This is a genomic window from Myxococcota bacterium (assembly GCA_035498015.1).
Lineage (GTDB): Bacteria > Myxococcota_A > UBA9160 > SZUA-336 > SZUA-336 > VGRW01.
This window is the reverse complement of the sequence record DATKAO010000223.1, coordinates 1-45,560: the sequence shown is the minus strand read 5'-3', so window position 1 is coordinate 45,560 and position 45,560 is coordinate 1. Positions and strand designations below refer to the sequence as shown.

At 71.9% G+C, this 45,560-nt stretch carries 52 protein-coding genes; 21 read left to right on the top strand and 31 right to left on the bottom strand.

The features are described 5' to 3' along the window. Both VMR86_19770 and VMR86_19765 read left to right on the top strand, forming a co-directional pair. The coding region (locus VMR86_19770) for a cytochrome P450 (GenBank protein HTO09300.1) at window positions 1-413 on the top strand (413 nt) is incomplete at its 5' end. Further along, window positions 395-856 carry a pyridoxamine 5'-phosphate oxidase family protein gene (locus VMR86_19765; GenBank protein ID HTO09299.1) on the top strand — a complete coding sequence of 154 codons (462 nt, stop codon included), beginning with the start codon at window positions 395-397 and terminating at the stop codon, window positions 854-856. The genes VMR86_19770 and VMR86_19765, both read left to right, overlap by 19 nt. Here VMR86_19765 and VMR86_19760 read toward each other — a convergent pair. After that, window positions 853-2,007, bottom strand: coding sequence for an acyl-CoA dehydrogenase family protein (locus VMR86_19760; GenBank protein HTO09298.1), 1,155 nt, complete (start codon window positions 2,005-2,007; stop codon window positions 853-855). The two genes, VMR86_19765 and VMR86_19760, sit on opposite strands and share 4 nt — an antisense overlap. A 1-nt stretch (window position 2,008) precedes the next feature. Continuing rightward, the gene (locus tag VMR86_19755) at window positions 2,009-2,500 is read right to left on the bottom strand and encodes a nuclear transport factor 2 family protein (GenBank protein HTO09297.1); all 492 of its coding nucleotides are present in this window, start codon (window positions 2,498-2,500) and stop codon (window positions 2,009-2,011) included. Between the two features lie 64 nt (window positions 2,501-2,564). On the opposite strand from VMR86_19755, the gene VMR86_19750 reads away from it, so the two are divergent. After that, window positions 2,565-3,083, top strand: a complete 519-nt coding sequence (locus tag VMR86_19750) for a hypothetical protein (protein ID HTO09296.1) — start codon at window positions 2,565-2,567, stop codon at window positions 3,081-3,083. A 1-nt stretch (window position 3,084) separates the two neighbouring features. On the opposite strand, the gene VMR86_19745 is transcribed toward VMR86_19750, so the two are convergent. From VMR86_19745 to VMR86_19700, 10 genes are all read right to left on the bottom strand, one after another. Next, window positions 3,085-3,612: a hypothetical protein gene (locus VMR86_19745; GenBank protein HTO09295.1), complete on the bottom strand. Its 528-nt coding sequence runs from the start codon at window positions 3,610-3,612 to the stop codon at window positions 3,085-3,087. 31 nt (window positions 3,613-3,643) lie between these two features. Next, window positions 3,644-4,006 (bottom strand): VOC family protein, encoded by a 363-nt coding sequence (locus tag VMR86_19740; protein HTO09294.1) that lies wholly within the window; start codon window positions 4,004-4,006, stop codon window positions 3,644-3,646. A 27-nt stretch (window positions 4,007-4,033) separates the two neighbouring features. After that, complete coding sequence (locus VMR86_19735) at window positions 4,034-4,915, bottom strand: AraC family transcriptional regulator (GenBank protein ID HTO09293.1); 882 nt, start codon at window positions 4,913-4,915, stop codon at window positions 4,034-4,036. A gap of 9 nt (window positions 4,916-4,924) precedes the next feature. Then, window positions 4,925-6,127: a methylated-DNA--[protein]-cysteine S-methyltransferase gene (locus VMR86_19730; protein ID HTO09292.1), complete on the bottom strand. Its 1,203-nt coding sequence runs from the start codon at window positions 6,125-6,127 to the stop codon at window positions 4,925-4,927. After that, window positions 6,111-6,653: a hypothetical protein gene (locus VMR86_19725; GenBank protein ID HTO09291.1), complete on the bottom strand. Its 543-nt coding sequence runs from the start codon at window positions 6,651-6,653 to the stop codon at window positions 6,111-6,113. The genes VMR86_19730 and VMR86_19725 overlap by 17 nt, the downstream gene beginning before the upstream one ends. Window positions 6,654-6,713: 60 nt before the next feature. Further along, window positions 6,714-8,144: a hypothetical protein gene (locus tag VMR86_19720; GenBank protein ID HTO09290.1), complete on the bottom strand. Its 1,431-nt coding sequence runs from the start codon at window positions 8,142-8,144 to the stop codon at window positions 6,714-6,716. 30 nt (window positions 8,145-8,174) lie between these two features. Then, window positions 8,175-9,029 carry a taurine dioxygenase gene (tauD, locus tag VMR86_19715; protein ID HTO09289.1) on the bottom strand — a complete coding sequence of 285 codons (855 nt, stop codon included), beginning with the start codon at window positions 9,027-9,029 and terminating at the stop codon, window positions 8,175-8,177. 12 nt (window positions 9,030-9,041) lie between these two features. Further along, window positions 9,042-11,603 carry an FtsX-like permease family protein gene (locus VMR86_19710; protein HTO09288.1) on the bottom strand — a complete coding sequence of 854 codons (2,562 nt, stop codon included), beginning with the start codon at window positions 11,601-11,603 and terminating at the stop codon, window positions 9,042-9,044. Between the two features lie 3 nt (window positions 11,604-11,606). After that, window positions 11,607-12,341: an ABC transporter ATP-binding protein gene (locus VMR86_19705; GenBank protein HTO09287.1), complete on the bottom strand. Its 735-nt coding sequence runs from the start codon at window positions 12,339-12,341 to the stop codon at window positions 11,607-11,609. Between the two features lie 91 nt (window positions 12,342-12,432). Continuing rightward, window positions 12,433-13,269: a glyoxalase superfamily protein gene (locus VMR86_19700; GenBank protein ID HTO09286.1), complete on the bottom strand. Its 837-nt coding sequence runs from the start codon at window positions 13,267-13,269 to the stop codon at window positions 12,433-12,435. Between the two features lie 194 nt (window positions 13,270-13,463). Between VMR86_19700 and VMR86_19695 the strand changes: the two genes are divergently transcribed. The 5 genes from VMR86_19695 to VMR86_19675 are packed head-to-tail and all read left to right on the top strand — an operon-like array spanning window position 13,464 to window position 17,725. Continuing rightward, on the top strand, window positions 13,464-14,360 hold the full coding sequence (locus tag VMR86_19695) for a FecR family protein (protein HTO09285.1): 897 nt from the start codon (window positions 13,464-13,466) through the stop codon (window positions 14,358-14,360). Between the two features lie 55 nt (window positions 14,361-14,415). Then, window positions 14,416-15,867, top strand: coding sequence for a PLP-dependent aminotransferase family protein (locus VMR86_19690; GenBank protein HTO09284.1), 1,452 nt, complete (start codon window positions 14,416-14,418; stop codon window positions 15,865-15,867). 14 nt (window positions 15,868-15,881) lie between these two features. After that, a complete protein-coding gene (locus tag VMR86_19685; GenBank protein HTO09283.1) occupies window positions 15,882-16,661 on the top strand; it encodes an SDR family NAD(P)-dependent oxidoreductase in 780 nt (259 codons plus the stop codon). An 11-nt stretch (window positions 16,662-16,672) separates the two neighbouring features. Further along, entirely contained in the window at window positions 16,673-16,930 is a 258-nt protein-coding gene (locus tag VMR86_19680; GenBank protein ID HTO09282.1) for a GlsB/YeaQ/YmgE family stress response membrane protein, read from the top strand. An 18-nt stretch (window positions 16,931-16,948) separates the two neighbouring features. Then, entirely contained in the window at window positions 16,949-17,725 is a 777-nt protein-coding gene (locus VMR86_19675) for an SDR family oxidoreductase (GenBank protein ID HTO09281.1), read from the top strand. A 1-nt stretch (window position 17,726) separates the two neighbouring features. Here VMR86_19675 and VMR86_19670 read toward each other — a convergent pair whose 3' ends face one another. Genes VMR86_19670 through VMR86_19660 form a run of 3 tightly spaced genes read right to left on the bottom strand, consistent with a single transcriptional unit; the run spans window position 17,727 to window position 19,972 of the window. Next, window positions 17,727-18,476: an alpha/beta hydrolase gene (locus tag VMR86_19670; protein ID HTO09280.1), complete on the bottom strand. Its 750-nt coding sequence runs from the start codon at window positions 18,474-18,476 to the stop codon at window positions 17,727-17,729. Window positions 18,477-18,485: 9 nt separating this feature from the next. Beyond that, window positions 18,486-19,103: a glutathione S-transferase family protein gene (locus VMR86_19665; GenBank protein HTO09279.1), complete on the bottom strand. Its 618-nt coding sequence runs from the start codon at window positions 19,101-19,103 to the stop codon at window positions 18,486-18,488. Then, window positions 19,100-19,972 carry an ABC transporter substrate-binding protein gene (locus VMR86_19660; GenBank protein ID HTO09278.1) on the bottom strand — a complete coding sequence of 291 codons (873 nt, stop codon included), beginning with the start codon at window positions 19,970-19,972 and terminating at the stop codon, window positions 19,100-19,102. Before VMR86_19660 ends, VMR86_19665 begins: the two co-directional genes overlap by 4 nt. A gap of 23 nt (window positions 19,973-19,995) precedes the next feature. On the opposite strand from VMR86_19660, the gene VMR86_19655 reads away from it, so the two are divergent. The 4 genes from VMR86_19655 to VMR86_19640 are packed head-to-tail and all read left to right on the top strand — an operon-like array spanning window position 19,996 to window position 23,537. Further along, the gene (locus VMR86_19655) at window positions 19,996-20,868 is read left to right on the top strand and encodes a fumarylacetoacetate hydrolase family protein (GenBank protein ID HTO09277.1); all 873 of its coding nucleotides are present in this window, start codon (window positions 19,996-19,998) and stop codon (window positions 20,866-20,868) included. Next, window positions 20,865-22,409: an acetolactate synthase large subunit gene (locus VMR86_19650; protein ID HTO09276.1), complete on the top strand. Its 1,545-nt coding sequence runs from the start codon at window positions 20,865-20,867 to the stop codon at window positions 22,407-22,409. The genes VMR86_19655 and VMR86_19650 overlap by 4 nt, the downstream gene beginning before the upstream one ends. A 14-nt stretch (window positions 22,410-22,423) precedes the next feature. Next, window positions 22,424-23,143: a VOC family protein gene (locus VMR86_19645; GenBank protein ID HTO09275.1), complete on the top strand. Its 720-nt coding sequence runs from the start codon at window positions 22,424-22,426 to the stop codon at window positions 23,141-23,143. 13 nt (window positions 23,144-23,156) lie between these two features. Continuing rightward, window positions 23,157-23,537 (top strand): hypothetical protein, encoded by a 381-nt coding sequence (locus VMR86_19640; GenBank protein ID HTO09274.1) that lies wholly within the window; start codon window positions 23,157-23,159, stop codon window positions 23,535-23,537. A 1-nt stretch (window position 23,538) separates the two neighbouring features. Here the strand turns inward: VMR86_19640 and VMR86_19635 are convergent, their stop codons facing one another. From VMR86_19635 to VMR86_19625, 3 genes are all read right to left on the bottom strand, one after another. Continuing rightward, window positions 23,539-24,300, bottom strand: coding sequence for an outer membrane lipoprotein-sorting protein (locus tag VMR86_19635; GenBank protein HTO09273.1), 762 nt, complete (start codon window positions 24,298-24,300; stop codon window positions 23,539-23,541). A 69-nt stretch (window positions 24,301-24,369) separates the two neighbouring features. Then, window positions 24,370-25,134, bottom strand: coding sequence for an enoyl-CoA hydratase-related protein (locus VMR86_19630; protein ID HTO09272.1), 765 nt, complete (start codon window positions 25,132-25,134; stop codon window positions 24,370-24,372). Between the two features lie 4 nt (window positions 25,135-25,138). Then, window positions 25,139-26,911, bottom strand: coding sequence for a hypothetical protein (locus tag VMR86_19625; GenBank protein ID HTO09271.1), 1,773 nt, complete (start codon window positions 26,909-26,911; stop codon window positions 25,139-25,141). Window positions 26,912-26,996: 85 nt separating this feature from the next. Between VMR86_19625 and VMR86_19620 the strand changes: the two genes are divergently transcribed. Genes VMR86_19620 through VMR86_19595 form a run of 6 tightly spaced genes read left to right on the top strand, consistent with a single transcriptional unit; the run spans window position 26,997 to window position 31,813 of the window. Next, on the top strand, window positions 26,997-27,563 hold the full coding sequence (locus VMR86_19620; protein HTO09270.1) for a sigma-70 family RNA polymerase sigma factor: 567 nt from the start codon (window positions 26,997-26,999) through the stop codon (window positions 27,561-27,563). Further along, on the top strand, window positions 27,560-28,120 hold the full coding sequence (locus VMR86_19615) for a VOC family protein (GenBank protein HTO09269.1): 561 nt from the start codon (window positions 27,560-27,562) through the stop codon (window positions 28,118-28,120). The genes VMR86_19620 and VMR86_19615 overlap by 4 nt, the downstream gene beginning before the upstream one ends. A 22-nt stretch (window positions 28,121-28,142) precedes the next feature. Further along, window positions 28,143-28,931, top strand: a complete 789-nt coding sequence (locus VMR86_19610) for a phytanoyl-CoA dioxygenase family protein (protein HTO09268.1) — start codon at window positions 28,143-28,145, stop codon at window positions 28,929-28,931. Continuing rightward, complete coding sequence (locus VMR86_19605) at window positions 28,928-29,773, top strand: phytanoyl-CoA dioxygenase family protein (GenBank protein ID HTO09267.1); 846 nt, start codon at window positions 28,928-28,930, stop codon at window positions 29,771-29,773. The genes VMR86_19610 and VMR86_19605 overlap by 4 nt, the downstream gene beginning before the upstream one ends. A 7-nt stretch (window positions 29,774-29,780) precedes the next feature. Continuing rightward, on the top strand, window positions 29,781-31,391 hold the full coding sequence (locus tag VMR86_19600) for an NAD(P)/FAD-dependent oxidoreductase (GenBank protein HTO09266.1): 1,611 nt from the start codon (window positions 29,781-29,783) through the stop codon (window positions 31,389-31,391). A 35-nt stretch (window positions 31,392-31,426) separates the two neighbouring features. Further along, window positions 31,427-31,813: a hypothetical protein gene (locus VMR86_19595; GenBank protein HTO09265.1), complete on the top strand. Its 387-nt coding sequence runs from the start codon at window positions 31,427-31,429 to the stop codon at window positions 31,811-31,813. On the opposite strand, the gene VMR86_19590 is transcribed toward VMR86_19595, so the two are convergent. The 12 genes from VMR86_19590 to VMR86_19535 form a co-directional block, all read right to left on the bottom strand. Then, complete coding sequence (locus VMR86_19590) at window positions 31,810-32,454, bottom strand: carboxymuconolactone decarboxylase family protein (protein ID HTO09264.1); 645 nt, start codon at window positions 32,452-32,454, stop codon at window positions 31,810-31,812. The two genes, VMR86_19595 and VMR86_19590, sit on opposite strands and share 4 nt — an antisense overlap. 3 nt (window positions 32,455-32,457) lie before the next feature. Then, the gene (locus VMR86_19585) at window positions 32,458-32,985 is read right to left on the bottom strand and encodes a VOC family protein (GenBank protein HTO09263.1); all 528 of its coding nucleotides are present in this window, start codon (window positions 32,983-32,985) and stop codon (window positions 32,458-32,460) included. 3 nt (window positions 32,986-32,988) lie between these two features. Then, a complete protein-coding gene (locus VMR86_19580) occupies window positions 32,989-33,549 on the bottom strand; it encodes a nuclear transport factor 2 family protein (protein HTO09262.1) in 561 nt (186 codons plus the stop codon). A 10-nt stretch (window positions 33,550-33,559) separates the two neighbouring features. Further along, the gene (locus VMR86_19575; protein HTO09261.1) at window positions 33,560-33,757 is read right to left on the bottom strand and encodes a ferredoxin; all 198 of its coding nucleotides are present in this window, start codon (window positions 33,755-33,757) and stop codon (window positions 33,560-33,562) included. Beyond that, the gene (locus tag VMR86_19570) at window positions 33,754-35,073 is read right to left on the bottom strand and encodes a cytochrome P450 (GenBank protein HTO09260.1); all 1,320 of its coding nucleotides are present in this window, start codon (window positions 35,071-35,073) and stop codon (window positions 33,754-33,756) included. The genes VMR86_19575 and VMR86_19570 overlap by 4 nt, the downstream gene beginning before the upstream one ends. 74 nt (window positions 35,074-35,147) lie before the next feature. Beyond that, entirely contained in the window at window positions 35,148-36,629 is a 1,482-nt protein-coding gene (locus VMR86_19565) for an aldehyde dehydrogenase family protein (GenBank protein HTO09259.1), read from the bottom strand. Between the two features lie 2 nt (window positions 36,630-36,631). Then, window positions 36,632-37,390 (bottom strand): SDR family oxidoreductase, encoded by a 759-nt coding sequence (locus VMR86_19560; GenBank protein HTO09258.1) that lies wholly within the window; start codon window positions 37,388-37,390, stop codon window positions 36,632-36,634. Next, a complete protein-coding gene (locus tag VMR86_19555; GenBank protein HTO09257.1) occupies window positions 37,387-38,163 on the bottom strand; it encodes an SDR family oxidoreductase in 777 nt (258 codons plus the stop codon). Before VMR86_19555 ends, VMR86_19560 begins: the two co-directional genes overlap by 4 nt. Next, entirely contained in the window at window positions 38,156-39,343 is a 1,188-nt protein-coding gene (locus VMR86_19550) for a cytochrome P450 (protein HTO09256.1), read from the bottom strand. The genes VMR86_19555 and VMR86_19550 overlap by 8 nt, the downstream gene beginning before the upstream one ends. After that, window positions 39,340-40,635 carry a hypothetical protein gene (locus VMR86_19545; GenBank protein HTO09255.1) on the bottom strand — a complete coding sequence of 432 codons (1,296 nt, stop codon included), beginning with the start codon at window positions 40,633-40,635 and terminating at the stop codon, window positions 39,340-39,342. The genes VMR86_19550 and VMR86_19545 overlap by 4 nt, the downstream gene beginning before the upstream one ends. Then, a complete protein-coding gene (locus VMR86_19540; GenBank protein ID HTO09254.1) occupies window positions 40,632-41,267 on the bottom strand; it encodes a TetR/AcrR family transcriptional regulator in 636 nt (211 codons plus the stop codon). The genes VMR86_19545 and VMR86_19540 overlap by 4 nt, the downstream gene beginning before the upstream one ends. Next, window positions 41,264-42,124, bottom strand: a complete 861-nt coding sequence (locus VMR86_19535; GenBank protein ID HTO09253.1) for an NAD(P)-dependent oxidoreductase — start codon at window positions 42,122-42,124, stop codon at window positions 41,264-41,266. Before VMR86_19535 ends, VMR86_19540 begins: the two co-directional genes overlap by 4 nt. Before the next feature lie 87 nt (window positions 42,125-42,211). Here VMR86_19535 and VMR86_19530 point away from each other — a divergent pair, with 87 nt between their 5' ends. Continuing rightward, window positions 42,212-42,583: a carboxymuconolactone decarboxylase family protein gene (locus VMR86_19530; GenBank protein ID HTO09252.1), complete on the top strand. Its 372-nt coding sequence runs from the start codon at window positions 42,212-42,214 to the stop codon at window positions 42,581-42,583. A gap of 9 nt (window positions 42,584-42,592) precedes the next feature. On the opposite strand, the gene pyk is transcribed toward VMR86_19530, so the two are convergent. After that, window positions 42,593-44,026, bottom strand: a complete 1,434-nt coding sequence (gene pyk / locus VMR86_19525) for a pyruvate kinase (GenBank protein ID HTO09251.1) — start codon at window positions 44,024-44,026, stop codon at window positions 42,593-42,595. Between the two features lie 62 nt (window positions 44,027-44,088). Between pyk and VMR86_19520 the strand changes: the two genes are divergently transcribed. After that, window positions 44,089-45,009: a class I fructose-bisphosphate aldolase gene (locus VMR86_19520; protein ID HTO09250.1), complete on the top strand. Its 921-nt coding sequence runs from the start codon at window positions 44,089-44,091 to the stop codon at window positions 45,007-45,009. A gap of 13 nt (window positions 45,010-45,022) precedes the next feature. After that, window positions 45,023-45,560 (top strand): DsbA family protein (locus VMR86_19515; protein ID HTO09249.1); only part of this gene is annotated, 538 nt, incomplete at its 3' end.

Here is a 45,560-nt window from a genome sequence, read left to right as displayed (position 1 = left end):
AGCTCCTGCCCTCGGCGGTCGAAGAGGCGCTGCGCTTCGACCCGCCGACGCAGCGCTCCCAGCGCTTCGCCAGCGAGTCACTCGAGCTCGGCGGACGAGTCATTCCCCGGGGCGCGCTGATCGTGCCCGTGCTCGGCTCCGCGAACCGCGACCCGGCCGTGTTCGCCCAGCCCGACCGGTTCGATCCCGCCCGCGACTCACGCGCCGCGCTGACCTTCGGCGGCGGCATCCACGCCTGTCTCGGCGCCTGGCTGGCCCGGCTCGAGCTGCGCGTCGCGTTCGCCGCTCTCGGCGCGCGCTACTCGCAGCTCGCACTCACGGGCGAGCCACTCGAGTGGCGCGAGACCGCCGCCCGCGGCCTGCGCCGCCTGCGCGTCGAGGGTACCCTGGCGACATGCTCACCCCCGACATGAAGCGCGTGGTCGAGGAGCAGCGGCTCGGCTTCGTCGCCACCGTGTGCCCAGACGGCAGCCCGAACCTCTCGCCCAAGGGCACGACCGCGGTCTGGGACGACCAGCACCTGGCGTTCGCGAACGTGCGCTCGCCCGGCACGGTCGCGAACCTGAGACACAATCCGGCCGTCGAGGTGAACGTGGTCGATCCGTTCGCGCGCAAGGGCTACCGCTTCAAGGGCACGGGCTCGGTGCTCGAGACGGGGCAGCTCCACGACCGGCTCGTGGACTTCTTCCGCAAGCGCGGGGTCTCAAGTCCGATTCACGGCGTGGTGCTGATTCGGGTCACGAGCGCGCAATTCGTCGACTCGCCCGCCTACGACCGCGGCGAGAGCGAGGCCGAGCTGCGGGCGCGCTGGCAGCGGCACTTCGCGCGCCTGGGCGAAGGGATCGGCAGCGACTAGAAGAAGAACGTGCCGGAGGGCAGGCCGAGCAGCACGCGCGAGGCGGGCTCGATCAGCGCGGGCGACACCATGATGTGTTGCCCCACCACGTGCACGTCGCGCATGCGCCGCTCGAGCGGGCTCGACAGCAGGTTCGCGGCCGTGCCCGCCGCCGCGTGCACGATCTCGACCGCGCGCGCCGACTCGCTCACCGCCTTGCAGCAGGCGAGCTGGACCAGCGCGCGCTGCTTTGCGTCGGGCGCGCGGCCGGCGAGCACCTCGGCCCACAGCTCCTCGACGGTCTCGAACGCGAACGCGCGCGCCGAGCGCAGCCGTGTCTCGGCCTCGGCGATCGCCTCCTGGGCGAGCCGCCGCTCGCGCAGCGGCGCGCGCATGCCGCGCGGCACGCGCTCGGACGCCAGCGCCACGAACGCGTCGAGCGCGCCGCGCGCGATGCCCGTCGCCACGCCGATCTTGTTGTACGCGAGCCGGCTGAACGGCGGCATGCGGAACAGCGGGCCGGTCTGGTACACCGGTCCGCGGCCGACCACCGTGGTGAGGCGCTCGGGGACGAACACGTCCTCGATCTCGACGTCATGACTCCCGGAGCCGCGCAGCCCCGCGACGTGCCAGGTGTCGAGCACCCGGAACTCCGAGCGCGGCACCAGCACCTCGACCGTCTGCGTCGGGCCGCCGCCCTCGATCACGCACTGACCCCAGAACCAGTCACTGTGCAGACACCCGCTCGCGAACGGCCAACGCCCGCTCGCGATGAAGCCGCCCTGCACCGGACGCGCCCGGCCCAGCGGGTTCAGCGCGCCCGAGAAGATCGTCTCGGGCCGCTTGGCGATCAGCTCTTCGGCGACGTCGGGCCGGAGCTGCGCGCTCGCGAAGCCCAGCACCTCGATGCCGATCATGAGCGTCCAGCCGGCCGCGCCATCGGCTTCGGAGATCGCCTCGATCGCGAGGATCTGCTCGCGCGGCGTGGCCTCGGCGCCGCCCGCGCTGCGAGACACCGCGATCCGGAACAGGCCGGCGTCGGCGAGCGCGCGCGCCAGCTCGGCGGGCAGGGTTCGCTCCGCCTCCGCGCGCTCGGAGAAAGTCGCCACCCGGCCGCGCAGAGCCCGCGCGCGCTCCACCAGCTCGGGGCCGGACGGCGCGGACGCGCTCATCTCACCCGACCTTCGGCAGCGTGATCGGGTCGGGCGGCTGTGACTTCGGCCAGGGCTTGTTGTACTTGGCCATGATCTCGTCGCAGGCCCGTTCCCAGCGCTCCTTGCCGAACGCCTTGTAGGTCTGGAACGGATTGCAGTACTCGCGCATGCGGAACGCCTGGCCATCGCGCACGGTGATCAGCGAGAAGTAGCGCTGCGTGTAGCGCCCGCCGTCGACGGTGGGCCCGCCGCCGTGTGACTCGATGATGGTCGTGTCCGGGTCACTCGTCGGATAGGCGGCGACCAGGGTGGTGGAGAAGCGCGGCACCACGCTGAGCAAGAGCTCCATGAAGCGGCCCGTGGCTTCGCGCCCGATCACGCAGATCGGACGCTCGAAGGTCGGGCCTTCCCAGATGGCGTCCTCGTGCAGCGCGTCCTGCCAGATGCGCCGCTGCTCCTCGAGCGTGGTGAGCTGGCCGCCGAAGGCGTCGTTGATGGTCTTGCGAGTCATGGCCTCCGAGCGTACCACGGGGGTCGACGCGTTTTCCGGTACCCGCGAGCTAGAATGAGCGCAAGTGATTCCCCCTGGAGCGAGACTCGTCGCGCTCGTGCTCGCGGCCGCGGCGCTGCTGTGCGCCGCGTGGCTCGAGCCGCAGGCCTACGCCTGCGGCGCCGGCATCGTGGAGACCCGGCTGCCCTACGACCTGCGCGGGTTCCGCATGAACGGTGAGTTCCACCTGGCCGACCGGGAGGGCTCGGGAGTCGTGTTCCCCCGGGGCGTGGTCGCTACGGACCGCGGACCGATCAAGGTCATGACCATCAACGGCTACCGGCGCGCGGAGCCATTCTTCGTGGGAGTCACCGTCTGGCCGGAGCGGCGTGCGGTGCTGTCGATCGCTCGCAGCCCGGAGGGCGTCCTCGAGATTCGCGAGCTCGGCACCGACCCGTTCCCGGATCGCAGCGACGCCGCCTGGCAGCGCGTCGACATGGAGTACTGCCAGTACGGCTCGGCGCTTCGCTTCTGGCTCATCGTCCTGGCCGCGGTCGGCCTCGGGGTCGCCTTCAGCTTCCGGCGCCGGAAGGCGGCTGCCTGACTCAGCGCCAGCTCACCACGAAGCGGCAGGCCGGGGAACCGTTGGCGCGGCAGGCGGGGTGCGAGTAAGTCGGCGCGGGCGCGCCGTCCAGCCGGTGCAGCTCGGTGTAGTAGCCGCCCACGACCCGGCAGTACTTCGCGGAAACCGGCTTCCACTCGCGCAGCTCGTACGTGACCGAGGTCGGCGTCTGCTCCACGAGCACCATCTCGCCGCTGTCGTGCTGCGTCTTCCACATGATGCGCGCACGCGAGGCCAGGTCGCGCTTCACGATCTCGGCGTACATGCCCTCGAAGTGGTCGTGCGCGGTCGCGGCGCCGAGCATCTCGAACGCCGCGTCGCCGCCCGGAAACAGCGCGGCGGTGGCGCAGAGCAGCTGGAAGAAGTCCTCCTCCGGGTACCACGAAGACACGATGATCCGGTCCTCGAGATAGTGGTGGAGCGCCTGCGGCAGCTTGGCGAGTGACTCCTGCTTGCGGCCGCGCAGCGCCTTGACCGCCTTCAGGATCACCGTGCCCTTGGTTTTCGCCACGCAGATCCATCGGCGGGCGGCAGCTCGGGCTTCAGCGCATGCACACCGCCTCGACGTTGTTGCCGTCCGGATCGGTCAGGAACGCGGCGTAGTACTTCGGGCCGTAGTCCTTGCGCACGCCCGGCGCGCCGTTGTCCTTGCCGCCGGCGCCGATGCCCGCCCGGTAGAAGCGGTCGACCGCGGCGCGATCGGCGGCGCGGAACGCGACGTGCGTGCCCGGGCCCTTGGCGCCCCGGGTGGCGTAGAGCCAGAGCGCGGGCTCGCCCTTGGGGCCGAGGCCCGCCGACGAGTCATCGCGCGAGCACAGCACGAGCCCGAGCCCGCCCAGCGCCGCTTCGTAGAAGCGCAGCGCGGCGCCGATGTCCTTCACGTGAAGACCGATGTGGTCGTACATGCATTGCCTCCTTGGTTGGAGGCGATGCTAGGAAGCGCGCGCGCCGGGATCTTGGAAGATCTTGCGGTCGGGCAGGAGCGCGGCGAGACGCGCCTGGACCACGGCCCGGTCCCCCCGGGCCGCGCGCCGGAACGCGCGCGGCGAGACGCCGGCAGCGCGGTGGAAGGTGCGCACGAAGTTCGAGAGGTCGCCGAAGCCGACGCCGAAGGCCACGTCTGTGATCGAGCGCGCGTCGTCGGCGAGCAGGCGCGCGGCGCGGCGCAGCCGGGTGCGCACGAGATACTGGTGGGGAGTCACTCCGAGAACCTGGGCGAACAGGCGCAGGAAGTGGAACGGGCTGAGACCCGCCTCGCGCGCCGCTTCGTCCAGCCCGACCGGCTCGTGCGCGTGCGCGCCGAGCCACTCCGCGGCCTCGACCGCACGCCGGCGGTCGCGGGCCGGTGCGCGCGTGGCGCGGGCACCGCGGCCGAGCAGCGCCGCGAAGCGCGCGGCCAGCCACAGGCCGAGCTCGCCCAGGCTCGCGTCGCACTCGCCGTCGGCCGCGGCTTGCGCGAGCTCGCCCAGCACCACGAGCTCGGGCATGGGCGGCAGCGCCCCGGCGCGCCACTCGGGGCCCGGCGCGCCCAGCGACTCGAACAGCTCGGGCGAGAAATGCAGCGCGAGACACTCGTCGCCCACCGCGTGATCGTGCGTGCACAGATACTCGTCGCCCGGGTGACCGACCAGGAACGAGCCGGCGACCAGCTCGAACGACTTCCCGCGCACGCGGTAGCCGAAGCTGCCCTTGCGCACGTAGGACAGCGAGTAGTCCGCGTGGCGCTCCACGAACGGCGCCTCGGTGCGGCTCATCTGGCAGCGGTAGTCGTCGACCCGGACCGCGCCCGAGCGGAAGAGCGTGCTCGCTCCCATCTCCAGATTCTAGCGCGGCTGGAGCGCGGCGGCGCGCCACAGATACCAGGCCGCGACGGTGCGGTAGGGCGCCCAGCGCTGGCCGAGGCGCGCGAGCTCGCGCGGCTTGGGCAGAGAGCGTTTGCCGAACGCCAGCGCGTAGCCCTTGCGCACGCCAAAGTCGTCGACGGGCAGAACGTCGGGCCGCCCCAGCCGGAAGATCAGCAGCATCTCGACCGTCCAGCGGCCGATCCCGCGCACTTCGGTGAGTCGCTCGATCAGCACTGCGTCGTCGAGCTCGCGCGCCTCGGCAAGCCCCGGCAGCTCGTGCTTTGCCGCGCGCCGGGCCAGGTCGCGCAGCGCGAGTGTCTTCGCGCGCGAGAGACCCGCGCCACGCAGCTTCGCGTCGGACGCGCGCAAGATCTGCTGCGGCGTGAACCCGCGGTGCGCGCCGGGGAAGAGCGCGCACACGCGCGCGTAGATCGTGGCCGCGGCGCGGCCGTTGAGCTGCTGGTAGACGATCGCCTCGGCCAGCATGGCGAACACGCTCGACGCGCGCCGCAGCTCGAGCTCGAAGGGGCCCACGCGGTCGATCAGCCGCGCGAGTGCCGGGTCGGCGGCGCGCAGCCGGCGCACGGCGCTGCGAGCGTCGAAGGCGATCTGGCCGTCGCCCTCGCAGGCCGCCGCGTCGCGCGGTGCGTGGGCAGACTCGAGCACGAGCAGACGCTGCTTCGCGGTCACTCCGCCGTTGGCGGAGAAGCCGCCCAGCCGGCCGCCGGCGCCGAGCACACGGTGACAGGGCACGACCACCGCGAAGGGGTTGCGTCCCAGCGCCTGGCCGACCGCGCGCGCCTTGCTCGGCTCGCCGATGCGCTGCGCGAGCTCGCCGTACGTGCTGGTGGCACCGGGCGGCAGCGCGCGCGCCGCCTCGTACACCCTGCGCGCGAAGGGAGTCACGCCTTCGAGGTCGAGCGCGACCTCGGCCAGCGCGCGGGCCTGGCCCGAGAGGAGCAGGGTGATCTCGTCGATCACCCGCTGCACGCCGCGCGGCGGCACCGACTCCGCCGCGCCCGGCACGCGCGCGGCCGCACGCGCCCGCGTGGCCGTGTCCCGCCCCTCGGGGAGCTGCACGGCGGCGATCCCGCGCGGGGTCCACGCGACCGCGCAGCGGCCGAGCGGAGTATCGAAGAGCGCGACGCCGGACCCGGTCTGCGACTCACTGCGGGCAGGCACCGCTCTCCTCGAACTCGTGGCCCGTCTTGAGCTGGATCGTGCACGGGGCGCCGTCGCGCGCGAACTCACCGCTGCACGACGCCTTGTAGGTGTAGCGGTTGGGCTCGACGGTGTACTTGTCGTTCTCGTTGCACAGGAAGGAGCCGTTCAGGTCGTGCACGCCCACGGGCTGCAGGTGATGCACGCAGATACCCTTGCGCTTGAAGCCCTTGTCGTTCATCGGGCCGGCGAGCGTGCAGCCGAGCTCGCTCGAGATCACGCACACGAGCTGCGAGTCGCAGCGCCGCAGCACGCGCAGCTCGCGCGGGTCGGTCCCGAGCACCAGCGCGTAGCCGGCGAGGCTCGGGTCCGACGGGTCGACGTCGAGACACATCGCCACCAGCTCGTCGTTCCCGGTCCTGGCCTTCGAGAGCGCTTTCGTGTCGCTCGCGAAGCAGGAGATCTTCGCGCTGGCCTCCCAGTCGCCGCGCGCAGCCGCCGCGGTCAGGCCGAGGATGAAGAACGAGATCGCCGCGGCGCTTCTCACGACAGGACGTCCTCCACCCGCGGAGTATCCGGGGGCACACGAGCCTGTCAAGCCGTTCGGTCACATTCGGGCATGCTCCGGCCGCGGCGACTCGAGCAGGCGGTACAGGATGTTGTCGGTGAAGGCGGGATCGCGGGTCAGCGCCAGGTGGTCCGCGAACAGGAAAGTGACTTCGCTCCACGCGATCGGCGACACCACGCCCGGGCGCCAGTCGCCGCCGGTCTGGCGTTCGTCCATGAGCGCGCTGGTGCGCAGCACGGTGCCGTCGCCAGGCGCGGTGGCGGTGACTCGCAGGTGCCCCTGCGCATCGGCGGTCAGCACCGCGGGCGTCGCCTCGGCATCGCCCGCGAACAGGTGCAGCGTGAGCCCGGGCGGCGGCACGGTCGGCACGTCGAGGGCCGCGTGCAGCTGGCGCGCGCGCGCGAGTGACTTGGCCAGGTGGTCGCGCGCGATGCGCCGGCGCTCGGCGGGGTCGGTCACTTCCGGCAGGAGCACGGCGAGCTCGGCATCGGCCTCCGGCCCGGCCAGCCCCCAGCCGAAGCGCTCCCAGGTCGCGAGCTCCAGAGGGTCGAGCGGCGCTCCGTCCGGCCCGAGCAGCGCCGCGTGTCTCGCACGCGGCAGGAGCTGGTACAGCGACGGGAACGTGCCGATCACCGCGGGGTCGTATTTGGGCAGCAGCCAGGAGAAGCGGACGCCCTCGACCAGGTTCGACAGCGCCTCGACCGAGCCGGCGTTCGGCGTCGCCACGAACACCGCGCGCGCCACGTTCTCGGCGCCCGCCCAGCTGACTCGCGGCAGAGACCCGTCCGCGGGCAGCGGCTCGCCGCCGTACTCGAGGTAGTAGCGCAGGAGCAGACCGCCCATGGAGTGCGCGATCACGTCGAACTTGAGGTCGTCGCGGCGGAGCCCGTAGCGGCGCAGCAGCTCCGCCTGCACGTAGGCGCGCTTCTCTCGGATGAACTCGCCGAGATGGCGCGCGTTCTCGGCGTTGTCGCGCCGCCAGTCATAGGGGAATTGGAAGCAGGTGAAGTGACCCGGGCGGTACACGACGCTGCCGCCGCGCCCGAGCTGCTCGTCGCGGTAGCCGCCCACGCCGAGCGCCTTCAGGATGTACACGTACGCCTGGCTCTCGAGCGGCACGCAGAACAGCCGGATGCGCACGCTGTCGAGCACACCGTCGGGAGTCACCGAGTCGCGCAGCTCGGCCAGCGGCCGGCCCTCGGCCATGGGCAGTGCGATCGCGCGCGCGCCTTCCGGGGTCTCGGGATCGGCGTACTCGCCCGAGAACGCGCCCCACGCCGTGCGGCCGGTCTCGCGGTCCACAAGCTTCGACCCGAGCACGCCGGGAATCACGATCACGGGATTGCGGGTCGCATCGTCGAATTCGGCGGCGCGGCTGTAGAGCCCGCCCAGGTCGGGCTCGGACCCGAACGCCCAGGCGGCGACCCCGAGCACCGCGACGAAGGCAGCGACGGCTTCCCGGCTCGACATGCCGGGGGAGTCGGGCTGCGCGGCCGCGCGTTACACGCGCCGCGAGCGCTGGAAGGGCCGGTCCCCGAGGATGGTCGCGCGGTGCATCACGCGCCGCTGCGGCAGGTAGTCGTTCACGGCGTAGTGCTGGGTGACTCGGTTGTCCCAGAACGCCACCGCGTTCGGCTTCCACTTCCAGCGCACGAGATACTCGGGCTTGGTCACGTGCTCGAACAGCATGTGCAAGAGCGCATCGCTCTCTTTGCGGCGCAGCCCCACGATCTTCTCGGTGAAGCCGAAGTTCACGAACAGGCCGTCGGCTCCGGTCTCCGGGTGCGTGCGCACCACGGGGTGCACCACCGGCGGGTGCTCCTCCACGGCCTTGGCGTGTCTCTCGGCGCCCGCGCCCTTCGCCACCGTGCCGCGCGCCGGGAAGCCGCGCGCGAAGTCGTGCACGGCATCGAGCTGGCGCAGGAAGTCGGCGAACGGGCGGGACAAGCCCTCGAACGCCGCCTGCATGTTCGACCAGATCGTGTCACCGCCGTCGGGCGGCAGGAGCTTCGCGTACAGCACCGCGCCGAGCGGCGGGGTCTCGATGAAGGTCACGTCGGTGTGCCAGGCGTCGTTGTCGGTCGGGTTGCCAGCGTGGTTGTCGAGGATGAAGAGCTCGGGCGCCTCGGGCACGCCCGGGTAGAGCGGGTGCGTGTGCAGGTCGCCGAAGCGCGCGGCGAAGTTCCGCTGCTCCACCGGCGTGAGCTCCTGGTCCTCGAAGAAGATCACCTTGTGCGCGAGCAGCGCAGCGCGGATCTCGGCGATCTCCTCGTGCGCGAGCGGCTTCGACAGGTCGACGCCTTCGACCACCGCCCCGATCGTGGGGGTGAGCGTGCGGATCGGGAGCTTCTGCATGGGCTCATTATGCTACCCGAACGAGCTCACCTCGAGCGTCTGCGTGCGCCGCGCCAGCAGCGCGGGGTAGAGCGCCGACAGGAGCACCGAGCCGAGCACCAGCGCCGCGAGCGCGCTCCAGCGCGGCAGGTCGAGGTGCGACTCGGCGATCAAGCCGAACTGGTCGCCCATGACTTCGAGCATGGGCCCCGACGCGAGCAGCCCGAGCGCGAAGCCTGCGGCGAGTGACCCGGCGGCGATCAAGAGCGCGTCGCCGAGCACCAGTGCGGCCAGCTGGTTCGGCGCGGCGCCCGCCGTGCGGAGGAGCACCAGCTCGCGCCGGCGCGCCGTCACGACGCCCAGCAGCAAGTTGGCGATCGCCACGCCGCCCAGCACGAGCGACAGCGCGGCCACGCCGAACAGCAGCGCGTCGTAGCGGTGGGCGAACGCCTCGGCGCCGGCCTGCAGGTCGGTGCTCGAGGTGAAGAAGAGTGACTGGCGCTCGCGCGTCGCCGCGCGGATGGCCGCGATCACGGGCTCGGGGTCGCCGGCGGTCCACAAGCGCAGGCTGTCGTCGGCCACGCGCGGGAACCAGCGGTCGAAGGTGTCGAGGTCGGCAAAGATCAGGCCGGAGGGGCCGTCCATGCCCGGCAGCTCGCCGCCGATGCGGAAGCGCGCCAGCCCGCGCGGCGTGTGGAGCTCGAGCGTGTCTCCCGTGCCGAGCGCGAAGTGACGCGCGAACGCGTAGGAGACCGCGAGCTCACCGCGCGCCAGCGCCTCGAACGCCGCCCGGTATCGCGCGCGTTCCGCGGGCGCCCGGTGCGCGAACGCGACCCGCGTGTGGTAACCGAACACGGTCACCTCTTCGCCGCGCACCAGCACCGACGCGGCGATGGCCTCGGCCAGATCGGTGACTCCCGGCGTGTGCCGGATGGTCTCGACCACGTCGGGCAGGACCCCCGGATTCACGACCGCGTCCCAGGGCGGCACCGAGCTCACCAGGGTGGCGTCGGGGTATCTCGAGCGCGCGATGGTCGACAGGGTCTCGCGGAAGCTGGCGGCCAGGTTGATCATGGCGGCCTCGAAACCCACCAGCGCGCAGATGGCCGCGACCGCCAGCGCCGTGCCGCGCGGCCGCGCCGCGAGCCCCGTGCCGATCAGGTGACCCACGCCCGGGATGAGACGGCCGAGCGCGGCGCGCGCCCGCGCCACGCCCGCGAGCGCCGGAGTCACCGCGCTCGCCGCGAGCGCGGCGCCGAGCGCAAGCTCGAGCAGGAGCCGCAGCTGCGCCGAGAGACCCGGAGTGACTGCGCAGCCGGCCAGCGCCACGGCCCCCGCGAGCGGCAGGGCCGCCCGGCGCAGGGCGCCTGCGCGCACGGTCGGCTCCCCGGGCTCCCGGCGCGCCTCCTCGAGCAGCCAGCGCCGGGTGGCGAGCCGGGCCGGCCCGATCGCGCCACAGAGGGTCGTGAACACGCCGGTCGCGAGCGCGAGCCCGACCGTGGCGAGCGACACGCTCACTTCGGACTCGGGTGGCGAGCCCCGGCCGAAGAACTCCGAGACCTGCGCCACGGTCGGCATGAACACGCGCGCGAGCACACAGCCGGCAGCGAAGCCGAGCCCCGTGCCGAGCGCCGAGAACGCCAGTGAGTCGAGCGCGATGAAGCGCGCCACGTCGCGCGCCGAGAAGCCGGTCGAACGCAGCACCGCGAACTCGTGCAGCCGGCGCTCGACCGCGCTCGACATGGCCGCGTAGCAGAGCAGCCCCGCGACCACGGCCCCGATCGAGGCCACGGCGAGCAGCACGGCGCGCAGCGCGGCGACCGCCTGGTCGACCGAGGAGAGCCGCAGCCCGGTGCGCCGGACCGTCGCCTGGCCGCCGACGCGCCGCTCGATCTCGCTCTGCAGCGACGAGAGGTCGGCGCCCGCTCTGGGCACGACGTCGATCCGGTCCACGAAGCCCTCGCGGCCCACCAGCGCCTGCAGCGCGTACAGGTCCATCACCGCGACCTGGCCGCCGAAGGCGCGCGCGAGGCCGCGGTCGGCGAGCAGGCCCTCCACGTGCAGCGCGCTCGCGCCGCGCGGCGTGCGCACGGCCAGTGACTGGTCGAAGCCGATGCCCGTCTTCGCGGCGACGCGCTCCGAGATCAGCACTGCGTCCGCGCGCGCCAGGAGCTTCAACGGGTCGGGCACCTCGATGCCGCGCGCGCGCAGATCGAGCGCGCGCGGCGGGCGCTCCTCGAGCAGGTCGACGCCCAGCACCCAGAGCGGCGCGCGCAGCGCCTCGAGCTCGAGCGCCGCTTCGACGAGCGGCGAAGCCGAGGCGACGCCGGGCAGCGTGCGCACCTGGTCGACCAGTGCCTCGGGCATGCCGACGCGCCCCGCCACGAGCTCGAGCTGCGCCGCGCCGGCGAGTGACTCGGCGGTGTGGTCGGCGAGTCTCTGCACGGCGCGCGAGCTCAGCTCGAGGCCGGTCGCGAGCGCCACGCTGGCGGCGATCGACAGCACGGTGACCGCCGCGAACACCCGGTTCTCGCCCAGCGCGGCGTTCCAGCCGAGCAGCGCCCCGAGCGGCCAGCGCGCATTGCGGGCGATCACGGCCTAGCTCGCAGCGGCGAGTGACTCGCCGCCGCTGTCCTCCTGGATTGCGCCGTCGCGCAAGGCGATCACCCGGTCGGCCCAGGCCGCGGCCTCGGCGTCGTGGGTCATCATCAAGAGCGTCGTCCCGCGCTCGTCGCACAGCTCGCGGAACAGCCGCAGCACGGCCCGGCCGGTCTCGTGGTCGAGGTTGCCGGTGGGCTCGTCGGCCAGCACGATCACCGGCTCGGCGATGATCGCGCGCGCGATCGCGACCCGCTGCATCTGCCCGCCCGAGAGCTGCGTGGTGTCGCGCGCGCCGAAGCCGGCGATTCCCAGCCGTGCCGCCAGCGCCTCGACGCGGCTGCGCAGCGCGCGGATGTGCTGCCCGTCCATGAGCAGCGGCAGCGCGATGTTGTGCTCGACCGAGAGCGTGGGCACGAGATTGAAGAACTGGTACACGAGGCCGATGTGCCGGCGGCGGAAACGCGCGGAGTCGGCCTCGCTGAGTCCCTGCAGCTCGACGCCGCCCACCCGGATGCGCCCCGCGGTCGGCCGGCGCAGGCCCGACAGCAGCTGCAGGAGCGTGGTCTTTCCGCTCCCGCTCTTGCCGCGCACGATCACGAACTGCCCGCGCGGCACGCGCAGGCAGAGCCCGTGCAGCGCAGTCACCGCCGACGGCCCGCGGCCGTAGACCATGGCAACGTCCACGGCTTGGACGGCCGGCGGTGACTCGCCTCCGCACGGAGTGGTGGTCATGCGTGACTCCGCGCGACTGCAAGCGCCGTGCGAACGACGGCGCGAGCTCTGCGCGCGTCTCAGCGCCTCGGGCGCTGCAGCCTGGCCGATTTCAGCGGGCGGGGCCGGCCCCGAACCACTCGGCGAACACCAGCGCGTTCCCGAACAGGTCGACCGCGGTGAACTCGCGGAAGCCCCAGGGCCGGTGCTCGAGCCGCCCGCTCGCGTGCACCACGCCGGCGCGCAGATACTCCTGGTACAGCGCGTCCAGGCCGCGCACGTTCACGCGGCAGCTGGTCCACAGCGGCAACGCCGGGTCGCTCACCACGAACAGGTGCAGCTCGAAGCCCGAGCGCGCGACCCCGGCGTAGTCGGGAAACAGGAACAGGCGCTGGAAGCCGAGCTGCTTCTCGTAGAACTCGAGCGCCGCGGCGAGGTCGAGCACCGGAAAGCGCGGCACCGCCTTCACGAGCCCCGGCTGCGCGGTCTCTGAGGCCCACGCGATGAGCGGCGTGACCATGCCGCCCGCCACGGCCGCGAACGCCGCCTTCCAGGCCAGGAACGCGGCCAAGGAGAGGGCGGCCGGCGCAGTCAGTGCGAGCGCGAGCGCCGCCGGTGCGCCCAGCGCGAGCGCGCACGCGGCCCCGCACACGAGCGCGCGCAGCACCGGGCGCAGGCGCGCGAAGCGCCCGAGCGGGCTCGCGGGCGGGTCGATGCGCGCGGGCACGAGGCCCTGAGTCACCTGGTGCTCGACCGACGGCGCGACCAGCCACCAGGCGCAGAACGCGATCAGGAACGCGGAGATCAACGTGTCGGCGATCGCGCCCGCCGAGCCCGCGATCGGCACCCAGGGCGCGAAGCGGTACAGCCACCAGCCCACCAAGCCCCCCAGCGCGAGGTTCAGGAGCGCTGCGGCGGCCGCCACGCGAAGCGCGAGCGCGCGAGTCATGCCCCGATTGTACGACAGCCCGCGCGGACCGGTGCGCGCCCGCCGCGCAGCTCGTGCGCAAGCTGCGCGGCCGCTGCGTCCCGTCTGCGCACCAGTTTCCGCTGCCGCTTCCCGAGTGCGCGCTTGGCGCTCAACTCCGCGACTGGCGCAGCCGATCCAGTCATTGAGCGCGCGAGGGGACAGGAGACGGAATCTTGAGCAGGTGCGGGCAGGCGATCGGCTTGGGCGCTCTGGCGCTCGCGCTCGTCGCCGCCCGTGCCGCGCCGGCGCCGGTCCCGCCACGCGTGCACAGTGTGATCGGCGTCGTCGAGCTCTCGAGCCCGCCCGGCGCGCCCTGGCGGCCGGCGCAGGTCGGCGACTCACTCGCGCCCGGCGCGGCGCTGCGCACCGGCGCGGGCGCGCGCGCCGAGCTCGTGCTCGACGGTGCGCTGGCGCGGCTCTACGAGATCTCGCTGGCGCGCCTGCCCGCGGACCCGGCCGCGCGGCGGCGCATCGAGCTCGAGCGCGGCGCGGCCAGCTTCGACGTGCAGCCCGACGACTCCGCGCCCTTCCAGGTCGACACACCCGGCGCGGTGGCGCTCGCCAAGGGTACGCGCTTCACGGTGACTGCCGACGGCGAGCTCTCGACCGTGTCGGTCGGGCGCGGGCTGGTCGGCGTGCGCGCGCCGGAGAGCCTGGCGCGCGAGGTGTTGGTTCATCCCGGCTTCGGCGTGATGGGCGGCGCCGGGCGTCCGTTTGCGCTCGGCCTCCTGAATCAAAAGGGCGATCCATGGGAGACCTGGTCGCGCGGCGCCGCTCCTTCACGTCCGCTGCAGCGCGCGGGGCAGGGCGAGTCACCGGCCAGCGCCGATGCCGTCGAGGCGGGTCCGGCGGGCGATGCCGACGTGGCCATCCGCATCCTCGAGGCGCGCGGCCCCCGGCGCGTCCAGATCGTGGGCACGGGCGGGATCGACGCCACCTTCACGCGCCGCGACCTGAGTCAGGTGCTGCGCGGGAACAGCGCCGTGCTCGGCCCCCCGCTGCTGGCCACCCTGCACGCGCGCGGAGTGACTCCCTCGGCCTTCGCGCGCCAGGTGCTCGACAACCTGTGACCGCCTGATCCCGTCCCGGTCACACAAAGCGCGTGGGTTCTGGTACCAGTAGGGCGTGCTGCTCCTTGCGCTCGACGGCGACGGCCCGCTGCACCGCCAGCTCTACCGCAGCTTGCGCGATGCCGTGCTCGGCGGGCGGCTCGAGGCGGGCTCACGGCTGCCCTCCACGCGCCAGCTGGCGGCGGAGCTCGAGCTCTCGCGCAACACGGTGCTCGCCGCGTGCGAGCAGCTCGTGTCGGAAGGCTACGCGGCGCCGCGCGCGCGTTCGGGGCTGTTCGTCGCCGACGCGCTGCCCGCACGCAGCGCGCGCCCGCGCTCCGCGGCGCTGCCGCTCGCGCTCTCGCAGACGGGGCAGCGCATGCTCGCGGCCGTCGCGCCCGGGCGCGCCAGCTGGGCGCCCGCGCACAAGCCGCTGCCGTACGACTTCCTGTACGGCGAGCCGAACTACTCGCACCTGCCGCTCGAGACCTGGGCGCGCCTGCTCGGGCGCCGCGCGCGCCGGCTGTCCGCGCGGCGGCTGGCCTATCAGGCGCCGGGTGGCGCGGCCGAGCTGCGCGAGTCACTCGCCGGCTATCTGGCGCGCGCCCGCGGCGTGGTGTGCGCGCCCGAGCAGATCGTGATCGTGCACGGCTCGCAGCAAGGGCTCGACCTGGTCACGCGGCTCCTGGTCGACCCGGGCGCGCGCGTGGTGCTCGAGGAGCCGCATTACACCGGCTTCTCGCTGTGCGCACGCGCGGCGGGCGCGGAGCTCGTGCACGTGCCGGTCGACGAGCACGGCCTGCGCACCGAGCTCCTGGCCGAGGTGCCCGCGGCGAAGCTCGCGTTCGTGACTCCCTCGCACCAGTATCCCGCGGGCGCGGTGCTCTCGCTGCCGCGGCGGCTCGCGCTGCTGGCCTGGGCTGCGCGCGCGGGCGCGCACGTGCTCGAGGACGACTACGACGGCGAGTTCCGTTTCGACGGCAAGCCGCTGGAGTGTCTCCAGGCGCTCGACCGCGACGGTCGCGTGATCTACCTGGGCACGGCCTCGAAGCTGCTCTTCCCGGCGCTGCGCATCGGCTGGGTGGTGGCGCCCGAGCCGCTCGCGCCCGTGCTGCGCAACGCGAAGGCGCTGGCCGACACGGGCACGCCGTCGCTCGAGCAGCTCGCGCTCGCCGACTTCATCCGCGAGGGCCACCTGGAACGCCACGCGCGCCGCGCGCGCGCACACACGGCCAGGCTGCGCGCCGTGCTGCTCGAGTCACTCGACGACGAGCTGGGCGAGCGCGCGCGCGTGCGCGGCGCGAGCGCGGGCCTGCACGTGCTGCTCGAGCTGCCGCGCCTGGACGCGCGCCGCAGCGCGCGCCTGCGCGAGGAGTGCCAGCGGCGCGGGGTCGGCGTGTACTCGGCGGCGCCGTTCTACGCGCGGCCGCCGGCGCGCGCGGAGCTCCTCTTGGGCTACGCCTCGCTCGAGCCTTCGCGCATCCGCGAGGGCGTGCGGCGGCTGCGCCGCGCGCTGGATGCCCTCTAGGGTAAGATCGGGTCATGGCGCGGCTCAGCAAGCTCTCCCGTTCCGTGGCGGACCGCGGCGTGCTCGTGACTGGCGCGGCCAGCGGCATGGGCCGTGCGACCGCGCATCTGTTCGCAGACGAGGGCGCGCAGGTCGCAGTGACCGACCTCGACCGCGACGCCGTCGACCGCGTGGTCGACGAGATCAAGGCCGCGGGCGGGCGCGCGCGCGGCTGGGTGCTCGACGTGGGCAGCGACGCGTCGGTGGCGCGCGTCGTGCCCGAGGTCGCGCAGGCCTTCGGCCGCCTCGACGCGGTGGTGAACAACGCGGGCATCGCGCGCTTCAGCCCGATCGACGGGCCCGAATACGACAAGGCGTGGGCTGACTCACTGAACGTGCTGATCACCGCGCACGTGCGCGTGATCCGCGCCGCGCTGCCGTACCTGCGCAAGTCCGACGCCGGGCGCATCGTGAACATCGCCTCGACCGAGGCGTTGGGCGCCACCAAGTACGGCAGCCCCTACACCGCCGCGAAGCACGCGGTCGTGGGGCTCACGCGCTCGCTGGCGGTCGAGCTCGGCCCCGAGCGCATCACCGTGAACTGCATCTGTCCCGGACCGATCCGCACCGGCATGACGTCGGCGATCCCCGAGGACCAGAAGGCGATCTTCGCCAAGCGCCGCACCGCGCTCCTGCGCTACGGCGAGCCCGAAGAGGTCGCGCACGGCACGCTCAACTTCTGCCTGCCCGCGAGTCAGTACATGACCGGTGCGGTGCTGCCCGTGGACGGAGGACTCACGATCCGCAACGCGTGAAGGAGAGGCGCATGAATCTCTTGACCTGGCTCCTGCTCGGTCTCGTCGTCGGAGTTCTCGCGAAATGGATCATGCCCGGGAAGGACGGCGGCGGCTTCGTCCTCACCATCCTGCTGGGGATTGCCGGCGCGTTCGTCGGCGGCTTCATCGGCTCGCTGTTCGGCATCGGCTCGGTGGCCGACTTCAGCCTGGGCAGCCTCGCGCTCTCGACCTTGGGCGCGCTGCTCCTGCTCTGGGGTCACCGCCAGCTGCGTGGCGGCGCCGCCTGATCCGATAGACTCCCGCCCGTGCGTGCCCTGCCGCTGTCGAGCCGCGTCGCCTTGGTGACTGGAGTGTCTCGCCGGGCGGGCATCGGGTTCGCGATCGCCAAGCGCCTGGCGTCGCTGGGCGCAGACCTGTGCGTGCACGCGTACGCGCCCTACGACGCCGCGCAGCCGTGGGGAGCGGATCGCGAACCCCCCGAGGCGCTGGCCGGCGACCTGCGTGCGCTGGGCGTGCGTGCGGAGCCGCTGGCGGCGGACCTCGCCGAGCCGGGCGCGCCCGAGCGGCTGATCGCGGAGGCGTGGCAGCGGCTGGGCCGCGTGGACGTGCTGGTCGCGAATCACGCGCACAGCGTCTCCGCCGACCTCGAGGGGCTGCGTGCGGAGGAGGTCGACCGGCACTTCGCCGTGAACGTGCGCGCGACGCTCCTCCTGGTGCAGGCGTTCGCCGCGCGCCACGACGGACGCGCCGGCGGGCGGGTCGTGCTGCTCACGTCGGGCCAGGACCGCGGCCCCATGCCCGGCGAGCTGGCCTACGCGGCGTCGAAGGGCGCGCTCGCGAGCCTGGTGCCGAGTCTCTCGGCGCACCTCGCGCACCGCGGCATCACCGTGAACGCGGTGGATCCCGGCGCGACCGACACCGGCTGGGCCAGCCCCGAGCTACACCGCGAGGTGTTGGCCCGCGAGCCGCAGGGCCGCTGGGGCGCGCCCGACGACGCCGCTCGGCTGGTCGGCTGGCTCGCCACGGACGACGCGCGCTGGCTCACCGGGCAGGTGATCCACTCGACCGGCGGCGGCCCCTGAGTCAGCCGTGCAGGAAGGCGAGCGCCGTGCGCGCGAACGGCTCTGCCGCCTCGAGGAACACCGGCCCGTGCCCGCCGCCCGGCACGACCCACAGGGACGCGCGCGGGATCGCGCGGAACAGGCCGACTCCGAGCTCGACCGGATACAGCGGGTCGCGGTCGCCGTAGATCACGAGCGTGCGCGCGCGGATGCGCGCGAGCTGCGGCGGCGTGAAACACATGTCGTCGGTGCTGTCGGCGAGGTCGTGCTGCGCCTGCCAGAGCGCCCGGATCTGCGCGTCGCCATGCGCATGGCGCTCGCGCATGACGCGCCACTCCTCCGCCGAGCGGCCGTCCGGCGAGACCGTGCGCATGATCGCGCGTGCCTGCTCGGGGAAGTACGGCGTGGCACTCACGACCACCATGGCCTCGATGCGCTCCGGCTCCTGGGTCGCCACGTGCAAGAGCGTGTTCCCGCCCATGCTCAGCCCGATCGCGCGGCAGCGCGCGATGCCCAGCGCGTCGAGCGCCGCGCGCACGTCGGCGGCCAGCTGGCGGTGCGAGAAGCCGCCTTGCGGGTTGGTCGAGCGCCCGTGCCCCCGCGCGTCCAGGGCGACGAGCCGGTATTCGCGCGCCAGTGACTCACGGCCGGCGTGGCGCCAGTCCTGGCTGCACCCGCCCATGCCGTGCAGCAACAGGAGTGGCTCACCCGCGCCGTCGGTCTCGACGTGCAGCTCGGCGCCGTGGATGCGCAGTGTCTGCTCCGCGAGCATCCCGCGGCCTCAGACCTTCGGCACCTCGAGCCCGCGCTTCACGGCCGGGCGCGCGCCGATCCGCTCCAGCCACGCGACCACGCGCGGGTACTTGAGCAGCTCGGGCTGCTTCAGGTTCAGCGGGAAGCGCAGCCAGCCGTAGTGCATGATGTCGCCGATCGAGTACTGACCCGCGAGATATTCGCGGCCGTCGCCCAGGATGCGGTCGAGCACGCCGTACAGGCGCGCCATCTCGCCGGAGAAGATGGTGATCATCTCCTGGTTCTTCTCGCCTTCCTTGCGCAGCGCCGCGCCCAGCCGGCCCAGGTTCGGTCCCACGCCACCGGTCTGGAAGAAGGCGTACTGGATCGCTTCCATGCGCTTGCGCGGGTCCTTGGGCAGGATGACTCCCTTCGGATCGTGCTTCTCGCCCAGGTGGAGCAGGATCGCACCGGACTCCCAGATCACCTGACCGTCGTCGTCGATGACCGGGATCTTGTGGTTCGGGTTGAGCTTCAGGAACTCGGGCTTCATCTGCTCGTTCTTGGTCAGGTTCACGGGGTGGACCTCGTACGGGATGCCGAGCTCCTCGAGCGCGATCGAGACCTTGTAGCCGTTGGGCGTGGTCCAGGTGTAGAGCTTGATCATGAGGCGGTGACTCCTTGTTGGGGGGTGAGCTCGGGGTGCACGACGCCGAGCAGGATCTCGAGTGACTCGACGATCCGGGGACCGGGGCGGTTGAAGAACTGGTTGCCGTCGAGCACGGCCGTGCGGAAGCGGCCCAGGCGCGGCTCGCGGGCGGCTTCGGCGCGCGCCTGCGCCAGGCCGAAGCCGCAGGGAATCAGCGCGACCAGGTCGGGCGCGGCGGCCTCGAGCTCGGGCCACGAGATGCGCGGGGAGTGCAGGCCGGCCTTGCCGAACAGCGCGACGCCGCCGGCGCGCTCGACCAGCTCGGGCATCCAGTTGCCGCCCGCGATCAGCGGGTCGAGCCACTCGAGCACGGCCACGCGCGGGCGGGTGCGGGCCGCGCGGCCCAGCGCGCTCAGTGACTCGATGCGCGCCTCGAGCCGGCTGCGCAGCCGCGCGGCGGCGTCGTCCAGGCCCAGCGCGGCGCCCACGCGCAGCACGTCTGCGAGCACGTCGGCGAGCGAGAGCGGGGCGAGCGACACGACGCGCGGCGCGCCGCCCGTCCAGTCGCGCAGCGCCGCGGCCAGGTCGTCGGGCGTGGCGGCGCACACCTCGCACAAGGTCTGAGTCACGATCACGTCCGGCGCCAGCGCGCGCAGCAAGGGCGCGTCGATCTCGTAGATCGAGAGCCCGCGAGTCACCAGCTCCTCGATCCGGTCGTGGATCGCGCGGCCGGGCGCGCGCGGGTCGAGCCGCGGCGACGACAGCGCGGGCAGCGCTTCGACGCCGGCCGGGAAGTCGCACTCGTGAGAACGTCCGACCAGGGCGGCCCGGGCGCCGAGGGCGCACACGATCTCGGTCGCCGAGGGAAGCAACGACACGACGCGCATCGGGTTCGTTCTATACTGGCTGGGTGAGGCTCGCAACGTTCACACACGGGGGGTCGACGCGGATCGGAGTCATCGCCGGCGACGAGGTCGTCGACCTCGCCGCAGCCGTTCCGGAGATGCCGCGCAGCATGGAGGCGTTTCTGGCCGCGGGCCCCGCGGCGCTGGAACGGGCGCGCGGCGCCGCGCGGGGTGGCCCCCGGCTGGCGCTCGCCCGGGTGAAGCTCGAGGCGCCGGTCATGCGGCCGCGCAAGTTCCTGGCCATCGGCCTGAACTACGCCGACCACATCGCCGAGACCGGGCGGCCTGCCCCGGAGTTCCCGGTGTTCTTCAACAAGCAAGTCACTTGCGTGAACGCGCCCTTCGATCCGATCTGGATGCCGCGCGTCTCGGACAAGCTCGACTACGAGGGCGAGCTCGCGCTGGTGATCGGCCAGCGCTGCCGCCACGTGCCGAAGGCGCGCGCGCACGAGGTGATCGCCGGCTATCTGATCTGCAACGACGTGTCGGTGCGCGACTGGCAGCAGCGCGCGCCCACCATGACGCTCGGCAAGTCGTTCGACACGCACGGCCCGCTCGGCCCCTGGCTCGTGACTCCCGACGAGCTCGGCGACCCGCACACGCTCGACCTCGAGACGCGCGTGGACGGGGAACGCCGCCAGAAGTCGAACACCAAGCACCTGATCTTCGACTGCTTCGCCCAGGTCGAGACACTGTCCACGGTGTTCACGCTCGAGCCGGGCGACGTGATCTCGACCGGCACCTGCGGCGGCGTGGGCGTCGCCATGAACCCGCGCGGCTACCTCAAGGTCGGCCAGCGCGTGCGCATCGACATCTCGGGCATCGGGCACATCGAGCAAGAGGTGATTCCCGAGCCGGCGGACACGGCCACCCCATGAACGGCGCCGAGGCTCTGATCCGCACGGCGGCGGGCGCCGGGGTCGAGGTGTGTTTCGCGAACCCGGGCACGACCGAGATGCACCTGGTGGCGGCGCTCGACGCCGCGCCCGGGATCCGCGCCGTGCTGGCGCTGTTCGAGGGCGTGGTCACCGGTGCGGCCGACGGCTACGCGCGCCTGTCGGGCAAGCCGGCGCTCACGCTGCTCCATCTGGGGCCGGGCTTCGCCAACGGCATCGCCAATCTGCACAACGCCCGCCGCGCGTCGTCGCCGATCGTGAACGTGATCGGCGACCAGGCCACCTGGCACCTGGCGGCCGACGCGCCGCTCACCTCCGACATCGAGTCGCTGGCGCGGCCGGTCTCGCGCTGGCTGCGCAAGGCGGCCACTGCTGCCGCGCTTGCGAGCGATACCGCCGAGGCGATCGCCGCCGCGCGCGCCCGCTCCGGCGGCGTATCCACGCTGATCGTGCCCGCCGACTGCGCCTGGGGCGAGTCACCGGGGCCCGTGCCCGCGAAGCCCGTCGAGCCGCGCCCGGGCGTCGCGTTCTCCGCGGTCGACGCCGCGGCGCGCCGCCTGCGCGCGAGTGAGTCGCCGGTGCTGTTGATCGGCGGCGACGCGCTGGGCCGTCGCGGCCAGATCGCCGCTGCGCGCATCGGCGCCGCGGCGCGCGCGCGCGTGTTCCTGGGCACGTTCCCGGCGTGCGTGGAGCGCGGCGCAGGGCTGCCCCCCCTGCCCAAGTTCCCGTACTTCCCCGAGCAGGGCGTCGAGCTGTTGTCGAAGGCGACCGACCTCGTGCTCGCGGGCGTGCCCGAGCCCGTGGCGTTCTTCGGCTACCCGAAGCTGCCCAGCCGACTCACTCCCGAGACCTGCCGCATCACCGTGCTGGCCGAGCCGGATCAGGACGCGACCCCCGCGCTCGAGGCGCTGGCCGAAGCGCTGGGCGCCAAGCCCGACGCCGGCGTGCGCGGCACGCGCGAGGACTTCCCGGTCGCGACCGGCAAGCTCGACTCCGAGACGCTCGGCCGCACGCTCGCGCGCCTGCAGCCCGAGGGCGCGATCGTGGTCGACGAGGCGGCGACCTCCGGTGCGCAGTGGTTCTCGCTCGCCGGCGGCGCCGCACCGCACACGGTCCTGTCACTCACCGGCGGCGCGATCGGCCAGGGCCTGCCCAACGCCGGGGGCGCGGCGATCGGGTGTCCGGGCCGGCGCGTGATCGCCTTCCAGGCCGACGGCAGCGCGATGTACACCGTGCAGTCACTCTGGACCATGGCGCGCGAGAATCTCGACGTCACGGTGCTGGTGTGCGCGAACCGCGCCTACCGCATCCTGAAGGTCGAGCTGGCGCGCGCCGACATCACGCACCCGGGCCCGGCCGCCCGCGCGCTCACCGACCTGCAGCCGCCCGCGCTCGACTTCGTGTCGCTCGCGCGCGGCCTGGGCGTGCCAGCCGAGCGCGCCGAGAACGCCGAGCAGCTCGCCGCGGCGCTCGGCCGCGCGCTTGCGACACGCGGACCCAGCCTCGTCGAAGCCGTGATCTGACCCGGAGCGACCCCGTGACCGCCACGAAGCTCGACCACATCGCCCTCGGCCTGCCACGCGCCAGCGACGCGATCGAGCTGTTCGAGGAGCGGCTGGGCGGCGCGCCGGCCGGCGGCTACGACGGCAGCGCCGAGTTCGGCTTCCGGCAGTGGGAGTTCCAGGGCGGCGGCCGGCTCGAGGTGATCTACCCGAGCGGCCCCCCGAACGGCTTCATGCACCGCTTCCTGGCCGCGGGCGGCCCGCGCGTGCACCACGTGACCCTGAAGGTGGCGAGCCTCGACGAGACACTCGCCAAGGCCGCGGCGCACGGTCAGCAGGTGATCGGCGTCGAGCGCAGCAATCCCCACTGGCAGGAAGCGTTCCTGCATCCGAAGCAGGCCCAGGGCATCGTGGTGCAGATGGTCGAGCAGGCGCCGGGCGGCGAGGGCGACGACCTCTTGCCGGCATCGCGGCCGCGTGCCGACGGCGCGCGTCTGGTGGGCCTGCGCCTGTTCGCCAGGTCGGCCGAGGCGGCGCGCCGGCAGTGGAGTGAGCTGTTGGGCGGCAGCGCGGCGATGCAGGGCAGCTCACTCGTGTTCCGCTGGGAGCAGTCACCTCTGGTGCTCTTGGTCGACGTGCGGCCCGACGCCGCGGAGGGCCCGCAGCAGATCGAGCTGCGCGCTACGCGCGACCTGATCCTGCCGCGCGGGCCCTACCCGGGGCTGGGCACGCGCTTCGTGCAGACCGGCCGCTGAGAGGAGATCGTCGATGAAGAGGACGTGCCACGCGCTCGCCGCCGTCTTCCTGTGTCTCGCGCTCGCCGCACCCGCCGGGGCGGGCAGCGAGGAGTACAAGGGCACCGCCAAGGGCACGAACAGCAAGAGCTACACGGTCGAGGTCGCAGCGGGCCAGAAGCTCGCGGTCGAGCTCAAGGCGAAGAGCAGCGCCGTGCACTTCAACGTGATTCCGCCGCCCGCGAGCCTGGGCGACAACCCCGCGCCGATCTACCTGGGCGAGAGCGGGGGCCGGAGCTTCGCGCAGAGGCTCGACAAGCCCGGGCGCTACCGGATCGACGTCTTCCTCGAGAAGGCCGACGCGGAGCGCGGCGAGCAGGCGTCGTTCACGCTCTCGGTGTCGACCGAGCCCTGAGTCACTTCCCGCGCCGGGCTCGGATCGGCGACTCGGAGAACAGCTTCTCGTCGATCGGCTGCGACAGGCGGATGTTGCGGAGCGAAAGCACGCTCTTCGCGCCGGTCTGGACGTCGTCCATCTCGATGCGAGTCGGCATGGTGTGACCGTCGACGGTCTGGGGCTCGCCGAACGACTCCTCCTTGTAGAGCTGGCCGTCGCGGTCGTAGTAGAGCACGCGCACCGGCAGCGAGGTCGCGGGGTCGATCAGCGTCTCGACCTTCTCGTAGGGGCCGTACGGCTTGCCGGTCACGCGCAGCAGCGTCCGGCCGTTCTCGTCGACCTGCTCGACGCTCTGCCACTCCGACTCACGCGGCGCGGCGATGTCGAGGTCCTCGTAGGTGAACTCGCTGGCCAGGAACGAGTCGGTGCGGCGCGTGCCGATCAGGTTGCGCAAGCGCCGGACCTCGGGGAGATACACCCAGCGTTCGATCGGCTTGCCCTTGGCCGAAGTGACCTCGTACACGGTGCCGAGCGACTGCGCCGGCTCGATCACTCGAACTTGCGTGCGCACGCCGGAGTCGTCCTCCGCCCGCACCAGCTTCATCGTGGTGTCGAGCCCGGGGCCGATCTCGTCGCTCGACTGGAGCGACACGTCGGCCGTGACCGACTTCGCCGGCCACAGGGCCTCGTCCATGCGGTCGATCACGGCGCCGGGGCTGCCGAGGTCGTGCGGCTGCACCGCCGCAACGGAGAGCGCGAGCAGGATCGTCACGGAACGCACGTTCCGTCCTCCTTTCGGATGCAACGGCCCGCCCGTCCATGTGACTGGATGAACGCCCTCGGAATTCGCTCAGAACTTCGGCGGGCGCTTGGCCAGGAAGGCGGAGGTGCCTTCCTTCATCTCCGGCGTGCCGCACAGCTCGCCGAAGAGCTGGGCCTCGAGCTCGACGCCCGAGTCGAGCGGCCGGTCGAGGCCTTCGCGAATCGCGCGCAGCGACATGGCCACGGCGCGCGGCCCGTTGGCGAAACACTCGGCGAGCCATTTTCGCGCGCGCGGCAGGAGCTCGTCGGGCTCGACGAGCTCGTTCACCAGCCCGATGCGCAGCGCCTCCTCGGCCGAGACGTGACCGCCGTGCAGCGTGAGCTCGATCGCCTTCCCGCGCCCGACCAGGCGCGGCAGGCGCTGCGTGCCGCCGAAGCCGGGCAGGATGCCGAGCTTCACCTCGGGCTGGCCGAACTTGGCCTTGCTCGACGCGAAGCGCACGTGACACGCCATGGCCAGCTCGCAGCCGCCGCCGAGCGCGAAGCCGTTCACGGCCGCGACCACCGGCTTCTCGAGCTTCTCGATGCGCCCGAACACCGACTGACCGCGGCGCGCGAAGGCCGCGCCCGATGCGCGGTCCAGGCGCGAGATCTCCTCGATGTCGGCACCCGCCGCGAAGGCCCGGCCCGCGCCGGTGACGATCGCGCCGCGGATCGCGGCCTCGCGCTCGATGCGCGCAGTGACTGCGTCCAGCTCGCCGAGCAGCGCGCCCGACAGCGAGTTCAGCGCCTCGGGCCGGTTCAAGGTGACCAGCGCAATGCCGTCCGCGACCGCGAGCTCCACGAGCGCCATCGCCTCAGACCTCCACGCCCACCATCCGGCGCAGCGCCTCGGGCGGCGTGCGGTGCAGGAACTCACCGGCCGGGAGTCGCTCGGGGTTGTGACTCTGGATCGCCCGCAAGAGACCCACCATCACCGGCACCATCTGCTCGGAGGAGATCTTGGGATACAGCACCTGCGCGATGCGCGTGCCCTCGCGCGAGCCGCCGACCGAGATCATGTGCGCGTTCTTGCCGAAGCCGGTGATGCCGATCTCGGCCGTGGGCGGGCGCGAGCAGTGATTCGGGCAGCCGGCCATGCGCACCACCACGTCCACGTCGGCGAGGCCGGCGGCCTCGATCGCGTCCGCCAGGCCCGGGATCGCCTTCTCGGCATGAGTCATCGCCAGACCGCAGGTGGGCAGCGCCGGGCAGCCGAAGGCCTGCTTGCGGAACAAGGAGACCGCCTCGGGGCGCGGCACGCCGTGCTCGGCGAGGATCGCGTCGACCCGGGTGCGCATCGCCCGCGGGATGTGCGTGAGGACCAGGTCCTGGTTGCCCGTGATGCGGATCCCGAGCTGCGGAAGCTCGCGCGCGACCGCGGCCACCGCGCTGCGCAGCTTCACCGCATCGGTGTCCTTCACGCGCCCGCTCTCGACCGGAATCCCCAGGAACATGCGGTCCTCGCCGCCCGCCTCGGAGTACCAGCCGTGCCAGAAGCGGTTGGGCCCGAGCGCCTGCGGGGCGGCGTCCTTCAGCTCGAGCTGGAAGCGCTCGCGGAGCTGGCGCTTCACCTCGGCGACGCCCAGGCGCCGGATCGTGTACTTCCAGCGCGCCATGCGGCGGTCGCCGCGCTCGCCGTGCTCCTTCTGCAGGATCGCGATCGCGCGCGTGGCGTCCACCACCTGCGCGCGCGGGATGCGGCCGAGATACAGAGCCAGGAGCGCCTTGGTGTGCGGCATGCCGTGGGTGGTGCCCGAGCCGCCACCCGACCACAGGTCGTACTCCTGCGCGACGGCGCCGTTCACCACCGGCGCGAAGGCGACGTCGTTGGTGAGTGCGTCGACCGAGTTGTCGAGCGGGTGGGCGATCGCGACCTTGAACTTGCGCGGCAGATACTGCTTGCCGTAGATCGGCTCTTCCGTGAACAGCGGTGTCTCGGTCTTGCCCTCCTCGTCGGTGAGGAAGGCCTGGAAGTAGCCCGAGCTGCGCGGCGCCATCTCCATCGCGATCGCGTACGCCAGCTCCCGTGACTGGAGCGGCAGCTCGGGAATCAGGTCGTCGACCACGCAGCACATGGTGTTGCGGTTCACGTCGCCGCAGGCGGCGAGCGTCGACATCTGGTAGCCCGTGCTCGGGTAGGTTCGGTTGAGGAAGCGGATCATCGGCCCGAGATGGGGCGCGCTGATGTAGTGGAACTGGATGCCCTGGCGCGTGGTGAGTCGCAGCGAGCCATCGGCGTACAGGTCGCTCGCCTCGCACAGCGCGCGCCACTGCTGGCCGCTGAACTCGCCGCCCGAGGGCACGCGCAGGCGCACCATGAAGATGTAGTTGTGGGACTTGCGGCCCTCGACCCGCTCTTGCTGCTTGTAGATCCCGAAGTGCTTCGAGATCTCCTTGCCCTCGTTCGAGAGTGTCGGCGCGCGGCCCGCCGTGAGATCCTCGATCTCGGAGCGAAAGCTGTGCTTCTGCTTGCCGGCAACCCAGAACAGGCCCTGGCTCTCGACCTTCAGGGTCTCGTTCTTCGACATCTCCGAGAGCTCGGAGCTGACGAGCGTGATGGGCTTGTCCGCGGGGGTGTCTTCGGCCATTGGCGCGCGACCTTACCGCGTAGAGACCGCGCCGGCAAAGCGGGTTTCCGCGAACCGAATCCCGGGAGCGGGCAAGGGGAATAAGATGGTCTTCCCTTCCGACGCGGACCTGATCGGACGCTCGCTGGTCGAGTCCGAGGCCTTCGGCGGCATCTATGACCGCCACGCGGCGACGTTGCTGCGCTTCCTGGGGCGGCGGGTCGGGGCCGACGTGGCCGAGGGGCTTCTGGGCGAGGTGTTCCGGATCGCCTGGGAGCGCCGCAAGGCGTTCGATTCGGGGCGCGCGAGCGCGCTGCCCTGGCTCTACGGGATCGCCTCGAACCTCCTGCGCAAGCACCGGCGCGGGGAGGCCCGCCGGCTGGCGGCCAGCGCCCGGATGGCGGCAGGACGCGCTGCGGCGGACGGCCAAGAGACCGAGGCCGCGCTCGAGGCGCGGGTGCTTCTGCCGCGCGTGCTGGAGGCGCTCGAGTCACTGCCCGAGCGCGAGCGCGAGGCGCTCCTGCTCTACGCCTGGGAGGACCTGTCGTATCCCGACATCGCCGAAGCGCTCGAGCTGCCGGTCGGGACGGTGCGCTCGCGCCTCCACCGCGCGCGCGGCCGGCTGCGCGAACTGCTCGGCGCGGCCGGGAAAGAGCAGGAGGGAACGCGATGAAAGAGATCGAGCTGCTCAAGACGCTGCGGCGCGACGCCGCGCTCGATCCCGCGGTCCTCGAGCGAGGGAGGGCACGGCTCATGGCAGAGATCCAGGGCAAGAGTCTGGCGCAGCAGGAACAGGTCATCGTGCCGCAGCTGCCGTACGCGGACCCGCGCGCGGCGGTCGAGTTTCTCGAGCGCGCGTTCGGCTTCACCGAGAGACTCGACGCGCGCGTGGTCGACAAGCGCACCGGCGCCGTGGGTCACACCATGGTCGAGTACCGCGGCGCGCGCATCGGCATCGGCGGGCAGGGCGGCCACGGTGCCGTGAGCCCGAAGGAGGCCGGCACGCCGACCTTGTATCTCAGCATCTACGTGCCCGACGTCGACGCGCACTACGAGCGCGCGCGCGCCGCGGGCGCACGCATCGTGATGGGCCTGCGCGACCAGTTCTGGGGCGACCGAACCTACGAGTGTCTCGACCTCGAGAACCACTGCTGGCGCTTCCACCAGCGCATGCGCGACGTGCCCCAGGAAGAGTGGAGCTGGGACGCCTCGGACCCGAACAAGGGCTGAGCTTTTTCTCTAGACTGAGCGCATGCCCGAAGGCGTGCCCCAGCCCACCGGCGACCTGGCCCAGGCCGAAAAGGACTTGCGCGACTACGGCGTATGCCTGGTCGAGGGCGCGCTCGCGCCCGCGCAGCTCGAGCGCGTGCGCACGGCGCTCTACCGCGCGGCCGACGACGATCGCGCGCGCGGGCGCGAGGCGAAGTTCAACTTCGACTACGCGCACGACGACTCGAACCAGCGCGTCTGGAACCTGCTCTCGCGCGATCCGGTGTTCGCCGACCTGGTCGAGCACCCGTCGGCGCTGCACCTGCTGCGCACGTTCCTGGGCTGGCCGCTCCTGCTCTCGAACATCTCGGCCAACATCACCGGCCCGGGCGGCGGCGAGATGGTGCTGCACGCCGACCAGATCTACATGCCGCAGCCGTGGTCGGGCATCCAGGCGCTGAACGTCGGCTGGTGCGTCGACCGCTTCGCCGACGAGAACGGGGCCACGCGCATCGTTCCGTTCAGTCACAAGCTGAACCGCATGCCGACCGATGCAGAGCTCACGAGTGACACGGTCGCGCTCGAGGCCCCGCCCGGCACGATGGTGGTCATGGAGGGCCGGCTCTGGCACCAGACCGGCAACAACCGCACGCGCGACGAACGCCGCGCCGCGATCTTCGGCTTCTACACGATTCCGATCTACCGCACGCAGGAGAACTGGTTCCTGTCGCTCAATCCGAGCGTGCACCGCTACGCGTCCGAGACACTGCTGGTGCTGCTGGGCTACAAGGCCGAGGGGCTCGGGCTGGTGAACGGGGCCTCGCCGCTGTGAGTCTGGTGGCGAAGAACGCTGAACAGGCGAAGGCGCTGCTCGACGCGGAAGGCGTGTGCGTGATCGAGGGCGTGCTCGACGCCGCGGCGGTGAGTCGCGTGAAGCGCGCTCTCCTGGCCGGGATCCGGAACGACGAGGCCGAGGGCGTGCCGGTGCGCGGCTTCCCGTTCGACCCCGACACCCGGAACATCCGGCTGTTCGACCTGATCGGGAAGGACCCGGTGTTCGCCGAGCTGTGCGAGCACCCGCTGGCGATGGAGCTGGTGACGCACCAGATCGGCGCGCCGTGTCTGTTGTCGAACTTCAGCGCCAACGTGACCGCGCCTGGCTCGGGCGCCATGTACATGCACGCCGACCAGGGCTACGTGCCGGCGCCCTGGCCGCCGTATCCCATGGCGACCAACGTGGCCTGGGCGCTCGACGACTTCACGGCGGAGAACGGCGGCACGCGCTTCATCCCGCGCAGTCACCTGCGCGACCACGGGCCCGAGCCCGCCATGGACCCGCGCGACACGCTGGCCATGGAGTGCCCCGCGGGCTCGGTGTTCGTGATGGACGCGCGCGTCTGGCACCAGACCGGCCCGAACCGCACCCCGAACGTGACTCGCGCGGGCCTGTTCGCCTACTACGTGCGCCCGTTCATCCGCCCGCAATGGAACTGGTACCAGACGGTCACTCCCGAGCTGCTCGAGCGCCTCTCGCCGCTCATGCGCGAGCTGCTCGGCTTCGGATCCAACGTGACGAGCTCGCTCGAGTCACTCTACATGAAGAAGAGCGGCATCGCGCCGGCGCGCGTGGCCGAGGTCGCCCCCGCGCTGACCTCGACCCGGGCGCGCGCGTAGCCGCCGCATGGCCCCGGAGCGGCACGAGATCGTCCTGGTCGGGGCCGGCCTGACGGGCATGTACGCCCTGCACAAGCTGCGCGGGGCGGGCTTCGGCGTGCGGGCCTACGAGGCCGGCCAGGGCGTCGGCGGGACCTGGTACTGGAACCGCTACCCCGGCGCGCGCTTCGACTCCGAGAGCTGGACGTACATCTTCTCGTTCGACGACGAGATCCTGCGCGAGTGGAGCTGGAGCGAGCATTTCTCGGGTCAGCCCGAGAACCTGCGCTACTGCAACTTCGTTGCGGACAAGCTCGACCTGCGGCGCGACATCGCCTTCGGCGAACGCGCGCTGTCCGCCCACTGGGACGAGCAGGCCGGTGAGTGGCAGGTGTCGTTCGCGAGCGGCCTAGCCGCGCGTGCGCGCTTCCTGGTCACGGCGCTCGGCCCGCTGTCGGCCCCGACCATGCCCCGTATCGACGGGATCGAAGACTTCCGAGGCGAGTGGTGGCACACGGGTCTCTGGCCGCACGAGCCCGTGAGCTTCGCGAACAAGCGCGTCGCGGTGATCGGCACGGGCGCTTCCGGGGTGCAGGCGATCACCGAGATCGCGAAGACCGTCGGTCACCTGGCGGTCTTCCAGCGCACGCCGAACTGGTGCGCGCCGTTGCGCAACGCGCCGATCGCGGCCGAGGAGATGGAGCGAATCCGCGCCGGCTACGAAGAGATCTTCGCACGCTGCCGCGAGACCTACGGCTGCTTCGTCCACGCGGCCGACCCGCGCAACGCCCTGGACGTGACTCCCGAAGAGCGCGAGGCGTTCTACGAGCGGCTCTACCAGCTGCCCGGCTTCGCGTTCTGGCAGGGCAACTTTCGCGACATCCTCACCGACCGCGCCGCGAACGACACGGTGACCGCGTTCGTGACTCGCAAGATCCGCGCACGCATCCGCGATCCGAAGCTGGCCGACCTGCTCATCCCGAAGGACCACGGCTTCGGCACGCGGCGCGTCCCGCTCGAGAGCGGCTACTACGAGGTGTACAACCAGCCCAACGTGGACCTCGTCGACCTGCGGGCCCAGCCGATCGAGCGGGTCACTGCGACGGGCCTGCGCATGAGCGACGGGACCGAGCGGCCCTTCGACATGATCGTCTACGCCACGGGCTTCGACGCGATCACGGGAGGCTTCGACCGGGTGGACATCCGCGGCCGCGACGGCCAGCGCCTGCGGGAGAAGTGGGCGGACGGAGCGCGCACCTATCTGGGCTTGCAGATCGAAGGCTTCCCGAACTTGCTCACGCTGATCGGCCCGCACAACGCAGCCACCTTCTGCAACATGCCGCGCTGCATCGAGCAGAACGTGGATTGGGTGACCGACCTGCTCGTCCACATGCGCGACCGCGGACTCACGCGCGTGGAGGCCACGCCTGCTGCCGAGCGCTCGTGGACCGCCCACGCCAACGAGGTCGCGTCGCGCCTGCTCGCCTCCCAGGTGGATTCCTGGATGACCCGCGTGAACCAGAACGTGGCCGGCCACCAGAAGCGCACCTTCGTGGCCTACGCGGGCGGCGCACCCAAGTACCGCCAGAAGTGCGACGAGGTGGCGGCGGCCGGCTACGAGGGCTTCGAGCTCCGGTGACGAGCGCCGGCGCCATCCGCGTACTCGCGCCCGCTGTGTCGCTCGCCCTGTGTCTCGCCTGCCAGCCCTCGGCCAAGCAGCTGGTGGCCGACTTCAGCGACAAGCGGGCGAAGTACGAGGAGCTGCTCGCGATGATCGCCCAGGACCCCCACGGCGCAGTCAGTCCGGAGCGGCAGGCGAAGTACCGGGACTATCTCGAAGAGCTGGGCCTGCAGCAGCTCAGCCGAGGCACGCGGCCAGGGGAGATCTTCCTCTCGTTCAAGCCGCGCGGGCTGGGCTCACGCGGCTGCGCGCCGGGACTCACCCACGTGCCCGAGCCGCCGTCACCGCTGGTCGAGTCGATCGACCGGGCCGATCCGAACGCGACCACGGTCTACCAGCACATCGACGACGGCTGGTACCTGTTCTGTCACCGGTCCTAGCGCCGGACCTCGTCGACCGCGGCCATCACGTCTTGTGACTGGCCCTGCTTGGGCGCGGGGATCTCGACGATGCGCTCGGGCACGTCGTCGTACTCGAGCCGCAGCGCGCGCGACATGACCGCGTGCATGTCGTACATGCAGGTCACGTAGGTGAGCTCGAGGATCTCCTCGTCGGAGAGCCCGGCCTGCAGCGCCGCGAACACGCCGTCGGGCACGCGCCCGCCTTGCAGCACGAGACAGTCGGTGTAGGCGAGCACCGCGCGCTCGAGCGGCGAGAAGCAGGTGGCGATCTCCCAGTGCGGGATCGCCGCGACCTGCTCGTCCGTGAAGCCGACCGAGCGCGCCGCCTTGCAGTGCTGCGAGAAGACGAACTGACTCTGGCGCGCGTAGCCGGCGCGGATCTGGCCCAGCTCGCGCAGCTGGGGCGACAGCCGCCGCTTGTCGCTGCGGTAGAAGCCGAAGCCGTTCACCGCGTGGTCGAAACAGTCGGGCACGAGCGCGAACACCGTCCACCAGTTGCCCGGCGTGCCGGTCGCGGTGCCCGGCGACTGCACGGGGTCGCGGTCGCCGAACAACATCTTGTACAGCCGCTGCGCGGTGGGGTGGGCGTCGGCCTTGGAAACCTGTCGCAGTCGGGGCACGACTCACTGCCTCCCGGCTTTGTGCATGGAGATCTGCTTGGGCGCGGCGCTCGGCTGCGGATCGGACGCGCGCAGCAGCTGGGCGGCCTCGGCGGCGTCGGCCCCCGTGAAGTCGCGGGTCAGCACGGCGAACTCGACCACGATGCCGTCGGGGTCGGTGGTGTAGATCGAGTGCACCCAGCCGTGGTCGATCTCGAGCACGTCGTGGCCGCGAGACAGCCAGCGCTCGCGCCGGCGCTTCAGTTCCTCGAGGTCGGCGGCGGAGAACGCGATGTGATTCGTGCCGCGCTCGAGCCCCAGGTCACGGCTGATGTCGGTCTTGAGCGGTGTCTCGAGCGGCACGCGGCCGTAGTCCCAGAAGGCGATCAGCTGGTCGCGCGCCGGTCCGGTAGAGTAGAACACGTGGCGCGCCACGCCGCCGTTCTTGGGCACGACCTCGACCTTCGCGAGCGAGAAGCCCATGGACTCGGTGTAGAAGCGGTGGGTCGCGTCGATGTCCTTCACCGCGAGCGCGAGATGGTGGAAGCCCATGCGTCAGTCCTCCCGGCCCACGATGGTCGCATACCAGTCGAGGGAGTTTCTCGGCACCCAGCCCGGCTGGTTCGAGCCCTTCTTCATGCGCTCGATCATCTCGGGCTTCAGCTTGCCGGCCTTGGCCAGCGCCCCGAACACCACGCCGGCGTTGATGTGGTCGAAGAAGTCGCGCTGCCAGGCCCACTGGAAGTTTCCGGCGTAGCGGAACCACGAGCCGCCCGTGCCCGCGATCTCGTAGGGCTGGCCGTGCTCGTCCTTCTCGGGCGCGATCTGGCGCCAGACACCGATCACTTCGCCCTTCTGGTCGTCGACCAGCGTGCGCACGTAGGGGTAGACCCAGCTCTCGAGCCCGCGCATCTCGGCGCCGAACACGATCTCGTGGATCTCGCGCCGGCCGCGCGCGGCGAACTCCCAGTTCGGGCCGACGTTCCAGGTGTAGAGCGCGTCGTCGCTGTAGAACTGCGACATCTTCGACCAGTCACCGGTCTTTCCGGCGCGGTTGTTCTCGGCCACGAAGCGGCGGATCATCTCTTCGAGCTCGGTGCGTGGGAACGCGGGCATGACTCCCTCCTCAATCCAGCTCCAGGCGCAGCGCCCGGGTGGGGCAGTATTTCACGGCGCGCTTGACCGCGGCGGCGAGCGGCTCGTCGGGCCGCTCGGCCAGGACCACGACCTTGTTCGTGGCCCGGTCGACGTCGAACACCGCGGGCGCCTCCTCCTTGCACACGGCGTGGCCCTGACACAGATCGGTGTCGACGCGGACTCTCACGGTGCCCTCCGGCGGTAGCGGGCGGGGCAGGGCTGGGCGAGCTGCACGACCATCTTCGAGTGGTCGTTGCGGTAGCTGGCGGGCGGCTGCGCCAGCTCGAACTCGTAGCGGCGCAGGAGCGCGCTGAAGATGGCCTTGAGCTGCATCATGGCGAAGGCCGCGCCCACGCAGCGGTGGCGGCCCGCGCCGAAGGGGATCCAGGCGAACAGGCGCGCGTCCTCCTCCCGCCCTTCCTGGTAGCGGTCGGGGTCGTAGCGGTCCGGGTCCGGGAAACACTCGGGCATGCGGTTCGAGATCGCGGGAGACACCGCGACGAGCTTGCCCGCGGGCACCGTCCAGCCGGCGTAGTCGAAGTTGTACACCACCTTGCGCATGAGCAGGATCAGCGGCGGGTGCAGGCGCAGCGCTTCCTTGATCGCGCCTTCCAGCTCGGGGATCTCACGCAGCGCCTGGTAGCTGACCTCGCGGCCGTCCGCGTAGAGTGAGTCGAGCTCGCCCACCACGCGCGCGCCGAACTCCGGATGGCGCAACAGCTCGATCAGCGTCCAGGCCGCGGTGCCCGAGGTCGTGTGGTGGCCGGCGAACATCATCGAGATGAACATTCCCGTCACCTGGTCGACGCTGAAGCGCGGCGAGCCGTCGGGGAGCTTCAGCGAGAGCAGCACGTCGAACAGCTCGCGCTTCTCGCTCGGCTGGCGGGCGCGGCGCTCGAACACCTCGCTGAGCAGCTCGACCAGCCGGCGGCGCGCCCGGTCGCGGCGCCGGAACTGCGGCAGGGGCAGGTCCGGGTTCACGTAGGCGATCGCGTCGGTGCCCTTCTCGAGCTCGTAGAACACGCGGAAGTACTCGGCTGAGAGCTCCTCGCGGAACTCCTTGCCGATCAGGCACGCGCTCGAGGTGTAGATGGTGAGCTCGGAGAAGAAATCGAGCAGGTCGAGCTCGCCCGAGTCACCGAGCTTGTCCATCATGCGCTCGGTCTCGGTCGCGATCAGCTCGGCGTGGCCCCGCATGAACGAGTCGCGCAGTGACTGGTTGCGCAGCCCCTGGCGGCGCTGCTCGGGCGAGGCGTCGAACAGCACGCCCTTGCCGAAGATCGGCGTCATGAACGGGTAGGCGGCAGCCTGGTCGAGCTGCTCGTCGCTGCTGCGGAAGAATGCCTCCTGCGCCGGCTCGCCCGTGAGCAGCACCACGCGGCTGCCGGCGAAGCTCATCTCGCCGATCTCCCCGCACTCGCGGCGCACGCGCGCGAACAGCTCGATCGGCCGCTTGCGCAGCTCCTGCAAGTGACCCAGCAGCGGCCAGCCTCCGGACAGCACGGGCGGCGCCTTGCCGGGCTTCCGCTCTGGCGCCGGCGCAGCGGGCGCCGCCGCCGTGGGCTCGAGCGCCGTGCTCACGGCTTCGCCTCGCTCGGCAGCGCGATCAGCTTGGTCTCGAGATACTCCTCGAAGCCCAGGCGTCCGTTTTCGCGCCCCACGCCGCTCTGCTTGTAGCCGCCGAAGGGATTGTCGACGTGGAACCACTGCGCGCCGTTCACCGACAGCGTGCCGGTGCGGATGCGGCGCGCCACCCCGAGCGCGCGCTCGGTGCTCGCACTGTGCACGGCGCCGGAGAGGCCGTAGATCGAGCGGTTGGCGATGCGCACGGCGTCGTCGTCGCCGTCGAAGGGAATCACGCACAGCACGGGGCCGAAGATCTCCTCCTGCGCGAGGCTCGAGTCGGGGTCGACGTCGGCGAACAGGGTGGGCTCGACGTAGAAGCCCTTCGGCAGGTGACTCGGCCGGCCGCCGCCGACCAGGAGCTTCGCGCCCTCCTGACGCCCTTTCTCGATGCAGGCCAGCACGCGCTCCTGCTGGCGGCGCGAGATCTGCGGACCCTGCATGTGCGCGGGGTGGGTCGGGTCGCCGTACTTCCAGCGCTCGAAGGCCTTCTTCACGATCTCGAGCCCCTCCGCGTAGCGCGAGCGCGGGAGCAGGAGGCGCGTGGTGAGTGCGCAGCCCTGGCCGCCGTGCACGCAGGTGAAGGCGGTCATCGGGAGCACGGCGGGGAACACGGCGTCGTCGAGCACCACGTTCGCGCTCTTGCCGCCGAGCTCGAGAAACACCTTCTTCACCGTGGCCGAGGCAGATTCCATGATGCGGCGGCCCGTGGCGGTGGAGCCGGTGAAGCTCACGGCGTCGATGCGCGGGTCGGTCGACAGGATCTCGCCCAGTGAGTGGTCCGAGCTCGCGACCACGTTCAGCACGCCGGCCGGGACGTCGGTCTTCTCCGCCACCAGGCGGCCCAGGTGCGTGGCCGACCACGGCGTGTCGGGCGCGGGCTTCAGCACCGCCGTGCAGCCCGAGCCGAGCGCCGGCCCGAGCTTGGCGATGTTGAGATACAGGGGCACGTTCCAGGGCGTGATCAGCCCCGCCACGCCGACGGGCTCGCGGCGCAGGATCCGTCCCTGGGGGCGGCCGAGATACGGCACGTCGCCGAGTCTCTGCTCGTAGGGGTAGCGCTCCGCGAGGTCGGCCCAGTAAGCGACCATCTCGATCGGGTCGTCGATCTGCATGAACGGCGTGAGTGATACGGGCGCGCCCGCCTCGGCTACCACGATCGCGCGCAGCTGCTCCTTCTCTTCCCGCAGCGCCGCGTGGAGCTGGCGCAGGCAGCGCGCGCGGAACGCCGGATCGGTCGACCAGTCACTCTCGTCGAAGGCACGCCGAGCCGCGGCGACGGCGCGCAGCATGTCTTCGCGCGTGCCGTCGCTGCAGTGACCGATCACCTCCTCGGTCGCGGGGTTCACGTTGGGGAAGGTGGCGCCGTTCGAGGCGCCGACGAGCTTCCCGTCGATCAGGTTGCGGCTCTCGGGGGCGAGCTCGGGCAGCGCCACGGCTAGGTCCGCACGATCTGGCCGCCGTCGACGGCGAAGATCTGGCCAGTGACCCAGGAAGCGGCGTCGGACAGCAGGAAGAGACAGGCCGACGCCATGTCCGCCGGCTTGCCGAGCCGCGCCAGCGGGAGCTGCGCGACCATGGGATCGCGAATCACCGCGGGCACCTGCTTGCCGAGCGCGTCGGTGTCGGTCGGGCCGGGCGCGATCGCGTTGACGCGGATCTTCATCGAGCCGAGCTCGCGCGCCAGCGCGATCGTGAGTCCGTTCACGCCGTGCTTCGCGAGCCCGTAGAACGACGCGGCCATCCAGGCCGCGGTCGATGACTGGTTGACGATCGCGCCGCCGCCGCGCTTGCGCATGGAGCGGAAGCAGGCGCGCGTGCAGAGCAGCGCGCCGTGCATGTTCACGTTCATGAAGCGCTGGTAGTAGTCCCAGTCGGCGCCGAGCAGCCCGGCCAGCTTCATGTCGCCGAAGATCGCGGCGTTGTTGACCAGGAAGTCGATGCCGCCCCATTCCGCGCCGACTCGCTCGGCCATGGCGAGCGTCGACTCCGGCGAGCCCACGTCGACCTCGACCGCGATCGCCTGGCCGCCGGCCGCGCGGATCGCCGCGGCCACGGCCTCGCCCTTGTCCTTGGCGATCTCGGCCACCGCCACGCGCGCGCCGTGCTCGGCCAGCGCGCGCGCGTAGGCCTCGCCGATGCCGCCGCCCGCGCCGGTCACGATCGCGACCTTGCCCGCGATTCCGTCGTAAGTCACTTCGTCTTCTCCTTGGCCCGTCCGCCGGGCTGCACCTCGAGCAGCGTGGGATACGCCTCTTCGAGCGGTATCTGGATCACGCGCGCGATCGCACGTGCCACGCTCTCGCCCGGCATCCAGTGCATGTGTCGGAACACGCCCCAGTACTTCCAGGACTCGAGAATGTCGACGATCTGGTCCTTGGGCATCTGGTTGCCGAACTCACTGCCCGTGGGACCGACGCGCACCACGATCGAGCGCACACCCGTGCCCTCGGTCTCCATTTCGAGCACGCGCGCGAACGCCTCGAGGCCCCACTTGGCCGCCGCGTACGCGGACTGGTACGGGCGCGGGTTCTTGCCGCTGTCGGAGCCGATGAACAGCACGTCGCCGCGCCGGCGCGCGAGCATGCCGGGCAGCACGCGCCGGGTCATGAAGATCGCGCCCAGCAGGTTGATCTCGACGTCGGAGCGCAGATGCTCGGGACTCACTTCGTGGATCAGGCCTGCGCGGTTCTCGCCGGCGTTGTTGATCAAGACGTCGATCTCGCCCAGCTCGCGCTCGGCGGCGCTGCAGAACGCGTCGATCGACTTCAGGTCCGTGACGTCGAGCGGGTGCGCGAACGCGCGGCCGCCCGCGGCGGCGATCGCGTCGGCCACCTCGCGCAGGCGCGACTCACGCCGCGCGCCGAGCGCGACGGAGACGCCCAGGCGCGCCAGCTCGAGCGCCGTGGCGGCGCCGATGCCCGAAGACGCGCCCGTGATGATCGCAGTGCGCGGCGCCGACTCAGCCATGGCGCAGCTCGATCGGCAGCGCGGCGAAGCCGCGCACGCTCACCGAGTGGATGCGCGCGCAGCCCTCGGGCACGACCTCGTAGTCGGGGAAACGCTTCCAGAACTCCTCGAGCACGGTGCGGCCTTCGAGCCGCGCCAGCGCGGCGCCCAGACAGAAGTGCGCGCCGTGGCCGAACGAGAGCATGGCTTGGGTGTCGCGCTCGAGCTCGTAGGCGTCGGCCCGCGGGAAGGCGCGCTCGTCGCGATTGCCCGAGCCGATCAGCACGAGCACGCGCTTGCCGGCCGGGATCTCCACGCCGTGCAGCTCGAGCGCGCGCGTACTGACCCGGCCGATGGCCTGAGTCGAGCTGTCGAAGCGCAGCGTCTCCTCGACCCAGCGCGGCACGAGCCCCGGATCGTCGCGCAGGAGCTTGCGCTGGTCGGGATTGCGCCACAGCCAGTAGAGCGCGTTGGCGAGCAGCTTGGTCGTGGTCTCGTTGCCGGCCACGATCATCAGGTTGCAGAACGACTGGATGTCGATCTGAGTGAGCCGCTGGCCGTCGATCTCGGCTGCGAGCAGCGCGCTGATCAGGTCGTCCTTCGGCGCGCGGCGGCGCTCCGCGATGCGCTCGCTGAAGTAGCTCCAGATCTTGCCGAACGCGACCGCGGCGCCGGGCGGCACGTCGTACACGCCCTCCTCGCGGTGCACGAGCAGGTCGGCCTGGCGGCGCAGCTCGGCGCGGTCGGGCGAAGGCACGCCGAGCAGCTCGCTGATCACGTCCATCGGCAGCGCGCCCGCGAGCTCGGCCACGAACTCACTCGAGCCCTGCTCGCGCATGCGCTCGAGCGCAGTCACGGCCATCTCGCGGATGCGCGGCTCGAGCGCCGCCACGCGCCGCGGCGTGAAGCCGCGCGAGACCAGCGCCCGCATCTGCGTGTGCCGCGGCGGGTCCATGCCCAGGAACGACATGGCCAGGTGCGCGGCCGGGTGCGACGCCGAGCGCTCGACCGACACGCCGTGGGTGTTGGTGAAGCGCTCGGTGTCCCGGAGCGCCGACAGCACGTCTGCATGCCGTGACAGCGCCCAGAAGTCGAGTGACTCGTTGTGGTAGACCGGGGCCTCCTCGCGCAGGCGCGCGTAGGTCGGGTACGGGTCCTCGTGGATCTCGTAAGCGAAGGGGTTGTACTCGAGCGGCGTCACGACTCGAGCTCGAAGCGCGCCACGTTGCTGACGCGCACGGCGTTGGCCATCGCTGACTCGGGGCGCGGCTCGGCGCGCGGGTCGATCTCGAGCCGCCAGGCCAGGAGCGGCTTGCGGCCGGGCGCGTGGAGCGACGCGGGGTCGAGCGGCGTGAGCCGTGCGCGCGGGTTCACCGCCGCCGCCACGGCGTCGATGCCCGGTGACTCGCGCTCGGCGAGCAGCGCGAGCCAGCCGTCGGGCTCGCCCACGGCCAGGGCCTCGCATTCCTCGATCCAGAAGCGACCCGTGGTCGGCGAGTCGAGCGCCGCGCCGCGCCGCACGTACTCGTGGGGCAGGGCGGGATCGACCTGCAACACCTTCAGCACCGCCGCGGCGTCGTCGGCCTCGATCCCGAGCACGCTCCGCAGCCGCGGCACGTACACCGGCGCGAGCGCCGCCCACTGCTCGCGCTGCAGCGCGCGCGCGACGTCCTTGCCCCAGCGCGCGCGCAGCGCAGCCGAGGTGGCGCGAGTCAAAAGGTGCACGTCGAGCGTGAGCTCGCGGCACAGACGCGCGAGCACGGGCTGGGCGAGTGACTCGAGCTGGAAGTCGGCCAGGAACGGGCCGGAATAGTCGGCGAGCCCCGGGCCGAGCTCCGCCGGCAGGTCCGCGAAGCGGAAGCTCGCCGCGCGGCTGGCCGCGACTTCGTCGCGCAGCGCGAGCGGCGGGTAGGGCAGCGCAGCTTCGTCGAGGAACACGCGCCAGCGGCAGGTCGGGCCTACGTGGCCCAGCTGCAGCGGCGGCCGGTGCTCGGGGCGCACGCGCGCGCGCGGGTTCACCGCGATCGCGGTGGCGTCGAAGGTCGGGTCCTCCATCTCGTGACAGAGCTGGCGGATCGCGGGCTCGGCGCCGCGCGAGATCTTGTGCACGTCCTGGTAGGCGCCGCAGAACGGCAGCTCGAAGTAGCCGAGTGACTCGCTCACGAGCTGGTAGCGCACGTCCATGTAGCGGTGCGCGAAGCCCGGATCGACCTGCAGCGACTTCAGGATCGCCGAGACGCCGTCGCCCGGAATGCCCAGCAGCGCCCGGGCGCGCGCGTTGTAGATCGGGCTCGCGCCCATCCACTCGTCGCAGGCCAGCGGCCCCATCTGCTCGCGGCCGAAGCGCGCCGCCACGAGCGGCATGAGCCCGCGGTCGTGGAAGTGCGCGAACAGCATGAGCTCGCGGCCCAGGCGGGCGAGCGCGTCGTGCTCGAGTCTCTCGAACGCGAAGTCCGGCTCGAACGCGCCCGCGTAGCTCCCGAGTCGGGTCACTTTCGGCCCCCGCGGCCGGACAGCTCGCGCACCAGCGTGTCCTTCAACAGGCCGAGCTCGAGCTCGCGCACGGCCGAGGAGGGCGACTCGAAGCGGAGCAGCGACGCCAGACCGGTGAGCACCGAGATCGTGTAGTGCTGGAGCGCGATGCGCCTGGCGCGCGATTGCGGACGCTCGCCGAACAGCTCGGTCCACACCCGGTTCCAGGCTTCGAGCATCTGCGCCTGCCACGCGTGCTCCGGCGCCGGCGCCGCGTAGTGCTGCAGGATCTCGAAGGTCGAGCGGAAGTGCGCGCTGCCGAAATGCTCCCACGCGCGGTCGACGAACAACGAGGCGCGTTTCTCGAGCGAGAGACCTCCGGCCTCGACGTCGCCGAGCCGCTCCGCGAAGCGATTGAACGACTCCTCGAGCACCGCGGTCAGGATCCCGTCCTTGCCGCCGAAGTGGTGCTGGACCGCGCCCCAGGTGACTCCCGCCCGGCGCGCGATCTCGGCGGCCGTGCTGCGCTTGAAGCCGACCTCGGCGATGCTGTCGACGACGGCGCCCATGATCGCGGCGCGGGTCTCGCTGCTGCGCTGTTCGTGCGTGCGGCGGCGTGGGCGCTGGCGCGCCAGCCGGATCGGCGGGTTCATCGCCGGCCTCCGTCCTCGACGCCGTAGATGCGCGCCATGAGCTGCGACACGAGCCCGCCGACGGGCAGCGACACGTCCGAGCGCCGCGCGAGCTCGAGCGCCCACGCCAGGTCCTTCTCGGCCACGGCCATGTGGCCGCGCAGCAGCGACTGCATGCCCGCGCTCTTGCGCGCCGACTCGGGCGCCTTGTGCAGCGCCAGAAAGGCAGCCATGAGCGGGGTGAGCTGGCCGTTCGCGCGGCCCGCCTCTTCCAGGAGCTCCTGCGGCAGCCCCACGCCCCGCGCCAGCGCGAACGACTCGAAGGCCGCCGCCCACTGGATGTAGGTGATCAGGTTGAGACACAGCTTGAGCTTCGCCCCGTTCCCGAGCTCGCCGGCGTGGATCACCTTCAGCGCGCTCACCTCGAGCACGGGCCGGGCGCGCTCGAGCGCCTCCACCGGTCCGCCGACCAGGAACGTGAGCTGCTTCTGCGCCGCACGCGCCGCGCCGCCGGTCACGCAGGCGTCGAGCACGGCGACACCGCGCGATGTCGCCTCGGCGGCCAGCGCGACCACGGTCTCGGGCAGGATCGTGCTGTGGATCGCCAGCACCGCGCCGCGCGCCGCGCCCGCGAGCACGCCGCCCGGACCCAGAGTGACTTCGCGCACGTGCCGGTCCTCGGGCACGCACAGGCAGATCACGTCGCTGCGCAGGCCGACCTCGCGCGGCCCCGAGGCCGCCTTGGCGCCCAGGGCCACGAGCTCGGCCAGCGGCGCGGCGACCAGGTCGAACACGTGCGTCTCGAAGCCCGCCGCGATGAGGTTCGCCGCGATCGGCTTGCCCTGATTGCCCAGCCCGATGAACCCGACCCGAAGCATCGCGGCGAGCCTATCACCATTTCCATAGCAGGTGAAATGTAAATTTCGCGATCGCACTGGTAGGCTGCGCCGAGGAGGAACGAAAGCATGTCCGATCCGAAGCGGCGCGCCGTCGGTGTCGAAATGCTCGCGAAGGTCTACGCCGGCGACGTCGTCGTGCCGCCCGAAGGCGCGAGCGCGTTCGCCGACCTGATGCTGGAAGAGGTCTTCGCCGAGGTCTGGACCCGCCCCCAGCTCTCGATCCGCGAGCGGCGCCTCTTGATCATGGGAGCGATCGCCGCGCTGGGCGAGTCGATGACCTGGAAGATCCAGGTCAAAGCCGCGCTCAAGAACGGCGAGCTCAGCGCCGAGCAGGCGCGCGAGTGTCTGATCCAGCTCACGCAGTACGTGGGCTACCCGCGCGCGGCGGGGCTGCTGGGGGCCACGGAAGAAGCGATCCGCGACGCCGCCAAGAAGTGACTCGCGGCCCTACTCCCTGGGATCCGCCGCCCACTCGCTCATGTCGGCCACGCGCACCAGCTTCATCCAGGGCACGCGCCGTGACTCACCCGGGTTGTGACCCACCATGAGCAGCAGGTTCTGGCCGTCGAGCGCGCCGACTTCGCGCTCGAGCTGCGAGAGACTCATGCGGCCGTGCGGGCAGAGCACGGGGCGCACGGCGTAGGGCAGGGCCAGGCGGCGCCAGGTGTCCTCGTAGCGCGAGGGCGCGACGATCGGCACTCCGGGGCGCTGGCGCGAGAGCAGCCGGGCCGCGATGCCGCCGCGCGACCAGGTCACGATCGCGCGCGCGCCGCACTCGCGCGCGGTGCGCACGGCGGCGGCGGAGAACACCACCAGGTCGCGCAGCTCCTCGTGGACGCCTTCGAGCGGCGTCTCGGGGCGGCGCGGATAAGCCTCCTCGGTGGCCTCGATGATGCGGCACATGGTGCGGCAGGCGCGCACGGGGTCGATGCCCACCGCGGTCTCGTCCGAGAGCATGACCGCGTCGCTGCCGTCGAGCACCGCGTTCGCCACGTCGGTGATCTCGGCGCGCGTGGGGCGCAGCGCGGTGACCATGGATTGCAGCATCTGCGTGGCCGTGATCGCGGGCCGGCCGGCGCGGATGGCGGCCTGCACGATGCGCTTCTGCTCGATCGGCACGCGCTCGAACGGGATCTCGAGCGACAGGTCGCCGCGCGCGATCATCACCGCGTCGGCGCGCGCCAGGATCGCGTCGAGGTTCTCGAGCGCGAGCTTGGTCTCGAGCTTCGCGACCAGCCCTGAGGGGCGGCCCAGCTTCTTCAGAGACCTGCGCACCGACGCCACGTCCTCCTCGCTGCGCACGTACGAGACACCCACCAGGTCGACGCCCAGCTCGGCGCCGAGCTCCAGGTCGCGCAAGTCTTTCTGCGCCAGGATCGGCCGCGCCGACACCGCGCCCGGCGCGTTCACGCCCTTGCCACTCGAGACCTGGCCGCCGACCACCACGCGGCAGTGGATGTCCGCGCCGTCGACCTCTTCGATCTCGAGCTCGACCGCGCCGTCGCCGAGCAGGATCGGCGCGCCGGTGCGCGCCTCGGCGGCGAGATACTCGTCGGGCACCGGCAGCCGCGCGGCGTCGCCCTTCGACTCACCGCAGGCCAGCACCACGCGCGCGCCGCTCTCCAGCGTGAGCGTGGCGGGCACGAGCTCGCCCAGGCGGATCTTCGGCCCCGCCAGGTCCTGCAGGATGGCGACCGGCCGCCCCACCGCGACCGAGGCAGCGCGAATGCGACTCACTGCCTCACGGTGCTCGGCGTCGTTGCCGTGCGCGAAGTTGATGCGCGCCACGTTCATGCCCGCTTCCACGAGCCCGCGCAGAACCTCGGGTTCCCGGCTCGCGGGGCCGATGGTGCAGACGATGTGGACTGCCCGGGCGCGCATGTTGCTATAAGATTCCCCTTACTGACTGCCAGCGCGAGAGCGAGGGATTTGGAGACGCGACGATGACGACCAAACGGGTGAAAGAGATCCTTTCCTGGTACTCCGCCGACAACGCGGGCACGAAAGCCAACCTCGCGCGCATGCTCAACCACGGCCGGCTCGCGGGGACCGGCAAGATGGTCATCCTGCCGGTCGACCAGGGCTTCGAGCACGGCCCGGCGCGCAGCTTCGCGCCCAATCCGGCCGGCTACGACCCGCGCTACCACTTCGAGCTCGCGATCGACGCGGGCTGCAATGCCTACGCGGCGCCGCTCGGCTTCATCGAGGCCGGCGCGGCCGAGTTCGCGGGCGACATCCCGCTGATCCTGAAGCTCAACAACAACGAGTCGCTCACCAAGGGCGGCGAGCCGCTGCCCGCGGTCACCGGCTCGGTCGACGAGGCGCTGCGCCTCGGCTGCGCGGCGATCGGCTTCACGATCTATCCGGGCTCCGGCGAGTCGAAGACCATGTACCAGCAGATCGCGCATCTCACCGAGGAGGCCAAGAAGAAGGGCCTGGCGGTGGTGGTCTGGTCGTATCCGCGCGGCGCGGGCCTGTCGAAGGACGGCGAGACGGCGATCGACGTGTGCGCGTACGCCGCGCAGATCGCCTGCCAGCTCGGCGCGCACATCGTGAAGGTGAAGCCGCCCACGGCGCACCTCGAGCAGGCCGAGGCGAAGAAGGTCTACGAGAAGGAGAAGATCCCCATCGGCTCGCTCGCGGAGCGCGTGCGCCACGTGGTGCAGAGCGCGTTCGGCGGGCGGCGCATCGTGATCTTCTCGGGCGGCGCCGCGAAGGGGAAGGCGGAGATCATCGAAGAGATCCGCGGCCTCGCCGACGGCGGCGCGTTCGGCTCGATCATGGGGCGCAACTCGTTCCAGCGCCCCAAGACCGACGCGATCGCGCTGCTGCACGAGGTCATGGACATCTACGCGAACACGTGAGTCGAGCGCGGCCGTGCTGCGCGTCCGCACTTACTACGACTTCGCGTCGACGCTCTGCTACGTCGCGCACCGCGTGTTCGGCGAGATGCACGGAGACATCGAGTCATTGGGCGTGGAGCTCGAGTGGGTGCCGCTCGACCTCGCGGACTTGCTGGGCTGGCCGCGCGGGGTCGAAGTCGCGCCCGAGCGGCTGCGGAACGCGGAGCGCGTGGCGCAGGAGCACGGCGTGGCGGTGCAGCCGCTGCGCGTCTGGCCCGATTCGCGCGACGCGAACGCCGCGGCGCTGCTGCTGGCGCGCGGGCCGCAGGAGGCGGCCTTCCGCGAGCGCGTGTGGAGCGCGGTGTTCGAGGAGCGCCGCGTGCTCGACGCGCCCGGCACGCTCGAGGCCTGCGCGCGCGACGTGGGAGTCACTCTGGACGCGCGGCGGCTCGAGCGCGCGCGCGACGAGCTCGACTTCCGCACCGAGGTCGCGGCGTCCGAGGACGTGACCGGCGTGCCCACGCTCATGCTCGGCGAGTTCCCCTTCGGCGGCATCCAGTCGCGCGAGACGA

Excerpts from the sequence above, each read along its gene's own strand:
- VMR86_19765 (HTO09299.1), top strand. The coding sequence starts at position 395 with ATGCTCACCCCCGACATGAAGCGCGTGGTCGAGGAGCAGCGGCTCGGC.
- VMR86_19760 (HTO09298.1), bottom strand. The coding sequence starts at position 2,007 with ATGAGCGCGTCCGCGCCGTCCGGCCCCGAGCTGGTGGAGCGCGCGCGG.
- VMR86_19755 (HTO09297.1), bottom strand. The coding sequence starts at position 2,500 with ATGACTCGCAAGACCATCAACGACGCCTTCGGCGGCCAGCTCACCACG.
- VMR86_19740 (HTO09294.1), bottom strand. The coding sequence starts at position 4,006 with ATGTACGACCACATCGGTCTTCACGTGAAGGACATCGGCGCCGCGCTG.
- VMR86_19735 (HTO09293.1), bottom strand. The coding sequence starts at position 4,915 with ATGGGAGCGAGCACGCTCTTCCGCTCGGGCGCGGTCCGGGTCGACGAC.
- VMR86_19720 (HTO09290.1), bottom strand. The coding sequence starts at position 8,144 with ATGTCGAGCCGGGAAGCCGTCGCTGCCTTCGTCGCGGTGCTCGGGGTC.
- tauD (HTO09289.1), bottom strand. The coding sequence starts at position 9,029 with ATGCAGAAGCTCCCGATCCGCACGCTCACCCCCACGATCGGGGCGGTG.
- VMR86_19705 (HTO09287.1), bottom strand. The coding sequence starts at position 12,341 with ATGACCACCACTCCGTGCGGAGGCGAGTCACCGCCGGCCGTCCAAGCC.
- VMR86_19700 (HTO09286.1), bottom strand. The coding sequence starts at position 13,269 with ATGACTCGCGCGCTCGCGCTTCGCGTGGCGGCCGCCGCAGCGCTCCTG.
- VMR86_19685 (HTO09283.1), top strand. The coding sequence starts at position 15,882 with ATGGCGCGGCTCAGCAAGCTCTCCCGTTCCGTGGCGGACCGCGGCGTG.
- VMR86_19680 (HTO09282.1), top strand. The coding sequence starts at position 16,673 with ATGAATCTCTTGACCTGGCTCCTGCTCGGTCTCGTCGTCGGAGTTCTC.
- VMR86_19670 (HTO09280.1), bottom strand. The coding sequence starts at position 18,476 with ATGCTCGCGGAGCAGACACTGCGCATCCACGGCGCCGAGCTGCACGTC.
- VMR86_19665 (HTO09279.1), bottom strand. The coding sequence starts at position 19,103 with ATGATCAAGCTCTACACCTGGACCACGCCCAACGGCTACAAGGTCTCG.
- VMR86_19660 (HTO09278.1), bottom strand. The coding sequence starts at position 19,972 with ATGCGCGTCGTGTCGTTGCTTCCCTCGGCGACCGAGATCGTGTGCGCC.
- VMR86_19650 (HTO09276.1), top strand. The coding sequence starts at position 20,865 with ATGAACGGCGCCGAGGCTCTGATCCGCACGGCGGCGGGCGCCGGGGTC.
- VMR86_19640 (HTO09274.1), top strand. The coding sequence starts at position 23,157 with ATGAAGAGGACGTGCCACGCGCTCGCCGCCGTCTTCCTGTGTCTCGCG.
- VMR86_19630 (HTO09272.1), bottom strand. The coding sequence starts at position 25,134 with ATGGCGCTCGTGGAGCTCGCGGTCGCGGACGGCATTGCGCTGGTCACC.
- VMR86_19625 (HTO09271.1), bottom strand. The coding sequence starts at position 26,911 with ATGGCCGAAGACACCCCCGCGGACAAGCCCATCACGCTCGTCAGCTCC.
- VMR86_19620 (HTO09270.1), top strand. The coding sequence starts at position 26,997 with ATGGTCTTCCCTTCCGACGCGGACCTGATCGGACGCTCGCTGGTCGAG.
- VMR86_19615 (HTO09269.1), top strand. The coding sequence starts at position 27,560 with ATGAAAGAGATCGAGCTGCTCAAGACGCTGCGGCGCGACGCCGCGCTC.
- VMR86_19610 (HTO09268.1), top strand. The coding sequence starts at position 28,143 with ATGCCCGAAGGCGTGCCCCAGCCCACCGGCGACCTGGCCCAGGCCGAA.
- VMR86_19600 (HTO09266.1), top strand. The coding sequence starts at position 29,781 with ATGGCCCCGGAGCGGCACGAGATCGTCCTGGTCGGGGCCGGCCTGACG.
- VMR86_19585 (HTO09263.1), bottom strand. The coding sequence starts at position 32,985 with ATGGGCTTCCACCATCTCGCGCTCGCGGTGAAGGACATCGACGCGACC.
- VMR86_19580 (HTO09262.1), bottom strand. The coding sequence starts at position 33,549 with ATGCCCGCGTTCCCACGCACCGAGCTCGAAGAGATGATCCGCCGCTTC.
- VMR86_19555 (HTO09257.1), bottom strand. The coding sequence starts at position 38,163 with ATGGCTGAGTCGGCGCCGCGCACTGCGATCATCACGGGCGCGTCTTCG.
- VMR86_19540 (HTO09254.1), bottom strand. The coding sequence starts at position 41,267 with ATGAACCCGCCGATCCGGCTGGCGCGCCAGCGCCCACGCCGCCGCACG.
- VMR86_19535 (HTO09253.1), bottom strand. The coding sequence starts at position 42,124 with ATGCTTCGGGTCGGGTTCATCGGGCTGGGCAATCAGGGCAAGCCGATC.
- VMR86_19530 (HTO09252.1), top strand. The coding sequence starts at position 42,212 with ATGTCCGATCCGAAGCGGCGCGCCGTCGGTGTCGAAATGCTCGCGAAG.
- pyk (HTO09251.1), bottom strand. The coding sequence starts at position 44,026 with ATGCGCGCCCGGGCAGTCCACATCGTCTGCACCATCGGCCCCGCGAGC.
- VMR86_19520 (HTO09250.1), top strand. The coding sequence starts at position 44,089 with ATGACGACCAAACGGGTGAAAGAGATCCTTTCCTGGTACTCCGCCGAC.